Here is a 56,822-nt window from a genome sequence, read left to right on the forward strand (position 1 = left end):
AAGTCTTTCGACGTCGGCAACACGACGTTTCAATTTGGTGATCGTCGTTTCGATCTCTGCGACCGTTCTAAACTGCCGAATCTCCGGTGGCTGCGGCGGTTGTGCCGAGCGGCGTGGCGCCATTAGACTGCTCCCATACAATGAGTGCTCGGTTTCTTCAACAGTACATCAGACCCGGGGGCGCTTGTCGGGATGCAGTGTGACTCGCAAGTACGCGGGACGTCAGCACGAAGAACCCAGTCGAACTCAATGAGAACACATCCGGAAGATGAATTTATCGCGTGGGCCGAGCGTTCTGGGTTCCAGATCGACGCTCGTTATCCGCGGTCGGCCGTGCTGACGTTTCGTCCTGACTCCGAGCACGATCGGTTTTGGGAAGTGCCGATCCGCCCTGAACGGCGGCCGTACTTCATCGCCTCGTTGCTTGAATGCATGGGCGACTGGCAGGCTTGCTACGCGTGGAGACACCTCGGAAGCTGGCCGCAGTCTGCCGTCCCCGAACGAATCAACGACGTCGTCGAACTTCGAATCCTACATGGACTCGGATTGCCGCTAGGCACAAATGCGGTTGTTGAGTATCCGCGAGACGAATACAACAGCCTCCTGACGTTGCTGTTTAGCACGACGATCTTCGGTTGGTCTGTCGGCGAAGACCTGTACGTTGTGCCGGATCACGGCAAACATCTACTGCAGATGGATCACCACGGCGTAATTCACGTCAGCTTCAGAACCGAGGACAGCCTCAACGTCTGCGTCGAGGAGATGGAGCGACGAGGGTTCCCGCTCCCTGATGAAGTCCCGGACGCGACGTTCAAGCAACCAGAGTGGATGAAGAGGGGCGGCGAGTAGCGTTACGAAGAGGCTCGGCGCTACGAGGCTGCCCGAAGGCCCGCGATCAGCCGCAACCAGCCGACGAGCTGGTTCCAACTGGCACCCGTTTGGTCCACCAATCTTTTTTCAGCATCCGAAATCGGATTCAAGTAGTTCAAGATCGGCAGGGTTGTGCCGGTTCCACGGAGCGTTGTTCCGTCGAAGCGAATCCCGTCCGGAAAGAACGGCTGTTGCAACCGCTGCTTTTGATCCCCAATGTTGGAACGAAGCGAACAAAACGCATGGAGTGCGAGTCTAGGCACTCTTTAGCGGTCGTCGACCCCGTCGCCGGCGATCATTTGCCGAGAATATTTGATCATGGTCAACCGGACAAGATGACAGGCAGCCACCGCGACCCTCCTGGCTTGCCCGAAGCCGATTGCCATTTGTCGCGATCCGTCACGCAGTTCGCATCGTCGCGGACCGTACGGAGCGGGACCCGGGCGCATCGATTGAAGGCCTCGACGTTTCTTGGCAGCGCTCAGCCGATGGGTGGCAGGAGATAGCGGAGAGGCTAGACGTTCTCGCAAGGCGACAGCCGGACATCAATACCTAGACGCGGCCGACGACGAGGTGACTGTAGAGGCATCCCTCGGCGAGTACGGCGACGCCTGGTAGGCAGAGAACGGGTCATCAGCGCAACGCGCAAGGTCAAGGATTGTGAACAGGCCGGGCGCTACCGCACCGGTGAACCAAACCCGCGCGAGCGCGTAGAGATCCAGCTAAGGGAAACCGATGTTCGATCTGATGCGCGATCTGCGCTACGCTGCCCGCCGCCTGACCCGCACCCCGGTCTTCACACTGGTCACCCTGCTCATGCTGGCACTGGGGATCGGGGCCAACACCGCCATCTTCAGCGTCGTCAACACCGTTCTCCTCGAGCCGCTGCCCTACCCCGAGCCCGACCGCCTGGTCGGCCTCTGGCAGACCGCACCCGGGGTCAATATCGACAGCCTGAACGCGTCGATCGCCGACTACCTCACCTACCGGGAAGAATCAAAGACGCTGGCCGACGTCGCCATCTGGAACCGCAACGCCTACACGGTGACCGGCGTCGCCGAACCGGAGCGGGTGGACGCGATCATGGCCACCCATCAGCTCCTCCCCATGCTGGGGGTCCAACCGATCCTCGGCCGCGCGTTCACCGAGCGCGACGACCAGGAGGGCAGTCCCCCGGTGGTCATGCTCGGCTACGGCTACTGGCAGCGGCGGTTCGGCGGCGATCCGGGCGCCGTCGGGCGTCGGCTCACGCTCGATGGCACGCCGCTCGAGATCATCGGCGTCCTGCCGCAGCACTTCTGGCTCATGGATGCGCGCCACGATCTCGTGGTGCCGGTGCGCATCGACCGCGCCAAGGTCCACCTCGCGGGCTACAACTTCCAGGGCATCGGCCGGCTGCGTCCCGGCGTCACCCTTGACGCCTTGAACGCCGACATCGCCAGGATGATCCGCGTCGCGTTCGCCAAGTTCCCGCCGCCGCCGGGCATGAGTCTGAAGATGCTGGAAGACGCGCGGCTCGGCCCTAACGCCCGCCCGCTGATCGACGATCTGGTCGGCGACCTCGGGAAGACCCTCTGGGTGCTCATGGCGACGATCGGGATCGTCCTGCTGATCGCCTGCGCCAACGTCGCCAATCTGATGCTCGTCCGGACGGAGGGGCGGGCTCAGGAGCTTGCCGTCCGCGCCGCCATCGGCGCCGGGCGCGGCCGCCTGGCCCGGGAAATGCTGGTCGAGAGCCTGCTCCTCGCCGTCCTCGGCGGCGCCGCCGGCCTGGCATTGGCCGCCGGCGCGATCAAGCTGGTGCTGAGCCTCTCGCCGGCCCGGATGCCGCGCTTCGATCTGATCGCGATCGGTGGCACCTCGGTGCTCTTCACGGTGGTCCTCTCCGTCATCGCCGGCCTCGCCTTCGGAGCGATTCCAGTGCTCAAGCGCGGTCGCATCGGTCTGGCCGAAGCGCTGCGCTCGGGCGGCCGCAACGCGAGCGCAGGCCGCGACCGCAACATCACCCGCAACACCCTCACCATCATCCAGGTGGCCCTGGCTCTCGTGCTCCTCATTGGCTCGGGCCTGATGATCCGCACCTTCCAGTCGATGCGCCGAGTTCAGCCGGGGTTCAGCAATTTCGGCACGCTGCAGACGCTGCGTATCACCATTCCCGACGCCGCCGCTCCGGGCGACGCCAAGCTGCTGATCCTGCAGCAGACCCTGATCGATCGTCTGGCCGCCCTCCCGGGCACATCCGGGGTGGGCATGATCAACGGGCTGCCGATGACCGGTTTCATGTCGCAGGACCCGATCTTCGCCAGCGACCACGCCTACACCGCCAGCGCCATCCCGCCGCTGCGCCGCTTCATCCGGACGGCCCCTGGCACGTTCCAAGTGATGGGCACACCGCTCGCCGCCGGGCGCGAATTCGACTGGACCGACCTTCACCAGGGCCGCCACGTGGTTTTGATCAGCGAGAACTTCGCGCGTGAGTACTGGGGGTCGGCGGCGGCGGCGATCGGCAAGCGCATCCGCGAGAACCCGGACCACGACTGGAGCGAGGTGATCGGCGTGGTCACGGATATTCGCCACGACGGCGCGGAGCGGCCGGCTCCCTCGACGGTCTACTGGCCGCAGCGGGGCAACCGATCGATGACCTTCATGCTCCGCGGGCCCCGCGCCGGCACCGACAGCTACGCGACGGAGATCCGCCGCGCCGTGGCCGCGGTGAGCGGCAGCCTGCCGGTCACCGGCACGCAGACCATGCAGGAGGTCTACGACAAGTCGATGGCGCGGACCGCTTTCACGTTGACGCTGCTCGCGCTGAGCGGCGGCATGGCGTTGCTGCTCGCCGCCGTTGGCATCTACGCGGTGATCGCCTACACCGTGTCGCAGCGAATGCGCGAGATCGGCATTCGTCTGGCGCTCGGCGCCCGGGAAGTGAGCCTCAAGCTGATGTTCGTCCGCAGCGGGCTGCTGTGGGGAGGCATCGGCGCCGCGGCCGGGCTGGCCGCCGCCGCTCCGCTGTCACAACTGATGTCGGCGCTGCTCTTCGAGGTCAAGCCGATCGATCCGCTGACCTATGCGGTCGTGGCGGCCGGCCTGCTTGCCGCCACCACGTTGGCCAGCTACCTCCCGGCCAGGCGGATTACGCGTATTCACCCGACCGAGGCGCTCCGTTCCGAGTAGACCCTCTATCATCAAGCGTGTTGATTCCACACGACTGGAATCGCCAACCAACGGAAGGCGTCTCGCGCCGTCGCGCTCCGCTAGGCGATCACGCCGACTTGGCGACGAGACGGATCTGACCCGTGTGGAACTGCACGTGCGCGCTGCGTGACAGCAGCACGGCGAGGCGATTGCGCAGCGGATCCTTGTCAAAGTCCTCGGGCGATACAGCGTCGTGTCTCTCGAGCCACCCTGCGCCAGGCAGCGCCTCCATCGCAGTGGTGAGTGCGGTGTTCACCTCGGTCCACGCGGCGCGCAACGACGCCGGTGTCACGGGGTCGGACACTGCCCGGTCCGCCTTGATCAAGAACGGCTCGTCGAGTTCGGGATGCAGGCGCGCGCCCAGCCGGAGCAGCGGCAGCATGCGGTCGTGCACGGCGACCAGATGTCCCAGCAGATAGAACAGGCGGTTCTTCCCTGGCGCCACTTCCTTCTGCAGCTCGTCGTCGCTCGCGGCCGCAAAGAGTCCGTCGAGGCGTTCGAGATTCTGTTTCCACGAGGCGACGGCGGTTCCCGCGAAGAGATCAGCGTTGCGAGTGTCTGGCTCGGTCATCTGCTGAGCCTACGCGGTTTTGCGCCGCGCTGCCAGCGGCTGACATCGCCGTTCGCGCGAGGTCGGCGGCCGCCGCGCTGGTTCCATCTGACGCCCGTCTGATCCGTCAACCTTCCGCAGTGGGCGTTCCTGTCGAGGCGCGAGACGCGTTCCGGATCACGAATCTACCGTGCCTGCGCTTCCGATCATCTCCACTGCGCCTCGTCGAAGACGTAGCGCGCATAGCGATAGTCTCGAATGAACTGAATCCGTTCGCCGCGGAAGCGGAGGAACAGACAATAGACGGGGCGCGCGTCTGGTTGTTCGCGCGCGAGGAGCGCCGGGCGACCGTCCACCACACCGGTGGCCAGCCGCATGCCGGCGGCCCGCTCGTAATTCGTGAAGTAGCCGCCGACGTCGGCGGCGCCGCTCTTCTCCGTCATCCCGACGAGCTCGAGACGGACGTCCTCTGCGAGCATCGCGCGCAGGGCGTCGAAGTCGCGTGCGTTGAAGAACGCGACGTAGCGCTCGAGAAGAGCGGCCTGCTCCTGCGGCAACGCCGGCGCTGGTGGCGAGTCCGCCGACGCCTGGCGGCGCAGGCTCGCACGGCCTCGATGCAGCGCGCCCTTGATCGAAGGGACGCTGGCATCGAGGATCTCCGAAATCTCCTCGAGGCGGTACGACAGCACGTCTTTCAGAATCACGCAGCTGCGCTGCAGCGCGGTCAGCCGAACGAAGTGAGACAGCCCCCACTCCGCCATCTCGGCGGCGGCGAGGGGCGAATCTTCCACCTGCGCCGGCAGTTCACCGTCCAGCGCTTCGGAGAAGCGGACGTCGTAGCGCCGCAAGTAATCGAGCGCCTTGTTGTGCGCCACCCGGAACAGCCAGGCGCGCAGGTTTTCCACGTGCCCGAGCTGCGGCAGACGGAAATAGACCTTGGCCAGCGCTTCCTGGACGATGTCCTCGCCGTCCACGGCCGACCCAGTCATGCGTGCGCAGTACCGCAGGAGCTGCGGCCGCACGTCAGCAACCAGTGCGTCGAATTCAGCTCGCGCCTTGGCCAGCGCTTCGAAATCCATGTCAGCTCCAGAGACGATTCACCGGCACGAAAGGATCCGGCGTGCCAGCCGCATCGTTTCGCCGCCGCCGATCGTCGTGCTGGTGACGCTCACCTATGGAGGAGTTCATGGAGCCACTCGCTCGCCCAATCATCTCTCTTTACGGACTCTCGAACGGCATCCTGGCGACCGGCATCGGCGATTTGTCGAACGAGGACGCCAGGCGCCGGTCGCGCGGCGGCGCCGGGCCATCGATTGCCTGGACCATCGGGCACCTGTGCCACTACAAGATCAAGGTGCTGCAGCTACTGGGCCAGTCGCGGGACAATGCCTTTGCCTCGACCTTCGAGCATGCCGCGGCAACCGACGGCGCGGGCTATCCGCCGCTGGCCGACCTGGCCGGGACGTTCGCGACGCTGAACGGCGAACTCTGCACCGCGCTCGCCTCGTCTGATCGTCTCGAGGCGCCGATGCCGGGAGCCGGATTGCACGATGAAAAACGGATCGTGGATACGGTCCTGTTTCTCGCCTGGCACGAGGCGTATCACATCGGCGGGATCGGCGCGATTCGGCGCGAGCAGGGTCGCAAGGCCATCGCCGAGCTGGTGCGGGGAGAGAAGTGATGGCCAAGGGCACGGGCTCTGTGACGGATCCATGGGTCCTGAAGACGCCGCCACTGACGTCCGAGTTCACCATGCATCGCGACACCATTGGCGGCTTCGACATGCTGGTCTGTACCGTGGGCAAGACGGTCCTGCACTACGAATACCGCTGCCTGAAGGACCTCCAGGCGATGCTCACGGCACACGGCGACTGGATGGAGCTTGGCTCCGCCGACGAACAGAAACCCGCCAAGCCCGGCAGCGTCGAGGCGTGGGGACGTTCACCGAAGAACCCGGTGCGCGGCTGGTACGGCAGGAAGAAGGGACTGCGCGGGCGTTTCGGTATGTATGTGCCGCCGCTGATGGAAGCGCTCGGCATGGCCGACGTCGAGCACAACCCGCGCAACAATCGCATGCGCGCGATCTAGCGGTTCGAGCTTCGACAGCAGCGCGCACGAGCGCTGTGTGTACCTCCCATGGGACGACCGCGGACTCAGCGCCCGGTCACGATGAACGTAAAGTCGGCGTCGGCGGCGGCAAACGTTCCGCTATTGATGAAGACGTTGAACGTGGTGTTGGACAAGAGCTGATTCGTCGAGGCGAAGCGCATCGTCGCAGCCGTCGTGGGCTGCCCGCCGACATACGAAACGGAGACCACGGGAACCAGCGCCGTACCGCTGAACGACGTGTTCATGACGATGGTGTAGTTGCCGGCGCTGTTGCGCGTGAACGACGCGATATTGAAGGCGTCGGTCAGCGAGTTGCTCGACACGCGACCCCACGCGACGACGGTGTTGTCTTTGTAGATCGTGCCGACCGGCACCGACACCGCATTGGTGGCATTGACGCTCAGGGTCACGCCGGTGCTGGCGTTCAGCGCCACATTGCTGGCGGTGTTCACGACGACGCCGCCGTTTGCACGAATCGTCATCTGGTCGTTGGCGGTCGAGCTGACGTCGGCGTTGGTGGAATCGCCCCAGACGAACGAACCGTTGTTCAGGGCTTTGGCGCGGTTGCCCGCGGCGAAGGAGGTCGAGCCCGCCGCCGTATTCGTGTTTCCACCCGGGACAGTCGCAAAGATTCCTGAAGCCGTGTTCCCAATCCCGCCGCCGACCGTGGCATTGCTGCTGCTTGCGGTGTTCGATTGTCCGCCGCCGATCGTGACACTGGAAGCACTCGCCATATTGGCGACGCCGCCGCCAATCGTTGATTGCGAACCGTTGACGGTGACCGTATTGCTGTAACCGCCGAGAATGGACGAATACGAGGCGTTGATCGTTTGGGGGAACCCGTTGGTCGCGCCGCCGCCGGCGATGACGATGCCCGTGATGCCTGCCGCAATGGCATTGGCCGTGGAGCCACCGATCACGTTCGCGCTGAGGAACGAAGGACCGTTCTGGGAGGCTTGCGTGCGCAGGCCCGTGAACGTCACGCTACCGTTGTTGGCCACCTGCAACTTCGAGCTGCTGCCGATCATGAAGTTGATCGTGCCGCCGGAGGCGATGTTGTTGATGCGATATTCATGCGTCGCATTGTTGAAGCCCTGGAACTGGCCCAGCGCGCCGTTCTGGTCGTAAAACAGCATGCCGGCATAGGCGTTCGCTCCGGCGTTGGTGTTTTGCACCGCGTAGCCCGTGATTCCCCCCGACCCGTCGTTGAACGCCACGTGCAGCACGTCCTGGGGCGCCAGCGTCCCCAAGCCGATCGAGCTGCCGCTCTGGAACAACGCGGAGTTGTTCAGCTCCGTGGTATCGGCGAACTTGCCGATCCAGCCGGCCGTGCCGCTGTTGAATGCCGTCACGCCGCTGAACGCGGTCGTCGCTTGAGAACCCTTGCCGGCGGCCGCCGACGCTGAGGAGGCGACGTCCGCGAGCAGGTACGCAGACGCCGGTTTGCCGCCCAGGGTGTCGGCATCTGCCGCTTTGAGCGCATACGGGACGCTCGCCAGGGCGATCCTCGGCAACTCGCTTTCTCCAGCGCGCGTGAATCGAACGCCGAGCCACCGCGGTTCCCCAGCCGTGAACAGACTCGGCGGCAAGCCGTCCGCCGAGGCCGAGCCCATGAGGACGCTGTAGTGTCCCTCGGCATCCACGCTGACGGTGTGGATCTCCTGCCACAGCGGGTCTCCGTTCTGTTCCTCGCGATAGACGGCCAGGGTCACCGTTTCGACCGATGCCGCGGGCAGCCCATCGGCGGGGTGGAAGGCGCCGCTGAACCACATGACTCGAGGCACCGGAGTCGCGACGCCTCCCGAGCTCTGTTGAGCCTGCAGTGTCGGGAAGCACGTGAGGCACAAGAGAACGACCCAAGAGATGCGTCGCCTACCGCTCGACTCTACGTGCATCGTTCCCTCCGGAAAGACAGATCGGTTTGGCGAAGTGCGGACCTGACGGCCACTCAGGCGCATGCGGTTCAGTTCGCAAGCGAGCTGGAGCATATAGCCAAACGACTCGGACGTTCAGAAACAAGGCGCCGACGCTCGCCACTCGACCTGCGGGCGCGACAGTCGAGGAAAATCAGCCGCTTCGCCGCCGGTTCGAGGACCAGTCCGGCCTCGGGCGGCGCATGCCGGGACCGCGCGGCGCCGGTTCTGGTCCAGTAGTATGCTCGGGTCTCACCGGTCAGCGATGGAGGGCGAATGGCTGCGCAAGGACTCGTCGACGCGTCTGGAACGGCGATTGAGGCCAAACGGCTGGAGCCGTTTCTCGCGGCGTTCCGCGGCACGGTGATCCGTCCAGGCGACAGCGACTACGACGCCGCGCGGCGCATCTGGAACGCCAGGATCGACAAGTACCCGGGCTTGATCGCGCGCTGCTCCGGGCTGGCGGACGTCATCGAGGCCGTTCGCTTGGCCCGTGAGCACGGTCTGCTGGTGGCGATCCGAGGCGGCGGCCACAATGTGGGGGGACGCGCACTCTGCGACGGCGGTCTCGTCATCGATCTGTCGCGCATGAAGGGCATCCACGTCGATCCGAAGGCACGACGGGCCCGAGTGCAGCCCGGGGTGCTGCTCGGCGAGCTCGATCGCGAGACGCACGTCTTCGGCCTGACGGTGCCGATGGGCGTCGTCTCGAAGACCGGCGTGGCGGGCCTGACGCTGGGCGGCGGCGTCGGGTGGCTCGCCAGAAAATACGGGCTCGCCTGCGACCAGGTGATCTCGTTCGAAATGGTCACCGCCGATGGCGAGGTGCTGCAGGTCAGCGCCGACGAGCATCCGGATCTCTTCTGGGCGCTGCGCGGCGGCGGCGGCAACTTCGGCGTCGTGACCTCGTTCGAGTACCGTCTCCATCCCGTCAAGATGATCCTGGGCGGAATCGTCGTCCATTCGCGGGACAGCGCCAGGGATCTGTTGCGCTTCTATCGAACGTTCACGCAATCGGCGCCCGACGAACTGGCCGCCTACGCGGCGCTGCTGCACACGCCGGACGGCATGCCGGTGGCCGCGATCGCGGCCTGTTACTGCGGCGACCTGGCTGAAGGCGAGCGCCTGATAGCGCCGCTGCGATCGTTCGGCACGCCGATGGTGGACGCGATTCAGCCGATGCCGTTTCCAGCGATGCAGACGGTGTTCGACGCGGCGGTCCCCGACGGCCATCAGAACTACTGGAAGTCGGCGTTTCTCCGCGAGCTGAGCGACGAGGCGATCGACGTGGTCGTCCGCCACGCCAACGAGGCCTCGTCGCCGCTGACGGGAATCCTGATCGAGCAGTACGGCGGAGCGGCCAGTCGCGTCGGCATGCACGAAACCGCGTTCGCGCAGCGGCAGGCACAGTACGATCTGGGCATCCTCACCCAGTGGACCGATGTCGCCGACTCGGAGCGCCACGTGAAGTGGACCCGCGATTTCTGGGACGCGATGAGCGTGTACGGCAGCGGCAGGTATCTGCTCAATTTCCTCGGCGAGGAAAGCGACGCGACGATCAGGGCCGCGTTCGGTGACAACTACGACCGCCTGGTCGAGGTGAAGACCAGGTACGATCCGGCCAACTTCTTCCGGGTCAATCAGAACGTGCAGCCCGGACCGGTGGCGACGGCCTGATCGGAGCATCCCGCCGTCCGATTTGAAAAAAGGAGCGACCGGATGGGCTATCTCGACACGCAGGGCGCATTCGATGCCAGCATCAATCGTGGCGTCCTGAGACACCGCTCGGCGCGACTCGACGCCCTCGTCGCCGCCATTGCGGCTTACATCAAAGCGCCGTCCCCGCGAGGGCTCGCCGACGTCGACTCGAAACTCAACGACTGGAAGCGCCAGGACCCGAAGGAATTCGCCGATCGCGGCGTGACGGTCGAATCGCAGCTGCGCTACGAGATCGGCGTGAAGGGCGTCGCTTTCTGGGGTACCGGCGTCCCCCGACTCGTCGATCCCACCTCGAATCCGAGTTACGAGCCGCAGCGTTGGAACGACAACTCGGTCGTGCAGTTTTCCACCAACTGCTACGCCTATGCGTGCAACGATCCGATGAACCACCCGGCGTTCGGGAAGCCGCAGCCCGGCCAGCTCGCCAACGCGCAGGCCACGCAGATGGAAGACTGGGCGGTTCGCTACGCGGTCATGCAGGACGACCGGACGCGCAACGCGCAGCAGCTGCAGCGGCTGGTCCCGCTGGTCCGGCTGGTGGGGGAGGCCGTCCCGGACGCGGCGAACCTGCCCGGCTACTATCTCATCGCGCTGGTGACGGCGCCCAACACCGACTATCACTGGCTTCGCCAGGACCGCACGGGCATGTGGAGCCACAAACCGGGCTGGAGTCTGGCGACCGATCGCGACAGCGTCGGCAAGCTGATCTTCGACCCGCGAGAGGCAATCTTGCGCATCGACACCGGCGTGGCGGTCGTGCCGTACCACTTCACGACGTTCTATTTCGCGCCGAAGGGGGGCGTCCGCACCGGCGCTCTCGGCACGCTGCGGGCCCGGCGCGCCACCCTCTGACCGGGGCCTGAAACAGGCTCGACGAATCGTGTAGGCTGTCGCCGAGGAGATACCCATGTCCGTCAGACCGCGCGCCATCGTGCCAGGGACCGTGATACTGGCCGTGCTCGCCATCGGCGCCGCCCCGTCGTCGTCCATCGTGATGCTGACCAGCCAGCAGGACCACGACCGCCAGATGCGCGAGCTGAGGATCTCTGGATTCCCGGCAGGCCCCGACGCCTACCAGGCCGCGACCTACGACGAAGCGACGGCCAATCCGTATCCAACCCTGCCGGATCCGCTGGTGATGAACGACGGCGCCAAGGTCACCACGGCCGCGCAGTGGACGAAACGGCGCGCAGAGATCAAGGAGCTCTTCGATCGAGAGCTGTACGGCCGCGTGCCGAAGAACATGCCGGCGGTGAAGTGGGAAGTTGTCAGCAGCGAGAAAGGCGTGCCGATGACCGCCGGTTTCGTTGGCGTCGCGCCGCAGCCGGTGAGCGAGATCCCGGTGGTCACCAAGCTGCTCGTCGGCCATGTCGACAACGCGTCGTATCCGTCGATCGCCGTCAACATCGGGATGACACTGGTGACGCCGGCGAATGCAACGGGGCCGGTGCCGATCGTCATGCAGTTCGGCGGCGGCGGTCCGAACCCGATGCCGCCCAACGACACGCCGAACCCGTGCGCACCGCCGCCCGGAACACCGGCGCGCGGTGCGGGCGCCGGGCGCGCGGGAGCGCCGCCCGCCGGCGCGCGCGGACCGGCCGGGCCGAACTGGCAGGCGCAGCTGCTGCAGAAGGGCTGGGGGTACGCGATGCTCAACACCGCGAGCATTCAAGCCGACGCCGGCTGCGGGTTGACCGTCGGCATCATCGGCTTGATGAACAAGGGACAGCCGCGCAAGATGGACGACTGGGGCTCGCTGCGCGCGCTGGCCTGGGGCGCCGATCGAGCGATGGACTATTTCGAAACCGACAAGGCCGTCGATGCCGGGCACGTCGGCGTCGAAGGGCATTCGCGCTGGGGCAAGGCCACGCTCGTCACGATGGCGTACGACAGCCGCTTCGCGATCGGCTATGTCAGCTCGTCGGGAGAAGGCGGAGCCAAGCTGCACCGCCGCAAGTACGGCGAGGTGATCGAGAATCTCAACGCCACCAACGAGTACCACTGGATGGCCGGCAACTTCATGAACTACGGCGGCCGCTGGGATCAGCTGCCCGTCGATGCGCACGAGCTCATCGCGATGGTGGCGCCGCGTCCGCTGTTCCTGAGCGCCGGCAGCGGTCCGCTCACCGGCCCCGACGGCAGCTATCAGCTGATGGCCGCCGATGATTCGCACTGTCAGCCGAATCGCGGCCCCTGCGCGACCCAGCCGGTCAACATTATGGACGCGTGGGTCGACGCGAGGGGCACGTTCCTGGCCGGCGTCGGCGCGGACCCTGTCTACCGGCTGCTCGGCAGGAAGGGGCTCGGCACGACGGAGTTTCCGAAGATGGAGACCGGGCTGATGGACGGCGACTTGTCGTTCCGCCAGCACGCCGGTCCGCACACCGACGCACCGAACTGGCCGGTGTTCCTCGAGTTCGCCGAGCGCGAGTTCAAGACGAAGTAAGGCCGCGCTACGGCGCCCAGTAGACGATGCCGGCCCGCACGTGCTGGACGTGCAGTTCGGGGACGATCGGCCGCAGCCAGTCGGCCATTTCCTGCATCCCCGATTCCTCGGACATGTTGTGGCCGAGGACGATCCAGCCCTTCGGCACTCCGAGCGCCGCCGCGTCCATCACATACTCGGGACTGTCGAACGTCCCTTCGATTTCGCGCTGCTCGCCGCCGATCACGACGTCGACGTCGAACGTGTTCACGGCCGGCGTCGCCATGCCGGCGCCCACCGCAATCCGGCTCACCTTGGCGTTGGGATCGCCGACAACCCTGATCGCCGCGTCGCCGCGGATCTTCTTCACGCGCGCCGCCAGCTCGCCAAGCGTCGTCTCGGCAATCACGAAGCGGTGCGAGTTCGGCGCGGTTTCGGTCGCCGGGTCGAGACCGACCTCGCGCGCGGTGCCCGAAAAGGTGAAGTCGGGCCGCTGCCTGTGCATGTGGTCGTGGATCCGGAAGATCACGATCTCGTGCTGCGTCATGAACTCGATCTTCCGCCTGTAGACGAGCGGATCGGCTTCGGCGACCAGCGTGTTGTCGGGATCGTTCCAGTATGTGTCCTCGTGCGTGACGATCATGTTGAGACCGCGCTCGCTGGCCCTGGTGATCGCCTCGAACGTGCCCATGAACGTGGTGGCGACACCGGTGACCACGGTGTCAGGGCCGCCAAACTTGAAGCGGTCGCGCGTCGAGGCGTCGCTCCAGGCGACCCCTTCCACCGCCATCACCGCCTTGATCCGGTTGACGATCTCGCCGGCGGTCAGCACTACAGCGGCCTCCAGTAGGGATCCCCCGCCGGGATGCACCGAATCGGTACCTCGGCGACGATGGTCTTCAGCCAGTCGGCGCAGACCTGCATCCCCGGCGCTTCGTTGACGACGCGGCCGATCGAGACGAAGCCCTTCTTCAGGCCGGCGAATGCAACGTCCTGCACGTAGGTGGCCGACTCCCACTCCTGGACCTCGCCAGTGATGATGACGTCGGCTGCCGGCAGCATCGCGATCGCATCCTTGATGAGCGTGAATCCTGGCAGCAGCCCGACTCTCCGCACCGTCAGCGTCCGATCTCCGACCGCGCGGATGCCGCCGCGGGCGCCGAGTGCTTTCTTCAGCTGGCCGGCGAGCGTGTCGAATGCGATCGCAGGGATCTCGTAGCTGCGCGCGTCTTCGCCGGCTTTGTACTTCGTCCAGCCCATCGCCGCCGCCAGGCCCAGCGCGCGCGGGTCCGGGTTGCGCCGGTTCCAATGCTCGGTCAGACGGTAGATCACCAGCTTGTGCTGATCGATGAAAGTGTTCTTCCCGCTGTAGACCGGATCGGCGGGAGGGCTCGCCGCGCCGGCGGCGAACGCGCCGCGCTGCGACGGCGGCACCACCGCTTCGGGCAGTGGCGGCGCCGGCGGCATCGGCGCCGAGGCGCCGGTACCAGGGCCGCTGATGGCGGCAGGCGAGGCTGGCGGCGTCGTGCCGGCACCGCCGCCGCGCGGCGCGCCGCGGGCGCCACCGGCGCCAGGGCCGCCGCCGCGTGCCGGCAGTTCCCGCAGGTCGGCTCGCGAGTAGAAGGTCGGCGCCGCAGTGATGACCAGATTCGCGCCGGCCTGGACCGCCTTCCGCAGCACCTCCAGCGTTGCCATCGACGTGGTGACGACGCCGGTCACCACGGTCGACGGATCGCCGGCCTTGAACGTGTCGACGCCATCGTCGCTCCAGTCGACGCCGACGTTCTTCCTGATGCGTTCGACGACCTCTTGTGCAGTCAGGCCGTTCGAGGCCGGCGCGAATCCACCCACCAGGAATGGCGCGCCGGCCGCGCCGGCGGCGGTCAGTGCCACGAATTCGCGTCTCGATAGGGGCGACATCAGGCTCTCCGGGCGCATCCTAACATCCTGGGGCGGACCGCCCAGGGCTCCGGAAACGCGCCGTTCCTCCGGCCCGCCGGAGCCGCGGCGGCGCGGGCGGCGGCGATGCGGCCGCGAAGTCCTCTGCCTCCAGCAGTTTCGAGCACCCGCCGGCGCGACTGTGCCGCGGCCCGCCTCCTGCTTGGCGTATGCCTTCCGCGCGCAAACGCGGTGCCGATATCCTCCGCGACAAGACACTCAATCGCTCCATCACGTTCACCCGCAAGGAGCGCGAGCGGCTCGGGCTCACCGGGCTGCTGCCGTACTGTGTCTCGACCGAACGCGGGATGGTCGATCGCGTCATGGAAAACCTGGATCGGCTGCCGCGCGACATTGACCGTTACATGCTGCTGTCGTCGCTGCAGGAGCGCAATGAACGCCTCTTCTATCAGACGGTAATCGCGCACGTCGATCGGATCCTGCCGATCATCTACACACCGACGGTCGGCGACGCGTGCCGCGAGTTCTCGCACATCGCGCGCGAGCCGAAGGGCTTCTTCATCACGCCGGCCGAACGCGGATCGATCCGCCGCATCCTCGGCAACTGGCCGCAGCGCGACATCCGCGTCATCGTCGTCACCGACGGACACCGGATCCTCGGCCTCGGCGATCTCGGGGCCAACGGCATGGGGATTCCGATCGGCAAGCTCGCCCTCTACAGCGCCTGCGCCGGCATCGATCCCCGCTTGTGTCTGCCGGTCACGATCGACGCCGGCACCGACAACGCGGCGCTGCGGGACGACGCCCTCTATCTCGGGTATCCGCGGCCGCGCCTGCGGGGGAAGGCGTACTTCGATTTGATCGACGAGTTCGTGCAGGCCGTCCAGGCGCGCTACCCGCGGGCGCTGATCCAGTTCGAGGACTTCCTCACGCCCAACGCCTACGCCCTCCTGCACCGTTATCGCGATCAGGTCCTCTGCTTCAACGACGACATCCAGGGCACGGCGGCGGTGGCGCTTGCCGGCGTGTATGCCTCGACCCGCCTGACCGGCCGCAGGTTCAGGGACCTGCGGATCATGTTCCTGGGCGCGGGATCGGCCGCGACCGGGATCGCCGACCTCGTCGCCGCGGCGCTCGTCGAGGAGGGGCTCGGCCGCGACGAGGCGCGGCAGCGGCTGGCGTTCGTCGACGTCAACGGGCTGGTCGTGAAGCGCCGCCGCGATCTCCTCGAGCACAACCTGCCGTATGCGCTCGACCGGGAGCCACTCGCCTTCCTCGACGCGATCGAGGCGATCCGGCCCGACATCCTGATTGGCGCGACCGGCGCGCCGGGGACATTCACGCGGGCGGTGATCAAGCGGATGAGCGCAATCAGCGAGCGCCCGGTGATCTTCGCGCTGTCGAACCCGACGTCGAAGGCCGAGTGCACGGCCGAGCAAGCCTATGCCTGGAGCGGCGGCCGCGCCATCTTCGCGAGCGGCAGTCCCTTTGCGCCCGTCACTCTCGCCGGGCGCACCTGGCGGCCGGCGCAGGGCAACAACGCTTACGTGTTCCCGGGCATTGGTCTGGGCGCCGTCGCCTGCGACGCGCGCCGGCTGCCTGACGACATCTTCCTGACGGCCGCGCGGACGCTGGCCGGCCTGGTGCGGCAGCGGGATCTCGACCAGGGCGCGTTGTATCCGCCGCTTGCCGAGATCCGTCAGATCTCGCTGGCGATTGCCGAGGCGGTCGCCACCAAGGTGTACGCGATGAAACTGGCACGCCGGCCGCTCCCGAAGAGCGTGCGCCGCTCGATCCAGGCGCTCGTCTACGAGCCGTCGCGGTGATCGGACGTCTCCTGGCCGGCTTCGGCCTGATGGCGCTCTGCGTGACGATTCACGCGGTCGGCGTCAGCGCCGCGCTCAACCGGGTGCAGCGCGTCGCGCCGCAGGCGAAGACGTTGTGGCGCGAGACACTGCTGCTCGTGTTCGTCGCGGTGTCGGTGGTCCTGCTGCACCTCGCCGAGATCGGCGCCTGGGCCGCACTCTACGTCTGGAGCGGCGCGCTCGCCGATCTGTCGTCGGCACTCTACTTCAGCGCGGTCACCTACACGACGACCGGCTACGGCGACATCGTGCTGCCGCCGCTCTGGCACTTCGACGTCGGCATCGAGGCGCTGACGGGAATCCTGATGTGCGGGTGGTCGACGGGCTTTTTCTTCGCCGTGGTCGTCCAGCTCCGCGATGCCAATGCGAGGCGCTGACCGTCTACCAGACGAACTTGAAGATCGGCGACACCTGCCGCGGATCCGGCTGTGTCGGGTCCCATTTCTTGTAGCTGTCCGGCACCGCCGACCAGCTGTCGTAGACTTTGCCGCCGACGAAGACGCTTTCCTTCGTGCCGTCCAGCGTCGTGCCGGCCGGCAGCGAGAAGAGGGAGTACGAATGCGTCGGCGCCGCCGGTCCCGGGTGATCGCTGGCCGGTATCAGCTCCGGCACGCCGTCGCCGTTGATGTCGGCGCTGATCCAGGCGACGTGCAGCAGCTTGTGGTAGGTCCGATCCTTGATCATGTTGCGGATCTGGGTGTTGAAGCCGTTGACGATCGACTCGGCGTCATGGCGCGTGCGCGAGACCGCGAAGTACAGCTCGCGGGTCAGCACTGGCGCGGCGCCGATCTGCAGGCGCGCCGCCGCTTCCTGCGGATGGTTGGCGATCAGATAGGTCACGACGAGCTCGTCGATGAGCGCGTAGTCGACGTGGCCCTGGAGCAGCTCCGACAGGCTGTCTTCCTCGTGGCTGGTCCGGACCCACACCGGACCACTGCCTTCGATCACCGCGCCGTACGAGTAGCCCTCGACGATTCCGATCCGACGCCCCTTGAGCGCCGAGAGCGTGGTGGCGGACACGTCGGCGCCGTGCCGGCCGACCAGCACCAGCCGGTTCTCGAGATACGGCCGCGAGAAGAGCAGCACGTGCTCGCGGATCGGATCGCGCCACGCCGCGGCGCTGCCGTCGAAGTCGCCCGACAGGAGCTTCGCCTCGTAGTCCGACGGGCTGACGATCGTGGTCATCGACGAGAGGTGCAGGCGGCCGAGCGCGTTCTCGACCAGGTCGAGCGCAAACCGCGGCTGCCCCTCGCCGTTGGTGAACGGCGGCCATGCGGTCGAGACCAGTTTCAGCATGCGCGGCTGCGCCGACAGCACGATCGGCACGGTCGCCAGGGCCAACACCTGCGCGGCGGCAAGCCATCTACGCATCGTTCATCCTTTCAGCGCACAATATGAGCACCACCATGTCCGTCCACCCGCGCGCCTGCGTCGCCGGCGCGGTCATCGCGGCGGCCGTCGCCGTCTCCGTCGCGCTGGGCGCGCAGACCGTCATCAAGCTGCCCAAGAACAAGTTCACTCCGCAACAGGACGTCGAGCTTGGCCGCCAGGCGGCGGCCGAGGTCCGCAAGCAGTATCCCATCATCCGCGACGAGAACATCGATTCGTATTTGACGCGGCTTGGCAACCGGCTGGTCGAATCGGCGCCGTCGGAATTCAAGCAACCGGTCTACGAGTATTCCTTCACCCCGGTGAACCTGAAGGAAATCAACGCCTTCGCGCTCCCCGGTGGCCCGATGTTCGTGCATCGCGGAATGTTCGACGCCGCCGCGTCGGAGGGGGAAGTCGCCGGCGTCATGGCGCACGAGCTGTCGCACGTCCTGCTGCGCCACGGCACCGCCAATATGACGAAGGCGCAGAATCCGTGGCTGCAGCTCGGCCAGATTGCCGGGGCCGTCGGCGGCGCCGTGGTCGGCGGCGCGGCGGGGTCCGCGATCACGCAGGGCAGCCAGTTCGGCCTGGGCACGGTCGTGATGCGCTACAGCCGCGACTTCGAGAAGCAGGCCGACATCCTCGGCGTCCAGATCATGGCCCGCGCCGGCTACGATCCCCGCGCCCTCGCGCACATGTTCGAGACGATCGAGTCGCAGGCCAAGTCGAGCGGCGGCAACGGCCCACAGTGGCTGAGTGACCATCCGAATCCCGGCAACCGATCCCAGTACATCGACGAAGAGGCCTCGCACCTCAGCCTCGGCGCGCCACCCGATTCGACGCAGTTTCCGACGATCAAGACGGCGTTCGCGGGACTGCCGAAGGCCATGACGACGGCGGAACTGGCGCGCGCCAAGAACACCGGCGGCGGCGAAACCGGCGAGATGGCCCGCTCGGTCGGCCGACCCGGCGATCCGGTGCCGCGTCCGACGTCGCAGTTCCACGACATCAGCGGCGGCAAGGTGTTCCAGGCGTCCGTTCCGTCCGACTGGACGAGCCTGGCCTCGCGCACGTCGATGAAGGTCGTGCCGCCGAACGGCTATGGGGATCTCAAGGGCCAGACGGTATTCACCTACGGCGTCGAGTTCGGCGTCGCCCAGTCGAACTCGCGCGATCTGCACGCCGCCACCGACACGTTTCTGGACGCCATCGCGCGCGGCAATCCCGGCCTGCAGACGGGCGGTGATCGGCAGGCGCTCCGCATCTCGCAGCGCAGCGCTCTTCTCACGCCGCTCGTCAACCCGTCGGCGCTCGGCGGGCGCGAGCGCGTCGACATCTACACGACGTTCCTGTCGGACGGCAGCCTGTTCTACTACCTGACCGTCGTGCCGGAGGCGGACGCGCCGGCGTTCGCGGACGTCTTCCGGCGCATCGCTGAGTCGATTCGGTTGACGGACGCGCGGTAACGGCCGCCTCGAGTTTACGGCGCGGCCGCCACCGCCGCCGCTATAATCCGCCCGATGCTTCGCCGGGTCGTAACGTTTCTCGCGCTGGTCCTGTCGATGTCGACGGCGGCCACCGCCCAATCCGTCTTCACCTCGCGGCTCGACGATCCCGCCGCCGTCTATCTCACGCCGCAGGATTCCTCCGTGAAAGGGGACGGCGTCGCAGACGACAGCGGCCCGCTCCAGGCCGCCATCGACAAGGCGGCCGCGACTCCCAACGGCGGTGTTCTGTTCATCCCCGCCGGGCGCTATCGCATCACCCGCACTCTCTATCTCTGGCGTGCCGTCCGGGTGATCGGCTACGGCGCGACCCGGCCTGTTCTCGTGCTCGGAGCGAATACGCCGGGCTACCAGAAGGGGATCGGCCTGATGGTGATGTTCAGCAATGCCGGGGGGCCTGGGGGCGGCGTGCCGGGAGGGCGGGCCGGCGGGGCGGGCCGCGGCGCTCCGCCGCCGCGCGTGGCCTTTTCGCCACCCGGCCAGGTCCCGCCGCGAGACGATGTGCCCGATGCCAGCCCGGTGACGTTCTATTCGGCGATCAGCAACGTCGACGTCGAAATCGGCGACGGCAACCCCGCGGCCACCGCGATCCGGTTTCACGTCGCGCAGCATGGCTATCTCAGTCACATGAATCTGCGGCTCGGCTCAGGGCTCGCCGGGCTGATGCAGGTCGGCAACGAGGTCGAAGACCTGCACATCACCGGCGGCCGCTACGGCATCATCACCGAGAACACGTCGCCGTTCTGGCAGTTCACCGCGATCGACACGACGTTCGACGGGCAGCGCGACGCCGCGATCCGCGAGCACATGGTCCAGCTCACGCTGGTGCGCAACACCATCCGCAACGTTCCGGTCGCGGTCGATATCGATCCGGGCTACTCGGACCAGGTGTGGGTCAAGGACAGCCGCTTCGAGAACGTCTCGACGGCCGTCGTCCTCATCAGCAACGAGAGGAATCCGTCGACTCAGGTCGGGTTCGAGAATACGGTGTGCGCGAACGTGCCAGTCCTGGCGCGATTCCGCGAGAGCGGCCGCACGCGGGCGGCGCCGTCGCCGATTTACCGTGTCGCGCACTACAACTACGGCGTCGTCGTCACCAACGACAGCATCGGCCGCTTCGATACGCGGGTCAGCCTCGAGCCGCTCGCCACGCTGCCGGCGGCGTTGCCCGCGGCGCTGCCGTCGCTGCCCCCGACGTCGGAGTGGGTGAACGTGCACACGCTCGGCGTGAAGGGGGACGGCAGGACCGACGACACCGACGCGATCCAGAAAGCGATTGCCGAGCACCCCGTTCTCTACTTTCCACTCGGCTATTACATCGTCAAGAAGACGATCGTGATGAAGCCCGACACCGTGCTGATCGCACTGCACTCGCAGAGCACGCAGTTCGATCTGCCCGATTCGACGCCGGGGTTCCAGGGCGTCGGAGCGCCGCAGGCGATCCTCGAGGCGCCGCAGGGAGGCGCCAACATCGTCAGCGGCCTTGGCTTCTATTCGGGCGGCGTCAACCCGCGCGCGACGGCGATCAAGTGGATGTCGGCCGAGCGATCGCTGATGTCCGACGTCCAGATCAACAATGGCGGATTCCTGCCGCAAGAGACGCGGACGATGTACTACAACACCGCAGACGGCGGCCGCGGCGGCAACCCGTTCTCTGCGGGCCGCTGGGGCGCGCAGCAGCCGAGCATCTGGGTCACCCACGGCGGCGGCGGCTCGTTCGCCAACATCTGGTCGGCGAACACGCTGGCGCAGGGCGGCTTCTACGTGTCCGACACGACGACGCCCGGCCACACCTACGAGATCTCGGTCGAGCACCACATGCACAACGAGTTCAAGTTCGATCGCGTCGAGAACTGGGACGTCAACGCGCCGCAGACCGAAGAGGAAGCGCCGAGCAGCCCCGATTCGGTCTCGTTCGAGATCAACGACTCGAAGAACATCGCGATCAACAACTACCACGCCTACCGGGTGACACGGAGTCACGCGCCGTTTTCCTCAGCGGCGCGGATCAGCAATTCGACCGGCATCCGGTTCCGCAACGTGCGGGTCAACGCCGAGAGCGGCTACGGGACCTGCGACGAGAGCGGCTGCGGGACGTTTCTCCGCGTCAGCAGGTTTCCCTACGACAACGCGATCCAGGACATGAAGACCGGCCGCGAGGTGCGCGAACACGAGTTCGCCGTGTTCGACTTTCCGCCGGCCGCCGCGGCGCCGACCGCGACGGCGCCGGCGGTGCAGGACGGTGCGGTCCACAAAATCGTCGGCGGCTTCGACGCGATCGCCGGCGCGGCCGCCGGACCCGATGGCACGATCTACTTCGTCGACCACCGCCAGCAGCGCATCTTCGCGTGGTCGGCGGCGCGCGGGTTGGTCGTCGTACGGCACGACACGGCCGACGCCGTGAATCTGGCGATCGACACCTCCGGCAGTCTGCTCGTGCAGTCCTCCGCGGGACCGCAGGGCACGGTCTATTCGTTCCGCCCGGGCTCGCCGCTCGACCAGGTAGCCGTGCTCGACGCGAAGGCGGGGCCGGCTCCGGCGGGCGCGCGGTTCGTCCTGCCTGGCAACGTGTGGGACAACGGCGAGTTCAAGGATCAGCTCAATCCCGACACGCTCGAATTCCGGACGAACGCGCAGATGTTCGCCGAAGACATGACCACGCCGCGGGAGCGGGCCTACGTCTCGCCCGACGGCAGTCTGGTGCTCCCGCACGGGCGGGTGTTCCGGCAGGGCCCCGACGACAACGTCGCCGGCATGGATCCGACGGGCTGGCGCTGGTCGAACAACCTCGATGCGACCGGATTCATCACGGCGGCGCCAGGCGAGCAGGTCTACGTGGCGAGCGGGGCCGAGAACCGCACCTATCGAGCGACGGTGAGGCCCGACGGATCGCTCGGCGGCCTGGAGGTGTTCGCTGAGCGCGGTGGCGAGAGCGTCGTCGCCGACCGCGCCGGCCACGTGTTCGTCGCCAACGGTCAGATCTTCGTCTTCGACCGCGCCGGCACGTCGATCGGCCGTATCGACGTGCCCGAGCGGCCGATCCAGCTGCTGTTCGGCGGCCCCGATCGACGCACCCTCTTCATCCTTACGCACCACACGCTGTACGCCGTGACGACGAAGTCGTCGGGCATCTGAGAGGATTCACCGAATGTGGAAAGAGTTCCGAATCTTCATCGCGCGCGGCAACGTCGTCGACCTCGCGGTCGGCGTGATCATCGGCGCCGCCTTCGGCAAGATTGTCACGACGCTGGTGGAAGGCATCATCATGCCGCCGCTCGGGCTGGTGCTGAACCACGTCGACTTCGGCAGCCTGTTCGTGACGCTCGACCACTCGAAGGGACTGCCGCAGTCGCTCGCCGACGCCAAGGCGAAGGGCATCCCGGTCATCGCCTACGGGCAGCTGATCAACGACCTGATCGGGTTCCTGATCGTCGCCTTCGTGGTGTTCCTGCTGGTGAAGCAGGTGAACCGGATCAAGGCTTCAGTCGAAGGTCCGGCGGCACCGACGACCAAGCCTTGTCCCTATTGCCAGTCGGCGATCAACCTCAAGGCGACGCGCTGCCCGCAGTGCACCTCGCAGATCGCCTGACGGGGGCCGCCTACCGATCCGGCTTCTTCGCCGAATCGTTGTAGGGATCGAGATTCCAGTCGAGGAAGGCCCAGACGCGGTTCCAGGAATCGCGCTGCTCGCGGAAGTTGCGCGGCTCCCACGTCTTCGGGTCGACCTGCCGATCGAAAGTGTGCCCGAACGGAGGGTTGTCGTAGATGGTCGTCGTCGCGAGCGCCGGCTTGCGGGCGCGCAGCGCATCGACGAGCTGCTGGTCCTCCTCGAAGTTGACGTCCTGATCGTTGCGCGTGACGCCGACGTAGAGCGGAATCTGCAGCTTGTCGATCTGGTAGAGGGGCGAGCGATCCTTGTAGATCGCGTTGGTCTCGCTGCTGCCCGGCACGCCGCCGTAGCGGTTGGCGGGATCGATCAGCTCGTGCTGGCGATCGGTGCCTTTCCAGGCGAGCCGCTGGAACAGGTTGGTGACCGGCACCATCGCCACCGCGGCCTTGAACCTGGCCGGATTGCGCGTGATCGCGAGTAACGTGATCATGCCGCCGTGGCTCCAGCCGATGATGCCGATCCGTTCGGGGTCGACGGCGGGGTAGCGGCTGACCAGCACGTCGGCGGCGGTCACGACATCGTCAACCTCCTTGCCGCCGTAGTCGATCGCGTCATAGAAAGGCTGGCCGTAGCCGACGCTGCCGCGGTATTCCGGCGCGATGACCACGTAGCCTCTGGCGGTGGCGTCGCGGACGTAGGGGATGTAGTGCTCGTAGAGATGGCCGCGGATGTTCTCGTGCGTCCAGACGAGGGCCGGGTGCTGCTTCGGCCCGCGGATCGTGAGAGGCTGGAACACCCATGCCGGGATATCGAGATCGCCGGCGCTGCTGCGATAGGTGATCTTCTCGGCCTGGAAGTGGCCGTCGGCGGCCGATCGCCACGCCTGATCGGTGTCGGCCTGCTGCTGCAGCATGCGATCGAAATCGGGCTGCCGGTCCTGCGCCGCGGCGGACCACGCGAGCGCCGCGCACGTCAAAAGAAGAGCGGCGACGCGGAGCGGGCGCACGAGCGCCACTATACCTGAGAAGGAGGACGCGCGTGATTCAGGCTCAGCCAGCGGCTGAGGTGTTCGACGGCTTCAGTGGGCGTCCGTCCGTAGAAGGGCATCATCGCGCGCGATCCGCCCGGCGCCCGGGCGATCTGGGCGCGGAAGTTATCGGTGCCGATCGCGGATACCTCGATGCGGTATGCACGACCGTTGATAGTTTCGTCGAAGCGCTGAACGGTCACGGCGGAAGGAGCATTCTGCGCGCCCGCCCCGCTGCCCGCAAGCGAAAGAAAGCGCGAAGGCGCATCCACATGCAGCACGCGGCGGGAATCTGGACTGACCGCCCACAAAATACTGGCGGCATGTCAGAATGTCCACAGGCTTTCCACCGTCCGTCCACATGTTTTCCACAGGCTGGCTTCGTTCAGCTCTCTGCGTAGCGCTGATGGCATCGGGCGCCGTCGCGGCGCGCGCGCAGGCGCCCGCGGACGTGGCGCTCTATCGCTTGTTCCTCCGCGATGGATCGACCATCGTCAGCTACGGCGAATACGCCCGGGCCGGCGATCGGGTCATCGTGTCGCTGCCGCTCGGCGGCGGCGCTGCGGCGTCTGACGTGCAGCTGCTCAGCCTGCCGGCCTCGGCGATCGACTGGGACAAGACCGATGCCTATGCCGAGAGCGTCCGCGCGAAGCGCTACGCCGAGACGCAAGGTGCCAACGACTATGCGCTGTTGACCGACGCGGTGACGCGCGCGCTCAACGACATCGCGCTCGCGCCCGATCCGCAGAGCAAGATCACGATGGCGATCGAGGCGCGGCAGAACGTGACGAAGTGGGCGGCGGAGCACTATGGCTACCGCGCCGCGGACGTCGGCCGGCTGGCGGTGCTCTTCGACGGGGCGATCGCCGACGCCCGCGGCGTGCCCAACTACGATCTGACGCTGGTGGCGGGTGTCGCTGAACCGCCGTCGGCCCCCCTCCTGCCGGCGCCCACCCAGGAGGAGACGCTGCAGCAGGCGATTCGCGCCGCGTCGCTGGCGCCGGACGCCGCCGACCGCACCTCGCTGCTCGCATCGATCCAGCAGGCGCTTGGCGGGATCGAAGGACACCCGAACTGGACGGCGCCGCTCGTGGCGCGCGTCGATCGGGCGCTCGCGGTCGAGCGCCAGGCCGATCACGCCTACTCGACGCTCATCCACGGCACGCTGGCCCAGGCGGGACGCTATGCCCGGACGGCCAACGTGCGAGGCGTCGAAGACCTGATGCAGCGGATACTGCGCGAGGACGACCGTCTCGGACAGCGGCGACCGAACGAGATGGCGTCCGCGCTTGCGGCGCTCGACGCCCAGCTGGACTCGGCGCGCCGTCTGCGGCTGGCGCAGGACAGCTTCGCGGCGCGCGTGGCCGTCATCCAGGCCTACCAGCGCGGCATCGCCGGGGCGCTCGCGGTGATGCGCACGTCTCGGTCGGCGCTCGACGACATCCGCCTGCTCGCTGGCCCCGCGCGCATCCATCTCGTGAGCCTGTCGGCGCGGACCAGTACGGCGCTGCGGCAGCTCGCCGCGACGCCGGTGCCGCCGGAAGCCGCCGCCGCCCACGAGATGCTGCGCAACGCGGTGACGCTGGCGCTGGAGGCGGCGGACCGGCGCCTGAAGGCGATCGCGTCGGGCAACATGCAACAGGCGTGGCAGGCCTCGTCGGCGGCGGCCGGCGCGATGCTGCTGTTCGATCGCGCGGCCGACCAGTTGGCGCGGCTGGCGTCGACGCGTGCGCCCGCGGCGTCGTGATCACGCCGCGGACGACCCGTCTCCTCCGCGCCGCCGACCTGCGCGCGTTTCAGCGGGCGATCTTCGAGAGCCTGCCGCGCCCGCTCGTGCCCAGCGAATGCGCCGTCATCGTGCCGACTCGCAGCGCGGCCGAGGAGCTGCTTCGGCAGGACCGCGGGCTCGCCCCCGGCCAGCTGATGACCCGGGACGAGTTCTACGAGGCGATCCATGCCCGCCTGCCCGGCGCGCCGCCGGCGCTGTCGCCGTTCGAGCGGGAAGTGCTCCTGCGCAAGGCGGCGCGCGCGGCTCATGAGTCGGGCGCCGAACCGCCTTTCAATCTGCGGCCCGGTCTGGTCCGCGAGATCCTCGCGCTCTATGACGCGCTGCGCCGGCATCATCGCAGCGTCGCCGACTTCGATCGCCTCGTGCGCGGCTCGCTGCAGCCGGCGGTCGAGATCGATCGCGGCGCCGCGCGTCTACTGGCCCAGACGGTTTTCCTCACGGCCACATTCGAGGAGTTCGAGCGTCAGACCGCGGGAGCGGTCGACGAGCACGGCATCCGCGCGCTGGCGCTCGCTGCGACGGTGCCGCTCTTCCGCAAGGTGGTCGTCACCGTGGCGGATCAGGCCGCCGATCCCAAGGGGCTCTGGACGGCGGACTTCGATCTGCTGGCGCGGATGCCAGGCCTCGAGGCGATCGACGTCATCGCGACCGAGGCGCTGCTCGAGTCCGGCTCCTACCTGCGTTTCCACGAGAGCCTGCTGCCAGGAATCGTCGATCTCACCTGCGAGTCGGGTACCGAACCGCCGCCGATGTTGATGGTTCCCGACGGCGTGCCGGAGGACCCGTCGTATGGGACCGCCCGGCCCTTCGTCTGCCGCGATCGCGAGGAAGAGCTCGCCGCCGTCGCCCGGATCGCCGCGCGCATCGAGGCCGCAGGCGGTGACACCAGCCGTCTTGGCGTCGTCTATCAGCGGCCGCTGCCCTACATCTATCTCGCACGTCAGGTGTTCGCCGACGCGCGGCTCTCCTGCCAGGCGCTCGATTCGCTGCCGCTCGCCGGCGAGCCGTTCGCCGCGGCGGTCGATCTCGTCTTTGCCGCGATGGCCGCCGACTTCACCCGCGCCGCGCTGATCGAACTGCTGCGCAGCCCGCACTTTGCGTTCCCGGGACCGGACGGGACGCTCGGGCTCGCCGACGTGCACGGGCTCGATCGCCGCCTGGCGGCTGGGAAGTATCTCGGCGATCTCGAAGGGCTGCGCACCGTGGCGCCTCCCGGCGTCGTCGCCGCCGTCGAAGTCCTGCAAACGGCGGCCGACGCGCCGACCGCGCCGCAACAGATCGACGGGATCCTGGGTTTCATCGCCTCCCACGAGTGCCTGCCGCAGCCGTCCGATTCCTGGTACGAGCGCCACATGCGCGCGCGCGGCGCCGTGCTCGCGGCGCTCGCGACGCTGCGCCAGGCGCATGCGTCGCGCGATCCACAGCCGCTGACCGTCGGCGAACTCTCCGGCGCGGTGCGACGCTGGATCGAGGCGCAGACGTTTTCGCCGCGCATGGGAGACGCCGGCCTTCGGCTGCTGGACGCCGAGGCCGCCCGCTACGCCGATCTCGACGAACTGCGGCTCGTCGGCCTGGTCGAGAGCGACTGGCCCGAGCGCGGCACCCGCAACGTCTTCTATCCCGCGTCGCTGCTGTCGCCGCTCGGCTGGCCGTCGGATCACGATCGGCTCGCCGCCTCGCGGACGCGATTTCAGGATCTGCTGCGCCTGCCGAAGCGGCGCGTCTCGCTCTCGACGTTCACGCTCGAAGACGACGCGATCGTCTCGCCGTCACCGCTGCTCGACGACGTGGATGCGACGGGCCTGCCGATCGAGCGTCTGGTGGCGCCGCCGGCCCTGGCGGGCGCCGCTGCGCCGGAACCGCTCTTCGTCCACGAGGCGCTCGTCGGCGGCGCCGATCGGCTGCCGGCCCTCGACAGCAGGCCGTCGGCATGGCTCGAGCTGCGCCGGGCGCGCGCGTTTGCCGCGCCGCGTTTCCGCGGCGGCATCGGTCCGCGCGCGCCGGGCGTCTATGCTGTCTCGAAGCTCGAACGCTATCTCGAGTGCCCGTTCAAATACTTCGCCGCGCACGTGCTGCGGCTGCCTGAGGAGCGCGATCGCGAGGCCTGGATGACCGCGCAGGAACGCGGCCGTTTCGTGCACGAGGTGTTCGAGGCGTTCTTCCGCGAGTGGCAGGCGGCCGGCCATGGCGCGATCACGGTATCGAACGTCGCCGACGCGCTGGTGCTCTTCGACGCGGTCGCCGAACGCCGTCTGGCGCGTCTGCCCGAAAGCGACCGCGCGCTCGAGCGCACGCTGCTGCTGGGCTCGGCGGCCGCGGCCGGTTTCGGCGAGCGTGCCTTCGCGTTCGAGCTCGACGACGAGGTCGAGGTGGTGGAGCGGCTGCTCGAATACGAGCTCGAGGGGCGGTTCACGTTTCACGATGCGGAGGCCAGCCGCGAGCTGGCGCTCCGATCGAAGGCCGACCGGATCGACCTGCTGGCCGACGGCACGCTCCGTCTCGTCGACTACAAACTCGGCCGGGCGCCGGAACGGAAGCGGTCGCTGCAGCTGCCGGTGTACGGCGCGTGCGCCACCCAGGCGCTCCGCGGCCGGCATGGACGGACCTGGACGGTCGGCCGTGCAGGGTATGTCGCGTTCAAGGAAAAGACGCCGTTCGTCGAGGTGCAGAACGCGGCAAAGGCGATGGCCGACGGGGAGGCGCGTCTGCTCGCCACCGTCGACGCGATCGAGCGCGGCGAGTTCCCGGTGCAGCCCGACGAGCCGTTTCTCTGCAACTGGTGCCAGTACGCGGGCGTCTGTCGCAAGGACTACGTCGGCGACGAGTTCGAGAAATGAGCGATCAGCCGTCGCTGTTTGGAGACGACCGCACACCGACGCCGGAGGTCAGGGATCCGGACGTCGAAGCGCGCGCCTTCGCCACCGATCCGGCGCAGAACGTCGTGCTCGAGGCCTCGGCAGGCACCGGCAAGACGAGTGTGCTCGTGGCGCGCTACGTCAACCTGCTGGCCAGGGGCATTGATCCCGCCAACATCCTGGCGATCACGTTCACGCGCAAGGCTGCCGCGGAGATGCGCGAGCGCATCATCCGCGAGCTGCGCACGGCGGCGGCGCGCTCGGCCATCGATCGCACGCGCTGGACGGCGCTGCGCGACCGGCTCGCCGACATCCAGATCAGCACCATCGACGCGTTCTGCCTGTCGCTCCTGCGCGAATTCCCGCTGGAAGCGGACCTGGACCCCGGCTTCGGCATGGCCGACGAGACCGAGGTGCCGAGGCTCGTCGAGCGATCGCTCGACAAGTCGCTGGCGATCTTCATCGGCCTCGCCAGGCGCGAGCCTGAGGTTGCGCTGGTGCTGGCGCAGCTCGGCCTGAATCGGACACGCGAGGGGCTGGCGCACCTGCTGCAGCGGCGACTGGTGGCGTCGGACGTGCTCGATCGTTTTCTGGTCCGCGGTCCATCGGGGCTGACGGCTGACACCGTCTGCCGTCTCGCGATCGAGGCGCTGCAGGACGTGTTGGCCACCGCGGGCGGGCCGGGCGGCCTCGAAACGTTTCTCGACGCCGGGCCGCTGTCGCAGCCTCGGTATCGGCTGCTCGCGCAGGATCTGCGGCGGCTGGATCAATTCCGCGCGGCGCCCAATGCCGCCGTCCGCGGCCTGATCACCCGCGCCGCGGCGCATTTTCTCAAGGCAGACGGCAAGCCGCGAACGAGCGATCGCATCTATCCGTACACGGCCGGCGACTACCCCAGTCCCGAAGCCGGGCGGCGCCACCGCCAGGAAGCGCTGCGCCTCGGTCCGGCCGTCGCCGACGTCGTGCGTGCCATGGCGCGCGATCTGAACGTCGTGCTCGCCCGCGGCGTCCGCCGCATGTTCGCGATCGCGCTGGCGCAATACCAGACGGCGCTCAACGAGCGCTCGCTCCTCGATTTCTCCGACGTCCTGCAGAGGGCGGTGCAGCTGCTCACCCGGATGGACGAGTTCTCGCAGAGCCGCTACCGGCTGGAAGGGCGCTACCACCACGTGCTCGTGGACGAGTTCCAGGACACGAGCCGCAAGCAGTGGGAGCTCATCTCGCTGCTCGTGAAATCGTGGGGCGAAGGGCTCGGCCTCGCCGCCAACCCTTCCATCTTCATCGTCGGCGACCGCAAGCAGTCGATCTACCGCTTCCGCGACGCCGAAAGCGCCATGCTGCACGAGGCGGGCGGTTTCATCGACTCGCTGCGTCCGGGCTCGTCGGCTCGGCGCTCCATCTCGCGCAGCTTCCGTGCCGTGCCGGAGCTGCTGGCCTTCGTCAACGACGTCTGCGGCGAACTCGCGCAGCATGCCCGGCGTGTGGACGAGTTCACCTACGACCGCGGCGACATGTTCCCGGTTGACGCCGTCGAGCATGGCGGAGCGCTTGGCATCGTCGCGGCCGCTGACGCGGAGGACTGCGCCGCCGCGGTGGCGGACGAGATTGCGCGGCTGCTGCGCGGCGAAACCGTGCGCGACCGGGACACGGGCGTTCGCCGCTCGGCCCGTCCGGGCGACGTCGGCATCCTCTTCCGCTCGCGCGCGAGCCATCGCGAGTTCGAAGCGGCGCTCGAGGCGCGCGGCATCCCGGCCTACGTCTACAAAGGGCTCGGCTTCTTCGATGCCGACGAGATCAAAGATCTCTCGGCCCTCATCCGCTACCTCGCCAATCCTTCCTCGGATCTCCGTGCGGCGGCGTTCCTGCGATCGCGCTTCGTCCGGTTGTCGGATGTGGCGCTGGCGCGACTGGCGCCCCATCTGGCGGCATCGATCACCGGCGCGGACGTTCCGCTCGAAGCGCTCGACGAGGACGACCGCGCGGCGCTGGCGCTGGCCCGGCGCTCCGTGCCCGGATGGCTGAGACGGGTGGACCGGATTCCGCCGGCGGATCTGATCGAAGAGCTGATTCCGGAAACCGCGTATGCCTACGAGTTGCGAGGTGCCCGCGCCTCGCAGGCCTGGGAGAACGTGAAGAAACTCCGCGGCGTGATCCGCCGCATCCAGAACGGCGGGTATGCCACCCTGCCGCGCATCGCCGACCACCTCGACTCGCTGACCGCCGGCGACGAGTCCAATGCCGTGCTGGAGGCGGTCGATGCGGTGAACCTGATGACGGTTCACGCGTCGAAGGGGCTCGAGTTCCCGATCGTGTTCGTGGTCAACCTGGCCAAGGGCGCGAGCGGGTTCCCCCGTCCCGTACGCGTGTCGGCGGACGAGGTGACGGTCGGCCCGTTCGTGTCCGAGAGCGACGAGGACGAGCGCCGGCGCGAGCGCGAAGAGACGAAACGGCTGCTCTATGTGGCACTGACTCGCGCGCGCGACCGCCTGTATCTGTCGAGCGGGCTGAAGGACGGCGCGTTTTCAGCGGGACGCGGCAGCCTCGGAGACGTGCTCCCGGACTCATTCAAGGCGCTGTTCGTCCAGGCTGTCAGTCAGCCGGGGGACAAGGGGGATGTCGGGGGCGTCACCTGGGTGTCCGCCTCGGGCCGGTCTCATACTTTCAGGCGGGTCTAGGACGTTACCATTTGTCGAAATGTGGCGGTCGGGCACACAATTTTTGTCACCTCAAGGTAAACCTCAAGCGCTGAGCTATTTCCGGCGACGCCCGTGGGCGCAGACCGCACAGTGCCATGAATTGTCATGCAGCGAGGTCAGTGAGGCTGGCTCGGCCTAAAGAGGAGCGGGCGAGCCAAATCGTTATCTTTCTGTAACTTCGCTGCAGAAGGGAACCGGAGACACCGATACGCTGTCTAAGCCAATAACTGGTCCCGAGATTGCAGAGAGGGCCGCCAGACGTCAGCCGCACCGGGCGGTTTCGACGATCGGAGGTATAGGGTTATGGCACTCACAGCGGCGTCCATGAGCTCCATCAGCTCCGTCAGGCCGACAGGCACGATTTTCGAGCTCGAAGCGCTCGAAGGGCTGCCGTGTGGCTGCGTGGCTGCCGCCTACCGTGCCCGGCCGTGGGACGTTGCCGTCGTGTCGCTCGAGGCCAAGGGGCCGCACTGCATTCTCGCCGGCCACAACTCGGGTCAGATCCTCCGTCTCGGCGACCCGTCCGAGTTCGACGAAGACGACGACGAGGAATAGATTGCGTTCCGCCTGAGCGAGCAAATACAATTTCAAAATGCCGTTGACCTGCCCGAGTTGCGGGAACGCCCGGAACTTTCTGATCAAGACCCTGCAGATGCACGTCGTCCATCTGGACGATTCACGCGTCGAAGTGAACGACGAAGGGCGTCCCGCCGTAATCGAGGTGCTCTGCGACGAGTGCGAAAGTGCGCTCAAGTTCGAGGACTTCGACGATGCGATCCGCAAGGAAATGCTGTTGACCCTCGGCGCCCGCTAGCCTCATTTCCCGCTTTCGGCCTCTTCCCAGTAATCGCACTCGGGACAGACCCACTCGCCAATGGTGCGGGTCGAGACCTGTCCTGTACCGGGGATGGCGTCCGTACGCTCGCTGACCCGGAGGCGCATCGTCTCGCCGCAGAGCGGACATTCCTTGATGTCGGCCATGTCGGAGCATGGTAACGTCCTTTTGAGCGCGTATGCGCGACTACTACGACGTCCTCGGCGTCTCGCCCGACGCCGGGGCCGATGAGATCAAGCGGGCGCACCGGCAGCTGACTCGCCGATATCATCCCGACATCTCGGGCGACGACACCTGCGTACAGCTGACGGGGATGCTGGCCGACGAAGTCCATCTCGACTTCCCCTCGGTGCTGTCGGTCCTCGACCGGATGCAGCGTGACTTCTTCGGCGCGCCGGGGCGTGCCGCCCGCCCGCCCGACATCGTCGTCACCCCGCGCGAGGCGTTCTGGGGCGCGATGGTGGCGTTGTCGATGGCGGTGACGCGCACCTGCGAGAGCTGCGGCGGGCGCGGGGAAGTGTGGGACGCGTGGTGCGTCGACTGCGGCGGCCGCGGCGATCTGCCGGGTCGTCAGTCCGTCCGCGTCCGCATTCCCGCCGGCGTGCGCGACGGCGCGCAGATTCGCTTCCGGCTGAGCGCCGCCGGGATCCGCGACACCATCGTCGACGCAAGCATCCGCATTCGATAGCCGGGTATGAAGCCGCACGTCAACCTGCTCGGCCTGCTCCAACTCGCGTGGGGCGGCATGGGGTTGCTGCTGGCGCTCTCGCTGCTGCTGCTGGCGGTCGGCGCGGCCGCGATCGCGCACGGCGCGCGCACCGACGTCTTCACCGCCACCTTCACCGCGCTGCTGTTCGTGCTGTTCGCCGCGGCCCTGGCGCTCGGCGGCTGGGCCAACACCTGGGTCGGCAGCGGCTTGCGCCGCTACCGCCCGGCGGCGCGCACCGGCGCCCTGGCGATCTCCGTCGTCAACCTGTTCGTCCTGCCGTTCGGCACCGCCCTGGCGATCTACACTTACTGGGTGCTGCTCCACAACGATGTACGGGCGCTCTTCGCCGGCAGCGACGCGGAGGGCACGGGGCGCCGCGCCGGCTGATGTCGCCGCAGCACACCGAGAAGACGTCGACCGGTCTCGAAGCGAATCTGGCGGCGGCGCTGACCTACCTGGTGGGGTTTGTCACCGGCATCATCTTCCTGGTGGTCGAGAAGGAAAACCGCTTCGTGCGCTTTCACGCCCTGCAGTCGATCCTCGTCTTCGCGGCGCTGGTCGCCATCGACATCCTCGTGCAGATCGTGCCGATTCTGGGAGCGCTCGTGTTCGTCGTGGTCATCCTGCCCGCGTCGGCGATTCTCTGGCTGCTGCTGATGTTCAAGGCGTACCAGGGCGAGGAGTTCAGGCTGCCGGTGGTGGGAAAGATCGCCGCCGAGCGAATCTAGCGCGTTTTGGAAATCAGGGAATGTGGACATGTGGAAATCTGCGTCGCAGGTGACTGAGGCGGCGGTGCTCGAGGCGCTGCGCGGCGTGCGCGATCCGCTCGTCGAGCGCGACATCGTCGCCGCGAAATACGTCAAAGAGGTGCAGATCGACGGCGGCCGCGTGTCGCTGGCGATCGAGCAGGCGGTGTTCGGCGCGTCGACGCGCACGCAGGTCGGCCAGGACGCCGGCGCCGTGGTGGCGAAGCTGCCCGGTGTCGCGAAGGTCGACGTCACCATGACGGCGCGGGTGCGGCCCGCGGTGGTCGGCGATCTGTCGAAGCAGCCGGTCGCCGGCGTCAAGAACGTGGTGGCCGTGGGCGCCGGCAAGGGCGGCGTGGGGAAGACGACCGTCTCGGTGAACCTCGCGATCGCGCTCAGTCAGGCGGGGGCGCGCGTCGCGATGATCGACGGCGACATCTACGGTCCCAACGTGCCGATCATGCTCGGCATCCAGACCGAGCTCGGCACGGACGGACGCCGCATCGTGCCCGCGACGCAGTACGGCATCCAGCTCGTGTCGATGGCTTTCCTGACCAAGGACGACACGCCGGTGATCTGGCGCGGTCCGATGCTGCACGGGGTCGTGCAGCAGTTCTTCCGCGAAGTGGCCTGGGACGAGGTGGATTACCTCATCGTCGACCTGCCTCCCGGGACCGGCGACGTGGCGCTCAGCCTCAGCCAGTCGATCCCGGTCGCCGGCGCGGTGCTGGTGACCACGCCGCAGACGGTCTCGGTCGCCGATACGCGCCGCGCCGTGAAGATGTACGAAAAGCTGAACGTGCCGCCGATGGGGCTCATCGAGAACATGAGCCATTTCGTGTGCCCGACCTGTCATACCGAGAGCGACATCTTCGGCAAGGGGGGCGGCGAGGCGCTGGCGGCCGAGACGCGCGTGCCGTTTCTGGGCCGGATCCCGATCTACGAGCCGATCCGCGTCGGCGGCGATACCGGCGTGCCGATCGTGATCGGAGAGCCGGACTCGGGCGCGGCTCAGTCCTTCCGGCAGGTGGCGGAGAGGCTCGCGTCGCAGCTGGCCATCCTCGCCCTCAAACCGCAATCGAAAGCGATTCCGCTGACGCAGGTGCGGTAGACCCGCATCCGCGTCGTCGATTCACTCGAGCGTCGACCCGGGTCAAAGGTACGGGCCCGCCGCGATCCGTAATAGGATGCGCAGTGAATGGCTCCCCGCCACCGCTCGCGCATTGTCGCGGCCATCGTGCTCGCGGGCGCGACGCTGTCGGCGCAGGGTGCAGGGTCGATTCGCGGCGAGGTCCACGCGCGGCATGGCATCGTGGCGGCCGGCCGCAGCTTCACCGCCGACGCGGGCGCGCGGGTGATGACGGCGGGCGGCAACGCGGTCGACGCCGGCGTGGCCTCGATCTTCGCCGCGGCCGTCACCGAGATCTCGCATTTCGGCCTGGGCGGCGAGGCCCCGATCATCATCTATTCGGCGCGTGACCAGCGCGTCGTCGTCATCAACGGTCAGGGACCCGCGCCGCGCGCCGCCGATCCGCGGCTGTTCGCCGGCAAGAATGCCATCCCGGGCAACGGACCACTCGGCGCGACGCTGCCGGCCGCCGTCGACTCGGCGTCGATCGCGCTGGCCCGTTATGGAACGAGATCGCTCTCCGAGGTCCTGCAGCCGGCGATCGCGCTTGCCGACGGCTTCCCGATGTACGAGTTCCTGCATCACTACTTCGAGACGGAGCGCCGCAATTGCGAGCCGTACGCCTGGACGATGGAGACCTACTATCCGGGCGGGAGGCTCACAGCGGTCGGCGAGGTGTTCCGTCAGCCGAACCTGGCGGCGACGCTGCGGTTGCTGGCGGCTGCCGAGCAGGCGGCGCTTGCGCGCGGTGCGACGCGCGAGCAGGCCATCCAGGCCGGACGCGACGCTTTCTACAAGGGACCGATCGCGCACGAGATGGTGGCGGCGGTTCGCGAGGCCGGCGGCGTGATGACCGAAGACGACCTGGGGTCGTACGCGGGCAGAGTCGAGGAGCCCGCATCGGCCCCCTACCGCGGCTACACGGTCTACAAGGCCGGTTTCTGGAACCAGGGACCGTCGCTGCTGGAAGCGCTCCGCATTCTCGAGGGCTTCGACCTGCACGCGATGGGGGCGGGATCGGCCGACGCGCTGCACACGACCGTCGAGGCGATCAAGCTCGCCTACGCGGATCGGGATCGCTACTACGGCGATCCCGACTTCGTGAGGGTGCCCGGCGACGTCTTGCTGTCGGCGCCGTATGCCGTGGCGCGGCGCGCGCTCATCGATCCGAAGCGCGCCAGCCTCGAACAGCGACCCGGCGATCCGTTCCACGCGAGCGCGTCGATGCCAGGCGATCGGCATCTGCCGGCCGCCGATTCGCGCGCTGCCGGCGGCGTCGCGGTTCCGGCAGGGGATCCACCCGAACATGGCGACACGACGTCGCTGCAGGTCGTCGACGCCGCCGGCAACCTGTTCTCCGCGACTCCAAGTTCCGGCTGGATTCTCGGCGGCGCCTTCATCGCTGGCCGGACCGGCGTGCCGATGAGCAACCGGATGCAGGCGTTCCATCTCGACCCGTCGAGCCCGAACGTACTCGCCGGGGGCAAACGGCCGCGCACGACGCTGACACCGACCGTGGTCCTCAAGGACGGCAAGCCGTTTCTCGCCATCGGCACGCCGGGCGGCGACAGTCAGGATCAACAGATTCTGCTCGTGCTGCTGAACATCATCGACTTCGGCATGGACGTGCAGGCGGCCATCGAGGCGCCGCGCGTCAACTCGCTCCACCCGGTCAGCTCGTTCGACGATCACCGGACGCAGCCAGGGGTGCTCGAGGTGGAGACGAGCCTGCCGCGCGCCGTCCTCGACGAGCTGAGGGCGCGCGGGCACGTGCTGCTGGCCCGTCCGCCGAATGGGATCTCGACCGGTGTCGTCGCCGCCGGCATCGACCCGGCGAGCGGGCAGCTCCGGGGCGGTGCTGACCTTCGCCGCGAGCGCGCCATCGTCGCCTGGTAGCGATGGACATCTCTTTCAGCAAGCACACGCTCGCCAACGGACTCGACGTGCTCGTCCACGAGGACCATGCCGTTCCGATCGTGGCGGTCAATCTCTGGTATCACGTCGGCTCGAAGAACGAGACGCCCGGACGGACCGGATTCGCGCACCTGTTCGAGCACCTGATGTTCGAGGGCTCGCAGCACTACGATCGCGGCTACTTTCATCCGCTGCAGGAGGCGGGGGCGGCGCTGAACGGATCGACAAACGCCGATCGGACCAACTACTGGGAAGTGGTGCCGACCAACGCGCTCGATCTGGCGTTGTGGATGGAGTCGGACCGGATGGGCTATCTACTGCCGGCGCTCACCGACGCCAAGTTCGAGAACCAGCGTGAGGTCGTCCTCAACGAGCGGCGGCAGAACTACGAGAACCGCCCCTACGGCCTGGCCGGCATGGCGATCGTGGCGGCGCTCTATCCGCCGGACCATCCGTATCACTGGTTGACCATTGGCGCGGCCGACGACATCCGCGCCGCCCACATCGACGACGTGCGGGCCTTCTTCGAGCGTTACTACCACCCGCGCAACGCCTCGCTGGCGCTGGCCGGCGACATCGATCCCGAGCACGGCCTCGCGCTGGCCGCGCAGTACTTCGACGAGATCGCGGGCGGCATCAGGCCCGAGCGCGTGCAGCTGGCCGAGCCTGCGCCGCGCGCCGACGACCTGCGGCTGGTGCTCGAGGATCGCGTCGAGCTGCCGCGGCTCTACATGGCGTGGCACTCGCAGGCGCTGTTCGCCGCGGGCGACGCCGAGCTCGATCTGCTCGCGGAGGTCCTGGCGAGCGGCAAGACGTCGCGCCTGTATCGGGCGCTCGTCTACGACCAGCGGATCGCCACGGAGGTGGCGGCTTCGCAGAACTCGCGCGAGGGCGGCAGCTTCTTCCAGATCGTCGCGACCGCGGCGCCAGGGCGAACGCTGGCGGAAGTCGAGCGCGCGATCGCCAGGGAGATCGCCGACGTCAGCGACCGCGGGCCGACCGAACAGGAGGTCGATCGGTGCCTCGCGCAGGCGGAGGCGCATTTTCTCTTCCGCCTGCAGACGGTCGGCGGGTTCGGCGGCAAATCGGATCAGCTGAACGCCTACAACACGTTCCTTGGTGACCCGGGGTACTTCGCCAAGGATCTCGATCGATACCGCTCAGCGACGCCGCAGGCGCTGCAGCGGGCGGCCGCTGCCGTGCTGCGGCCGGCCGGGCGCGTCATCCTCAGCCTGGTGCCGCGCGGCCGTGTCGCGCTGGCGCTTCCCGAGTCCGAGCCGGTGGCGGTCTCGTAATGTCCGTCGATCGCAGCCGCCTGCCGGCGCTCGGCGCGGACCCACGATTCCGCTTTCCTGAGATCCAGCGCACCGTTCTGGACAACGGTCTGCGAGTCTGGACCGTCTCGCACAACCAGGTGCCGCTCGTGGCGCTCCTGGTGCTCGTGCCGGTCGGCGCCTCGTCGGATCCGCCGGATCGCCCGGGGCTGGCGGCGATCACCGGCGACATGCTCGACGAGGGCGCGGGCGACCGTTCCGCGCTCGACGTGCACGAGGCGCTCGGACGCATCGGCGCTCAGCTGGATCTCGAGGTCGGTCATGACGCCACCGTGATGTCGTTGACGACGCTCGAACGGCATCTCGGCCAAGGACTGGAGCTGCTGCGCGACATGCTGGCGGCGCCACGCTTCGAGCAGCGTGAATTCGATCGCGTCCGCGATCTGCGGCTCAACCGGCTGTTGCAGCTCAAGGACATGCCGCCGGCGCTGGCCGACCGCGCGTTCATGCAGCTGATCTACCGCAACCATCCGTACGGCCATCTGCCGATCGGGTCCGAAGGCGCGCTCCGCTCCCTGATGATCCGCGACATCGTCGCGTTCCACCGCCGTGCGTTCGTGCCGTCGCGGACGACGGTGATCGCGGTGGGGGATGCGACGCACGCGGCGATGATCGACGCGGTGCGCCGCGCATTCGACGGCTGGCAGGCGCAGCCGGACGGGCCGGTGGCCGATCCCGACGCGTTTGCCAACCCGCCGGTGCCCGCCGCGAAGCTGGCGCTGGTGCACCGCGCCGGCGCGGCGCAGTCGGAGCTGCGCATCGGGCACGTCGCCCTGCCGCGCAAGACGCCCGACTATCACGCCGCGCTCGTCGCCAACATGATCCTCGGCGGCCAGTTCGTCAGCCGGATCAACATGAACCTGCGGGAGGAGAAGGGCTATACCTACGGGGCGCGAACGGCGTTCGAGTTCCGTCGCGCGCCCGGGCCGTTCGTACTGCACGCCAGCGTCCAGTCAGAGGCCACCGCCGACGCGCTGCGCGAGGCGCTCGGCGAGATCCGCGCCATCCGCGGCGATCGACCGATCACCCGTGAAGAGCTCCACCTCGGCCGCGCATCGCTGACGCGGGGATATCCGCGGAGCTTCGAAACCGCCGATCAGATCGCCCGCGGTGCCGCGCAGCTCACGCTCTACGGCCTGCCCGACGACTACTTCAGCACGTTCATTCCAAAGGTGATGGCGCTCGACGAAGATGACGCCACCGCCGCGGCGTTCAAGCACATCGATCCCGCACGCCTGCTCGCGGTCGTCGTCGGAGACCGAGAGAAGCTGCTGCCGTCGCTCAAGGCGCTCGAGCTCGGCGAGGTGGTCGAAATCGCAGTGTAGCGGGCGGCGGCAGAAAAAGGTGCCAAAGGTGCCAAAGGGGCCAAAGGGGCCAAGGGTGCTAAGGGTGCTGGTGCTAGGGTGCTAAGGGTGAGGGTATTCAGCCCTCAGCCGCGCATCAGATATCCTGAGCTTGGCGCTGGCAGCTGCTCCTCTCGGCACGCTTGCCACTCTTCCACACCTTGGTACCCCTTCGCACCTCGCACCCTTCGCACGCTTGGCACCTTTCGCACGCTTCGGCACCTTTCGCACCCTGCACCCTTCGCACCCTGCACCCTTCGCACCCTTGGCACCCTTCGCACCAGCACCCTTAGCACCTTGCAGCCTTCGCGCCCTTGGCACCATTCGCACCAGCACCCTTAGCACCTTTGGCCCCTTTAGCACCCTTGGCACCCTTGCGAGGAACCGTTCAGCGAGCGTGACCGTCCAACTAGCGAACGGCCGGAGCGGGTTGTACACTGGGCCGTTCGCCTATGCCCTCCCGGTTCAGCCTCAGCCTCGTGGGTGTGGTCGGCGTGCTCGTTGCCGTCATCGCCACGGCTGCACTGTGGCTCGCCGTTTCCGATCCCGTCACCACCGCGACCGCCGTCGATGCTGCCGCGCAGGGCGACGTGTCGCCGATCATGAAAGCACTGGCGGGCGCGCTCTTCGACGCACTGCAAGGCATCATCAAGTACCTCTGACCCCGGACACGAAGCTGGCCAACGACGTCGCGCGCACGCCAGAACGCCGCTTCAATGTCGAACCGGCGCGTCAATGACCGAGATTCCGCCGGCGCGACGCATCCTGGGCAGTCTGCCGCGCGACTTCAGGGGCGTCTTGACGATCTGGCTGATCGGCGCCTGGACGCTGCTCATGTCGCGCGCGCCGGCGGATCCGGATCTCTGGGGGCACCTTCGGTTCGGCCGCGACCTGCTGGCAGCCGGACGCCTGACCACCGTCGATCCGTATTCGTTCACCAGCGACCGTCCGTGGATCAACCACGAGTGGTTGTCGGAAGCGTTGATGGCGGCGGCGTTCAACGGCGCCGGCGCGGCGGGGCTCAACCTGCTGCGCTTCGCCGTAATCGGCCTGGTGCTCCTGCTCGTGTGGCGCACATCGCGCAGCGTCGCGCCTCGCTATCGATCCATCCTGGTGGCGCTCGCCGCGGTCGGGATTACGCTTCGTGCGCTGCCGGTCCGCCCCCAGCTGTTCTCGCTCCTCTGCTTCGCCCTGATGCTCGCGGTGCTCGTGCGGACCGAATCCGAAGGCCACCGCCGTTCGCTCCTCTGGCTGCCGCCGATCTTTGCCTTCTGGGTGAACGTGCACGGCGGATGGATCGTCGGTCTGGGCACGCTGGCCCTCTGGACCGTCTTCTCCCTCGGTCGCCGGGCGCGCGCACCCTGGGCTCTCCCGGCGGCCGCGACAGCGTCCGCACTGGCGACGCTGATCAATCCGTACGGCGTGCACATGTGGACCTTCATCTATTCAACGGTCGGCTTTGACCGGCCGATGATCGGCGACTGGATGCCGATCTACGCGCTGCCGCCGGGCTTCTGGCTCGGATGGCTGGTCGGCGCCGGACTCTGTGTTGCGGGGTGGCGTTGTCGCGCGCGCATCCCGAGCCGCCATCTCGCCATCGCCGCCATTCTGGGCCTGGCGGCGATCCGGGTGAGCCGCATCGACGCGTTCTTCTGCCTCGCGGCGGTGTTCCTGCTGGCGCCCGTGTTCCCGACGCGCGGCACTACAGTTGCGCCGGCCGCGAGCGCGCCGCGCGCCATGGCGGTTGTCGGTGCGCTGTCGGCTGTCGCGGTCGCGATCGCGACCGTGATGCGGCTGCCGCACATCGAGATTCGGCCACAGCTGATGCCCGAAGCCGCCGCGGTTGACTACGTTGTGCAGCAGCGCCTCGTCGGACGCTTCCTGACGTGGTTCGACTGGGGAGAATTCGCGATCTGGCATCTTGCCGATCAGCACGTGCGCGTGTCGATGGACGGACGGCGCGAAACCGTCTACTCCGATCGCGTCGTCAGCGACCATCTGCGCTTTTATGCCGCGACCATCGATCCGGGCGCCTACGCGCGCGGGATCGCCGCCGACTACGCGTGGCTGCCGCGCGACGTGCCGGCAGTGCGGCACCTCATCGACAGCGGCTGGACGCCGGCCTTCAGCGGACCGATCTCGGTGATCTTGCGCGCGCCCGGGCGTGCGCCGACGCCGCCGATGGTGGTCTCGAGGAGCGGGCCGCGCGACTTTCCGGGCCCGTGATCGATCCGGTGCCAACGAAGCTGTCGATCCGTGGCAGGGACCGCCGTCTACGCGAGCGCGCGGTCGAGGAAACGGCACAGCGCAAAGCCGTCCAGGTACTTGAACGGGGTGACGCCGGTACTGTAGTGGCCGCACGGCAGTATCTTCAGGTCGTGTGCGATGCCGTGGTTGCGGAACTCGTTCACCAGCATCCGTGAGAGATTGACCGGGAAGGTCAAGTCGTACCGCGCATAGACGAGCAGCAGCCTCCGGCCGCGGACCTGCTCGATGTACGGCAGTGGGCTGATCGGCAGCCACATGCGCCGCAGCTCATCGAGCGTCACGTTCCCCTCGAGCGTCTCGCGCACGTGCCGGGTCGACAATCCCTCCCAGACGACGTCGGCGAAATAGGGAGAGATGTGATTGAGTGCCGCGGCTGTTATGAGCGGCTCGTGCGCGGTGGTGAGCATCGCCAGACACGAGCCGAGGCTGGTGCCCAGGATGCCGACCGCGCCGTGGCCCTGCCGCTCCAGCCAGGCGATCGCCTGGCGCGCGTCTTTCACCGCCTGCCGGCACACCTGCGCGGTGCGACCGATGTTCGAGCTGACGATGTAGTCGGCGCGGGTGAGCTCGGGCGGCATCCGGCGGTCGTGATAGGGGAGGCTCAAGCGCAGCGCGGAGATGCCGAAGCGGTTCAGCAGCCGGCAGAGTCCGACGTGTCCGTTCGCGTCCGAGTTCCACTGCGGCAGCACGAGTACGGCGCGGCGCCGGCCCTTTTCGCCGCCCGCTGGAAAGTAGCGGGCGTGGACTGTGTTGTTTTCCAGATGCGGCGAGCGGACGGCGCTCGTGAAGGTCAGCGTACCGTCGTGAAGCTGGTAGTCGGCCGCCGGCTCGACGTGATAAAACGCCTCGCTGCGCGCCACGGTCGCTTCCCCCCACGCCTGCAGCGCCGCGCGCGGATCGCCGTCCGGGACCGCTTCATCCGCCAGCCAGTCGACGCCCCATTCGAACGGCCGCGCGACGCGATCGGTCGAGACCGCCGCGAGCTTCCGCTCCCAATGGTGGAAGACGCGCGCGATCACGAATCAGCGGTCTCCGGCAGCTTTCTCCCGCAGCGCGCCGTAGGTGCGGGAGGGATCGCTCTCGGTCTCCACGGGCAGCCCCTCCTGCGTCCACCCCGCCTCACCGGTCTGCGGCGACCCGTGGAAGCCGCCGAGGACGTTGGCGAGGTCGCGATAGCCGGCACTCGCCAGCAGTTCGCAGGCGTGCTGGGATCGGACGCCGCTGCGGCAGCCGAGCAGCAGCGGCGCGTCGGGAGAAAAGCTCGCGTGGACGACCGGCAGGAAATCGGGATTGGGCTGCATCAGCCCGGTTGCCGGATCCAGGTGCAGGAGCGGCACGTTGAACGCGCCGGTGGGATGGCCCTGCTCGAATTCCGGAACCGAACGGACGTCGAGATACACGGCGCCGCCGGCCTGCCGTGCGTGCGCCTGGTGAACCGTGACGTGCTTGATCGTCATGTTGTCTCCTGCCCGGCGAGATCGCGCTCCACGGCTGCCGCCACGGCGAGCAGCCGTTCGGTCCCGCCGCGATGGCCGACGAGCTGCAGTCCGCGGGGGAGCCCGTCGGCACCGCGTCCGCACGGCAGGGCGATCGCCGGATGTCCGGTGATGTTGAAGAGCTGTGTCAGTCGCAGCATCATCGCCCGCATCGGTTCTGCGGCGCCGTCGACGTCGACGGTCGTGACTCCGAACGGCGGCGCGGCGATCGGCAGCGAAGGCAGCATCAGCGCGTCGACGCCTTCGAGCGCCCGATCGACCGCGCGACGCAGCACCGTCCTCGCCCGCATGGCGCGGACGTAGTCTTCGGCGGCGATGTAGCGTCCCATCTCGAGCCGCAGCCGCACACCGGGGGAATACTTGTCGGCGTACCGATCGAGCAGCGTCGCGTGATACCACGACGCTTCCGGCAGTACGATATGCAGGTAGACCTCGGCCGTGTGCTCGGCGTGCTGGATGGCGACATCCGAGATCGAGTGGCCGGCGCGCTCGAGCGACGTTCGTGCATCGGCGAACAGCCGCCGCACGTCGGGGTCGAGCTTGTCGAAGAAATACGGGACCGGAACGCCGAGCCACAGCGGCGCGGCGGCGGCCACCGGCACGCGATCGGCGCGCGCGTCGCCGTCGAGCATGGCGAAGTAGGTGAGCGCGGCATCGGCCACGGTCCGCGTCATCGGACCCACGTGATCCAGCGTGGTGCTCAGCGGAACGATGTCTTCGATCGAGAGGTCGGCGACGTCCGGCTTGAGACCGACGATCCCGCAGGCGGCCGACGGGATGCGGATCGACCCACCGGTGTCGGTCCCGACCGCGGCGTAGCACATGCCTTCGACGATGCTGACGGCGGCGCCGCCGCTCGAGCCGCCAGCCGACCGGGCGCGATCGTGCGGATTGCGGACGACGCCGAAGGCGGTTTCGTCGCTGGTCGTGCCGAACGCGAACTCGTGCAGGTTGGTCTTGCCGACGACAATCGCCCCGGCGCGGCGGAGATTGGCGGCGACGGGCGCGTCGTGATCCGGACGCCGCGGCGGCACGGCCGAGCCCGACGTCGTCGGCGTGCCGGCGAGATCGACCAGATCCTTCAGCGAGACGGGGATGCCGTGGAGCGCGCCGCGATAGCGGCCCTTCTGGATCTCCGCTTCGGCCCGCGCGGCGTCGGCGAGTGCCTGATCGCGGGTCACCGTGATGAACGCGTGCAGCTCACCATCGGCGGTCGCGATGCGGTCGAGGCAGGCCTGCGTCAGTGCGACAGGGGAGAGGGTGCCCTGTTCGACGAGCGCCGCGGCGTCGCGCAGGCTACGGGGTGTGATCTCGGTCATCGTCAGGGTCGGCCGCGGCGCCGCTCAAGGTCGGGTCCGCCTCGCGCAGGGCCTCGGTCGAGCGCGCGAGCCCCTCGAGCAGCGGCCTCAGCTCCGCGAGTCCGCGACGCTCGGCGTCGGCGCACGCACTGGCCAGCCAGCGTTCGACGTCGCCGCGCATCAGAACGTCAGCGTGCCGCGCACGCAGACCGGCATCATGTGCACGCTGTGGGCCAGCGGGATGTCGAAGTGGTTGACGACGTACTTGACCGAGACGTCGACGCCGAACGGACCGAACATGATCCCCCCGCCTCCCTCGCCGAAGTAGCGGCTGCCGCTGCGCTGATCGGTTTCGGCGTGGCCGACCCCGCCGATGACGAAGGCGTGCGCGCCGACGCCCCAGCCCGGCGAGCGATCGCTCATCTCGATCCCGGCGCCGATGTCGGTCGCTCGCCCGCCGGTCAGTTCGTAGGTGGGCGCCGGCGCCGGCCCGTCGAAGGCCAGCAGGATGTCGGGGATCGATTCGATGCTGCCGCGGATCGCCAGCGTCGCACCCTCGCTCGAGCCGAAGGGATAGATCGTGGCGCCGATACCGGTCGCGCGCTTGTCGTACTTGAGCACCGACACCGTCGTCTGGCCGTCACGAGTCTGGTACTGATACGGCTGCAGATGCACCTCGGTCACCGGTTTTCCGAGCAGATCCTGCAGGGGGTGGCGATCGAACGAGTACGGCTGCACGAACTGGCGCTCGAGCGTGAGGCTGATGAAGTGTTTGCGCGCCTTCTTTGCCGCGTAGGCTGGCGCCTGCGCCGGCGCGGCGAGTGTTCCGGCGGCCCACAGCGCCGCCAGGGTTTGAATCAGCACTCCATCAAGGATAACGTAAACGGGTGTCGGACATTCTCGCGGCCGTGATGACCGCGCCGCGCGCGCCGATCGAACTGCGCGCGTTCCCTCGGCCCGATCTGCCGCCCGGCGGCGCGCTGCTCAGAACCGAGCGCTCCGAGGTCTGCGGCACCGACGTCCACCTCTGGCACGGACGGCTGTCGGGCGTGCCGTATCCGATTATTCCCGGCCACGTGTCGGCCGGCGTGATCGAAGCCGCACGCGGTCCCCTGACCGGCATCGACGGCGCTTCGATCCGCGAAGGCGATCGCGCGGTGTTCTTCGACGTCCACCGCACCTGCGGCCGCTGCCGCGCCTGCACCGTGCACCGGACGCCGACGCGTTGCAGCGCGCGCCGCGTCTACGGCATCACCGATTCGGCGGACGAGGGGCTCTACGGCGGCTGGGCGCAGGCCGTCTACCTCGAGCCTGGCGTCGCGATCGCGCGGCTGCCGCCGCAGGTCTCCGTCGACGACTACATCGGCGGCGGCTGCGGCCTGTTGACCGCCGTGCACATCGTCGAGCGGGCGGAGATCCGCCTGGGCGACGCGGTCGTCGTCCAGGGCACCGGCGCCGTCGGGTTGTGCGCGATTGCGCTCGCCAGGCTGGCCGGGGCATCCCCGATCATCGCGCTCGGCGCTCCCGACGATCGCCTCGCGCTGGCCCGCCGCATGGGCGCCGCGCTGGCCATCGACATTCGGACGACCGCGCCAGCCGACCGGCTCGAGGCGGTGCTGGCCGCGACTCACGGCGAGGGGGCCGACGTGGCGATCGAGGCGGCCGGCGCGGCGAGCGCGATCGGTGAAGGCCTCGATGTCGTGCGGGTCGGCGGGCGCTACGTCATCGCCGGCCACTACACCGACGTCGGCGACGCCGCCGTCAACGCGCACCGCCAGATCAATCGCAAGCACCTCGAGATCCGCGGCTGCTGGGGCAGCGAGCCCCGGCACTTCCTGCGCGCGCTCTCCGTGCTCGCCGAGCACCCGGAGGTGCCGTTCGGCGCGATCGGCGCGAAAACCTACGGGCTGGGCGCGCTGAACGAGGCACTCTCCGACGCGGAGGCGATGATCATTCCCAAGGCGCTCGTCGATCCGTTCGCATGAGTCGCATGCGCCACACCAAGATCGTTGCCACGATCGGCCCCGCCAGCGCCGCGCCGGCCGTCGTCGAGCGCCTGATCGCCTCGGGAGTCGACGTCTTCCGGTTGAACTTCTCGCACGGCACCCACGAGTCCCACCGGGCCGCGTTCGTCGTCATCCGCGAAGCCGCGCGGCGGGCCGGCCGGCACATCGCCGTGATGCAGGACCTGAGCGGGCCGAAGATCCGCACCACGACGCTGCCGGGCGGCACGCCGCTGACCCTGAAGCCCGGCGACCAGTTGCGACTTGCCGCCGGGGACGGTCCGGGCGCCGCCGGGAGGATCTTCACGCCCTACACCCCGCTCGTCGAGTCGGCGAAGGCGGGCGACCGCCTGCTGCTCGACGATGGCAAGATCGAGCTGCGAGTGACGGCGCGCGAGGCGGGGGAACTGGTGACGGAAGTCGTCAACGGCGGCCTCCTCGGCGAGCACAAGGGAATCAACGCGCCCGGCGTGGCGCTGCCGGTACAGGCGATCACCGCGAAGGACGAGGCCGATCTGCGATTCGGCCTCGAGCTTGGCGTCGATCTCGTCGCCCTCAGCTTCGTGCAGACCGCAGAGGACTGCTTCATGGCGCGGCGCCTCGCGGGCGAGACGCCGCTCGTCGCCAAGATCGAGCGTCCGCAGGCGCTCGATCATCTCGACGGCATCCTCGCCGCCGTCGACGCCGTCATGGTGGCGCGCGGCGACCTCGGGCTCGAGTGTCCGCTCGAGCAGGTGCCGCGCATTCAGAAGACGATCGTCGCTCGGGCCCGGGCGCTCGGCCGACCGGTGATCGTCGCCACGCAGGTGCTCGAGTCGATGCGGACCGAGCCGCGTCCGACGCGCGCCGAGGTCAGCGACGCGGCGACCGCCGTCGACCAGGGCGCCGATGCGATCATGCTCTCGGGTGAGACGGCTTCCGGGCAGTATCCGATCGCGGCCGTCGACGCGCTGCGGTCGATCATCCGCGACGCGGAGACCGTCGCCACCACTCCCGTGGTCTTCAGCGGCGAACCGGACGGGTTCGAAGCGTTGCGGACCGTACACGGCCGCGCCATGTGCGAAGCGGCGGTCACTCTGGCGACCTCGGGTCAGGCGGAAGCGATTGTCGCGGTCACGCGGTACGGCAAGACCGCGCAGCTGCTGTCGTCGCTGCGGCCGCGCGCCGGCATTCTCGCGGTGACGCCGTCTGAGAGCGTGGCGCGGCGCCTGAAGCTCTGTTGGGGTGTCCGTCCGGTGGTGTCGGAGCTCGTGGACCTGCGCGCGCTCGAAGAGCCGATCCGCGCCGCGATGGATCTCTCGCCGCGCGCCGTGGTCGTGTTCATCAACATCAGCCCCGATCTGAGTCGAGCCGACGCCAACTTCGTCAACGTGCAGGAGCTGGCCGGCTAGCGTCTGGCCCGGCGGCGGCTCCACGCGTAGAAACCGGCGCCGACTCCCAGCACCACGATCGCCTGGCCGACGAGATTCACCTCGAACGCGATTTTGTTCGCGCCCGGCGGCGGCACGAACGTGAGCGCCAGCGAGATGGCCGTCGCGGCGAATCCCATCCACGGCACGGCCGTGGGCGTGTCGGGCAGCAGGCGTGTCTGCGCGGCGAAGAGATACAGGTACGGCACGAAGTAGATCAGGATGGTCAGGTTCACCAGGATGTCGTAGGCGTCCTGGATCGACGTGGAACGTCCGGCGACGGTGACGAAGACGCTCGCCAGGAAGATGACCGAGGAGGCCGCGGCCTGCACGACCAGCGCGACGTGCGGCGTGCGATAGCGCGGGTGCAGCCTGGCGAACGCGGCGGGCATGGCCGCATCCACGCCGGCGGCAAACGGCACCCGCGCCGCGCCCGCCGTCCACGAAGCGGTTCCGGCGAGCGCATTCAGGACGAGCAGCGCGCCGGTCAGCGCGCCGAGTCCGCCGAGGCCGACGCGGCCCGTCACCAGCTGCACCGCATCGGTGATGCCGCTCAGCTCTTTCAGCGAACCGACCGGAATCGCGAACAGCACCGAGACGGAGCCGGCGATGTAGACGATCGTGACGATGATCCCGGAGATGAAGACGCCGCGAGGGATGATGGTCTCGGGGTTCTCGATCTCCTGGCCGATCAGCGACGAAATCTCGAAACCCGAAAAGGCGAAGCACATCGCCGACCAGAGGCCGATCGTGTCGAGCAGGGCGCCGCGCGGCACCAGATTCGCCGGCGTGAACGCGGTCGCCGGTCCGAAGCGCGCCAGCGCCAGGCCGCCGCATCCGAGCAGCAGGCCGACCGGGATCCAGACGCCGAGGCTGCCGGCGTTCTGCAGCCACTTGCTCTCGCGCAGGCCCAGCACGTTGAGCCCGGCGGCGAGCCAGATGCCGCCGAGCACGAAGAGCACCGAGAACCATCGTGAGGTGCCGACCGCCTGCCAGCCTGGTCCGCCGATCGCCGCCAGGTTCGCGGCGCCGAACAGCAGCAGCGACGGAAAGTAGAACAGGTTGTTGACCCACAGGCACCAGCCGCAGATGAACCCGTGCGAGGGTCCGAAGGCGCGGCGCACCCAGACATAGACCCCTCCCTGCTCGGGATAGCGCGCCGACAGGCGCGACACGGCGAGGGCGAGCGGCACGAAGAACGCCACCCACGCGAGCACCCAGAGCGTGACCGACGGCGCTCCAGTGCGCGCGCCGCGCGCGATCCAGCGCAGCCCCACGACCGCGACGACGTTCATCAGAACGACGTCGCGGAGGCGCATCGCCTTGATGAAGGTCGTCACTGGCGCTGCTCCACGTAGTCTTTCAGCGCCGACAGCGACGACTTCCAGCCGCCCGCAATCACCGTGTAGTAACGGCGCCAGCGGGGCGTGTCCTCGAAGCCGGTCTGCTTGACCTGCAGCCGGCAGACCGGTCCCGACATGCGGCAGGTCACCTCGAGCGCCATCGGGCCGATCGGATCCCCGTCGGGCGGCAGCCACCACGCGTCGGCGATGAAGAGTTCCTGGCCGGACCGGTACTCCATCACCTTGCCGCAGAACACCCCGCCGAGGCGGCCGAGCAGATCGTCGGCGTCGGCGGTCGGCGGCCACTCGACCGCATAGACGCCCATGGTTCGCGGCGTCGTGACCGACCGCGCGGCCTGCCACCACGTCTCGAGCGCGTGCGGATCGAAGAACGCCGCCAGGACGCGCGTCGGAGCGGCGTTGATCAGGAGCGCGTGCTCGAACTCGGGTGGATGCGGATCGCCGGCGCTCGACATGCCCGCCTGATGCTATCGCATACACTGAGGGCGGGACGGCTGAGCGCATGGAAGACGGCAAGGTGAGCGCCGACGAATCGTGGGACGAGCATTACGCCGACGAGCGGGACGCGGCGTGGCTGTACCGCGAGCTGGCGGGTCTCGATCGCGACGCGCATCGGGCGGACCTGTTCGAACGGCTGGCGGTCGTCGAGGACCGGCACACCGCGAAGTGGGAAGAGCTTTTTCGCGACGCCGGCCGGCCGTTGCCCTCCTACGCCGTGTCGAGAAGGACGCGCGCCCTGGCGGGCGTTGCCAGGCTGTTCGGCCCCTCGACTGTGCTGCCGCTGATCCTGGCGGAGGAAGGGCGCGAGGTGCAGGCGTACCTGGGGCTCGCCCGTCAGGCGTCGCACACGACCATGCACAAAGCCGCCGTCGACATCGCCGCCGAGTCGGCGGTGCACGCGCGCGAACTGTCGGAGGTGATGGGGCGCGAAGGGGAGCCGTGGCACGTCGGCGGCGCCGGCGGCCTTCTCCGCAGCCTCGTTTACGGGTTCAACGACGGGCTGACGGCGAACTTCGGGCTGGTCGCTGGAGTCATCGGCGCCAGCCTGCAGCCGCACGCCGTCGTCGTTACCGGTGTGGCGGGCGCGATCGCCGACGCGTTGTCGATGGGTTCGAGCGGGTATCTCGCGGCGAAGAGCGAAGCGGAAGTGCAGGCGCACCAGATCGAGATGGAGCGGCAGGAGCTGCGCCTGATGCCGGAGCTCGAGGAAGAAGAGCTCGCGCTCATCTACGAAGCCAAGGGACTGCCGCGCGATCGAGCTCGGGAGACCGCGCACGCGATGATGCAGGACCCGGCCCGCGCGCTCGAAGCCCAGGTGCGCGAGGAACTGAACATCCACCCGGCCGAGCTCGCGCCGCTCAAGGATGGCCTGGTGACCGGTCTGGCGACGGTGGTCGGCGCGTTCATCCCGATCTTTCCGTTTCTCGTGATGACAACTCGGCCGGCCGTCGTGACTTCGCTCGCGATCAGCATGACCGCCCATTTCGGCATCGGCGCCGCGCGCAGCCTGTTCACCGGCCGCGGGATCTGGGTGAGCGGCCGGGACATGTTCCTGGTGGGATTCGGCGTCGCGGCCGTGGGCTATCTAATCGGGGACTGGCTGCCGAGGATCCTCGGATAGGGCCGTCTCAGCCATCGCCCCAGGCAGACGCGACTAGCTTTTCTGCCGGAGCGTCTGGACGTAGCTGACGATCTGCCAGAGCTGCTCTTTCGTCAGGTCGTCCTTGACAGCCGGCATCTTCGGCTTCGTGCGGCCGTTCCACGCTTTGTAGAACACGACCCCATCGGGGTTGCGCGCCGCACGGCGCGCCACGGTCAGATCCATGTCCTGCTCGTTGTCCGGATCGCCGTCGGGGCCGTCCCCCTTGCCCCCGGGGCCGTGGCAACGTTCGCAATGCTTCTTGAATAGCGCCTTGCCGGTTTCGGCGGCCTTGGGATCGTTTGCGAACGGGTTCTTTTCGTCGGCGGCAGTGTCGGGGAGTGTCCACCCGCCGCTGCGCTGTCCCTGGGCTTGCGCCTGCGGCCGCGCGGTATGGGCGCTCGCCGCAATGGTCGCGGCGCACCAGATGCCCGCGGCGGCGAAAAGGGCCCGGCGAATATACATATCTCTAAATGATACAGTTTTTCGCGTGACCCACGAACAGGCGCTCGCCTACATGGACCCGGCGTTTCTCGACAGCGACGAAGCGCGGCCGATCCGCATTCTGGCGGAATACCTCGAGCCGCTCCGCCGTCTCAAGGAGCAGAACATTCAGGACACCGTGGTGTTCTTCGGCTCGGCGCGCGTCCATAGCCGCCAGCAGGCGCAGAGCGCGCTCGACCGGTTGCGGCGACGCCGCCTCAAGCGCACTCGCGACTATGCGACGGAGCTGAAGCGGAGCCGCAAGGCGGTCGAATGGTCGCGATTCTACGAGGACGCGCGCGCAGTGGCCCATCAGTTGTCGAAGTGGAGCCTGACCCTCGAGTCGCCGCGCCACCGGTTCGTCGTCTGCTCCGGAGGAGGTCCTGGCATCATGGAGGCGGCCAACCGCGGCGCCTACGAGGCCGGTGGCAAGAGCGTCGGGTTCAACATCCGTCTGCCGTTCGAGCAGGGCGCCAACCGCTACATCACGGAGGGCCTGCACTTCGAGTTCCATTACTTCTTCATGCGCAAGTTCTGGTTCGCCTACCTGGCGAAGGCGCTCGTCATCTTTCCGGGCGGCTTTGGCACGCTCGATGAAATGTTCGAAATCCTGACGCTGGCGCAGACGAAGAAGCTGTCGAAGCAGCTTGGCGTGTTCATGTATGGCCGCGAGTACTGGGAAGAGGTGCTGAGCCTTGCGCCGCTCGCCGAATGGGGGGCGATCAATCCGGCCGACCTCAATCTGCTGAAGTGGGTGAACTCGCCGGACGAGGCGTTCGAGCAGCTCCGCGCGCACCTGGTGTCGCATCACCTGGTTCCCGAAACCGCGCAGGAGAACCGCGCGCCCGGTATCGCGAAAACACGGGGGTGACGCCATCGACCCGCGAGGGTCGCATGGCGCGCGAGGGTGACATGGAGAAGGACGAACGGGACCTGCTGATCGCGCAGTACCAGGACGGCTACCGGGTCGTCTCGGAGGCGCTGCTGAAGATCGTCCCGGAGGAGCTCGACCGATCGCCGGGTCCGGGCAAATGGACGACCCGCCAGATCGTGCACCATCTGGCCGACAGCGAGATGACTGCGGCGGTGCGCTTCCGTCTGCTGGTGGCTGAGGATCGGCCGGCGATCAAGGGATACGACCAGGACGTGTTCGCGAACCGCCTCCACTACGAGCGGCCGCACGAGGCGTCACTGGAGTTGTTTCGCGCCGCGCGCGCGTCGACGGTGGAGCTGATGGGCTGCCTCGACGAGCGCGACTGGTTGCGTGAGGGCACGCACTCGGAGACGGGACGGTTCGGCCTCGACACGTGGCTGCGCATCTATGCGCGGCACGCGCACACGCACGCGGACCAGATTCGACAGGCGCGGGGGAAGAGCTAGTACAGCAGCCAGCGCGACCGCAGCTCGCGGAACGCATCTTCCTCGCGTGGCCAGTCGCGCATGATTGCCGCGGGCGTGTCCCCGGCCTCGACGCCATGGCGCAGCCGGTCCGACCCGTAGAGGATGTCGATCGGGGGGCGGGTCGCCTCGTATTCGTAGGGCGGGTCGCGCCAGATCGGCGTCGAGGCGGCTTCGATCCGGAATTCCGAGATCATTTCCACGCCGGTCCGGTAGGGACGAAACGTCCGGCGATCCGTGACATGCACCTGCGCGCCGCCGCACGACGTCTGCGCGTGCTTGTGAAACGTCGGCTCGAACGAGATCGGGCGGAAATGGACGCCGGGTAGATCCCGGGCGTTCATCGCCTCGGCGAAGCGCTCGCCGTCGATCCATGGCGCGCCGATCAGTTCGAATGGCCTCGTCGTGCCGCGCCCTTCGGAGACGAGCGTGCCCTCGAACAGGACCGCGCCCGGATACACGATCGCGGTGTCGAGCGTCGGGATGTTCGGAGAGGGCAGCACCCACGGCAACCCGGTCTCGTCGAAATACATGCTGCGGCGCCAGCCCTCCATGGGGACGACGTCGAGCCGGGCGTTCAACCCGAAGTGCTCGTTGAAGAAACGCGCCGCTTCCCCGATGGTGAGGCCGTGGCGCATCGGCAGCGGGAACTGGCCGACGAAGGAGGCGAAGGCCGGGTCGAGTCGCGCTCCTTCGACGGTTTCGCCGTCGATCGGGTTGGGACGGTCACAGACCACGACGTGGAGGCCGTGGGCGCGCGCCGCACGCAGGCAGTTGGCGAGCGTGTAGATATACGTGTAGATTCGCGTGCCGACGTCCTGCAGATCGACGACCAGCACGTCGACATCGGCGAGCATCGCCTTCGTCGGCTCGCGCGTCTCGCTGTACAGCGAGTACACCGGCAGGCGACGCCGCGCGTGGCGCGCGTGCGGCGTCTCGATCATGTTCTCCTGCAGATCGGAGTGAAACCCGTGCTGCGGTCCGAAGAGGGTGGTCAGCGTCCAGTCGCCGGCGTCGAACAGCCGCGCGGCGGCGTGGACCAGCCGGCTGTCGATCGAGGCGGGGTTGCTCACCAGGCCGAGGCGCTTGCCCTCGATCAGGCGGCGATCGGGACCGGCGAGGAGCCGCTCGAGGCCGGTTCGGACAGGCATCCTCGAATTATAGGCGGACGCGCGCGGCGCGCATCAGGTGGCGCGCGATGGCGGCGCCGCACAGCGCGTCCGGGAACGAGTTGCACCGAAAGCGGAACCCGTCATCGGCGCCGGCGCCGACGAAGATCAGATCCCGCCCCGCCCGGATCACCTGGCGCGTCGCGTGCCACGGCAGCGCCGGCGGCCGGCCGGCGCCAGCGAACGCGGCCCGTCCCGCCGTCAAGATCAACCGTCCCGTCGGCTGCGCCGGATCGTCCGGCATGGCGACCGGCGCGCTGAAATGACAGCGCTCGCCGGCGGCGACGCGGTGGGCCGTTTCGATGTGCGGCAGGACGTCGCGCGCCAGCTCCCGCTCGAGCGCAAGCACCTGGTGAAGCGCCTGGAGCATCTCGTCTTCCATCTCGAGGTCGTCGCCGGCTGCGCGGCGGGCGGTCAGCGCCGCGTCAAGACGTGAAGACGCACTCTCGTCGAGTCCGTCGACGGCGTGTTCCCATGCCCGCTGCCATTCATCGTGACCGTTGCCGCGCCGCCGGCGCAGAAAACCGAACCATCTCATGACCGTCGTGTCGTCTCTCCAGACTCAGCGGTGTCAGCCGAGTCCATTATCTGGTCGCCACCAACAGCGCGCGCCGGACGCGGACGATGGCGCCACCGTTGCATGCCGCCACCGATTCGGCTCCGATTCTGGAACCACTGAACCTTATCTTGGTAATCGCAGTTCTCAACAGCAAGGGCGGGGTTGGCAAGACGACGACCGCCGTCTGTCTCGCGGCGGCGCTGGCGGCTCCGCGGCGCCGCATCCTCCTCGTCGATCTTGACAGTCAGGCCGGCGTGTCGCGCTGGTGTGGCGTCACGCCCGACCACCTGCGGCCGTCGGCCGCCTCCGTGCTGCTCGAAAAATATCCCATTCTGAAGGCGGTCCGCCGTACGTCGGTCCCGCAGCTCGATCTGTTGACTGGCTCGCTCGAGCTGGCCAACATCGACGTGACGTTCGCCGACCAGCGGGGGCGTGAACGGATGCTGGCGCGGGCGCTCGACCGGCTCCGCACTCACTACGAGCTCATCGTCCTCGACGGCGCGCCGGGACTGTCGCTGCTCGCGGTCAACGCCGTGGTTGCGGCGGATGCGCTCATCGTGCCGGTGATGCCGGAGCCCGCCGTGGTCGAGTGCCTCGAGGGATTCTTCGCATCGATCGATCGCGTCCGGACACGCATGCAGACCCGCAGTGTTCTGCTCGGCATCCTGCTGAGCGGCGTCGATCCGCGCAGGCCGCTCCACCGCGAAACCGCGGACGTGGTACGGTCGGCCCACCGCGACACCGTCTTTCACACCGAGATCCGCTGGACGGCCGCACTCGCGCAGGCGCCCGACGCGCACCGTCCACCGTCGCCTTCCGACGTCTTCCGGCGTCTCGGTGGCGAAGTGCTGCATCGCCTCGCTACCGCGCGCCACGACCGGAGCTAGCGACCTTTTTCGCGACGGAGAAATGCTCGAACTTTCGCCCAATAACTGTCGAGCTTGAAGCTGTGCCGCTCTTCGTGTTGAATACCGGCCGACTCAGCCGGCGGTGGCTGAAAGGGATCGAAGGACGTCTTCAATTGGCGGGCGGACGGAGTGACCCAATGGCGCGAAGCCGAAAAGGCAAGGCAGGCAAGAGCAGGCAGGACATCTTCTCGCCCACGCGTCCGGGCGAGAAGACGCAAGAGGGGAGGCGCCCGGGACGGCCGCCGGTGCACGACGAAGCCTGGACGAAGGTCACCGTCGTCCTCTTCAACCGCCAGATCGTCTTCCTTGACCGGCTCGCCGCGAACATCCGCGCTCAGAGCGGCGCCGCGATCAGCCGTGCCCAGCTGATTCGCGCGCTGCTCGACGCTACCACCGACGCCGACGTCGATCTCACCGCGGCGACCTCCGAGTCTGATCTGAAGGCCACGCTGCTTGCCCGGCTGGGCCGGTACCGGATGGTGTCCAACGACGGGTAGGCCGTGGGCGCGGTCGGCTGAGCGGATCGCGAGTCAGCGACGCGAACGAGCCACGCGATCGCGCGAGCGGCGGGCGAGAGCACGTGTCGGGAATTCGAGAGGCCCGACGCGCGGATGAGACTAGGACCCCCCGGCGCGCCGCTTGGCGCGCAGAGTCAGCGAAGGGAATTGCACGATCTTCGCCTGCCGCTTCGGGCGGGCGACCAGCCAGGTGCGCGAGCACGCGTCGCACCCGTACTCATGGAGCTCGTTGACCGGCAGTCGGGCGCGGATGCGCGGCGACCGGCAGAACGGACAGAGCGTCGGCCCGGGCATACGACAGTCTTGGCGAGAGGAGGCCCGTAACGCAAGCAGAACGTCGCGGGCCTCAGCTTTCCGGGCCAGGTCGCGGCCGGCCGCCCGCGTTGGCACCTCAGCAATAACGACAGGCAGATTCTGCCGGCCGTCTCATCGGACGATCCGCAAGTTGTTTGGCGGCATCAGCCCGGCCGCACCCTGCGTCAGCGTGATCGAGACGCCGGCGATGACAATCGTGGCCGAGCGAGGGCTTGTCAGGGTGTTGGCCGACAACGAGTAATTCGCCGTTCCCGAGCCGGTGGAGGCGCCGTTGACAGTCAACCACAACGTCGAGCCGCCCGAACTCCAGCTGCAACCCGCCGTCGTCGTCACTGAGATCGTTCCGCTCGCGGCCGTTGACGGGGCCGTGACCGAGCCTGGCGACACCGTGAAGGTGCAGGCGGCGGCTTCGGTCACGGTGAAGGTGGCGCCGCCGGCGGTGATCGTCCCGGTCCGCGCCGAAGAGTTGGGGTTCGCGGCCGCGCTGAATACGACCGTCCCGTTGCCGGTGCCGCTCCCGGCGGCCGTGATCGTCAACCAGCTGGCGTTGCTGGTCGCCGTCCACGCGCAACCGGCGCCGGCCACCA

At 68.1% G+C, this 56,822-nt stretch carries 54 protein-coding genes; 34 read left to right on the forward strand and 20 right to left on the reverse strand.

The features are described from left to right. Positions 1-249 precede the first annotated feature (249 nt). Positions 250-849, forward strand: a complete 600-nt coding sequence (locus VGI12_13030; GenBank protein ID HEY2433592.1) for a hypothetical protein — start codon at positions 250-252, stop codon at positions 847-849. 756 nt (positions 850-1,605) lie between these two features. Beyond that, on the forward strand, positions 1,606-4,044 hold the full coding sequence (locus VGI12_13035; GenBank protein HEY2433593.1) for an ABC transporter permease: 2,439 nt from the start codon (positions 1,606-1,608) through the stop codon (positions 4,042-4,044). Between the two features lie 88 nt (positions 4,045-4,132). Here the strand turns inward: VGI12_13035 and VGI12_13040 are convergent, their stop codons facing one another. Both VGI12_13040 and VGI12_13045 read right to left on the reverse strand, forming a co-directional pair. Continuing rightward, a complete protein-coding gene (locus VGI12_13040; protein ID HEY2433594.1) occupies positions 4,133-4,636 on the reverse strand; it encodes a DinB family protein in 504 nt (167 codons plus the stop codon). A gap of 185 nt (positions 4,637-4,821) precedes the next feature. After that, the gene (locus VGI12_13045; GenBank protein HEY2433595.1) at positions 4,822-5,694 is read right to left on the reverse strand and encodes a sigma-70 family RNA polymerase sigma factor; all 873 of its coding nucleotides are present in this window, start codon (positions 5,692-5,694) and stop codon (positions 4,822-4,824) included. A 107-nt stretch (positions 5,695-5,801) separates the two neighbouring features. Here VGI12_13045 and VGI12_13050 point away from each other — a divergent pair, with 107 nt between their 5' ends. Next, positions 5,802-6,296 carry a DinB family protein gene (locus VGI12_13050; protein ID HEY2433596.1) on the forward strand — a complete coding sequence of 165 codons (495 nt, stop codon included), beginning with the start codon at positions 5,802-5,804 and terminating at the stop codon, positions 6,294-6,296. Beyond that, positions 6,296-6,703, forward strand: a complete 408-nt coding sequence (locus VGI12_13055; protein HEY2433597.1) for a hypothetical protein — start codon at positions 6,296-6,298, stop codon at positions 6,701-6,703. Before VGI12_13050 ends, VGI12_13055 begins: the two co-directional genes overlap by 1 nt. Positions 6,704-6,768: 65 nt before the next feature. Here the strand turns inward: VGI12_13055 and VGI12_13060 are convergent, their stop codons facing one another. Beyond that, positions 6,769-8,508 (reverse strand): hypothetical protein, encoded by a 1,740-nt coding sequence (locus tag VGI12_13060; protein ID HEY2433598.1) that lies wholly within the window; start codon positions 8,506-8,508, stop codon positions 6,769-6,771. A 405-nt stretch (positions 8,509-8,913) separates the two neighbouring features. On the opposite strand from VGI12_13060, the gene VGI12_13065 reads away from it, so the two are divergent. From VGI12_13065 to VGI12_13075, 3 genes are read left to right on the forward strand one after another with little or no spacing between them, the layout of a single operon-like run. Beyond that, positions 8,914-10,314, forward strand: a complete 1,401-nt coding sequence (locus VGI12_13065) for an FAD-binding oxidoreductase (GenBank protein ID HEY2433599.1) — start codon at positions 8,914-8,916, stop codon at positions 10,312-10,314. 42 nt (positions 10,315-10,356) lie between these two features. Continuing rightward, the gene (locus tag VGI12_13070) at positions 10,357-11,208 is read left to right on the forward strand and encodes a hypothetical protein (GenBank protein ID HEY2433600.1); all 852 of its coding nucleotides are present in this window, start codon (positions 10,357-10,359) and stop codon (positions 11,206-11,208) included. A 55-nt stretch (positions 11,209-11,263) separates the two neighbouring features. Further along, positions 11,264-12,802 carry a hypothetical protein gene (locus VGI12_13075; protein HEY2433601.1) on the forward strand — a complete coding sequence of 513 codons (1,539 nt, stop codon included), beginning with the start codon at positions 11,264-11,266 and terminating at the stop codon, positions 12,800-12,802. Positions 12,803-12,809: 7 nt separating this feature from the next. On the opposite strand, the gene VGI12_13080 is transcribed toward VGI12_13075, so the two are convergent. Then, positions 12,810-13,613: a Nif3-like dinuclear metal center hexameric protein gene (locus tag VGI12_13080; GenBank protein ID HEY2433602.1), complete on the reverse strand. Its 804-nt coding sequence runs from the start codon at positions 13,611-13,613 to the stop codon at positions 12,810-12,812. Beyond that, the gene (locus VGI12_13085; GenBank protein HEY2433603.1) at positions 13,613-14,674 is read right to left on the reverse strand and encodes a hypothetical protein; all 1,062 of its coding nucleotides are present in this window, start codon (positions 14,672-14,674) and stop codon (positions 13,613-13,615) included. The genes VGI12_13080 and VGI12_13085 overlap by 1 nt, the downstream gene beginning before the upstream one ends. A gap of 215 nt (positions 14,675-14,889) precedes the next feature. On the opposite strand from VGI12_13085, the gene VGI12_13090 reads away from it, so the two are divergent. Together VGI12_13090 and VGI12_13095 are read left to right on the forward strand one after the other, a co-directional pair. Then, on the forward strand, positions 14,890-16,506 hold the full coding sequence (locus VGI12_13090; protein ID HEY2433604.1) for an NAD-dependent malic enzyme: 1,617 nt from the start codon (positions 14,890-14,892) through the stop codon (positions 16,504-16,506). After that, the gene (locus tag VGI12_13095) at positions 16,503-16,922 is read left to right on the forward strand and encodes a potassium channel family protein (GenBank protein ID HEY2433605.1); all 420 of its coding nucleotides are present in this window, start codon (positions 16,503-16,505) and stop codon (positions 16,920-16,922) included. The genes VGI12_13090 and VGI12_13095 overlap by 4 nt, the downstream gene beginning before the upstream one ends. A 4-nt stretch (positions 16,923-16,926) precedes the next feature. Here VGI12_13095 and VGI12_13100 read toward each other — a convergent pair whose 3' ends face one another. Then, the gene (locus VGI12_13100; GenBank protein HEY2433606.1) at positions 16,927-17,916 is read right to left on the reverse strand and encodes a transporter substrate-binding domain-containing protein; all 990 of its coding nucleotides are present in this window, start codon (positions 17,914-17,916) and stop codon (positions 16,927-16,929) included. A gap of 35 nt (positions 17,917-17,951) precedes the next feature. On the opposite strand from VGI12_13100, the gene VGI12_13105 reads away from it, so the two are divergent. The 3 genes from VGI12_13105 to mscL are packed head-to-tail and all read left to right on the forward strand — an operon-like array spanning position 17,952 to position 23,010. Next, on the forward strand, positions 17,952-19,382 hold the full coding sequence (locus tag VGI12_13105; protein HEY2433607.1) for a M48 family metallopeptidase: 1,431 nt from the start codon (positions 17,952-17,954) through the stop codon (positions 19,380-19,382). Between the two features lie 54 nt (positions 19,383-19,436). Continuing rightward, positions 19,437-22,556 carry a glycosyl hydrolase family 28-related protein gene (locus VGI12_13110; protein ID HEY2433608.1) on the forward strand — a complete coding sequence of 1,040 codons (3,120 nt, stop codon included), beginning with the start codon at positions 19,437-19,439 and terminating at the stop codon, positions 22,554-22,556. A gap of 13 nt (positions 22,557-22,569) precedes the next feature. Then, on the forward strand, positions 22,570-23,010 hold the full coding sequence (gene mscL / locus VGI12_13115; protein HEY2433609.1) for a large conductance mechanosensitive channel protein MscL: 441 nt from the start codon (positions 22,570-22,572) through the stop codon (positions 23,008-23,010). 10 nt (positions 23,011-23,020) lie between these two features. Here mscL and VGI12_13120 read toward each other — a convergent pair whose 3' ends face one another. Together VGI12_13120 and VGI12_13125 are read right to left on the reverse strand one after the other, a co-directional pair. Beyond that, positions 23,021-24,037 carry an alpha/beta fold hydrolase gene (locus tag VGI12_13120; GenBank protein HEY2433610.1) on the reverse strand — a complete coding sequence of 339 codons (1,017 nt, stop codon included), beginning with the start codon at positions 24,035-24,037 and terminating at the stop codon, positions 23,021-23,023. A gap of 8 nt (positions 24,038-24,045) precedes the next feature. Further along, a complete protein-coding gene (locus VGI12_13125; protein HEY2433611.1) occupies positions 24,046-24,339 on the reverse strand; it encodes a hypothetical protein in 294 nt (97 codons plus the stop codon). Between the two features lie 125 nt (positions 24,340-24,464). Between VGI12_13125 and VGI12_13130 the strand changes: the two genes are divergently transcribed. The 5 genes from VGI12_13130 to VGI12_13150 all read left to right on the forward strand — a co-directional run bounded on the left by VGI12_13130 (position 24,465) and on the right by VGI12_13150 (position 32,212). Further along, positions 24,465-25,805 (forward strand): hypothetical protein, encoded by a 1,341-nt coding sequence (locus VGI12_13130; GenBank protein ID HEY2433612.1) that lies wholly within the window; start codon positions 24,465-24,467, stop codon positions 25,803-25,805. Continuing rightward, positions 25,802-28,684, forward strand: coding sequence for a PD-(D/E)XK nuclease family protein (locus tag VGI12_13135; protein ID HEY2433613.1), 2,883 nt, complete (start codon positions 25,802-25,804; stop codon positions 28,682-28,684). Before VGI12_13130 ends, VGI12_13135 begins: the two co-directional genes overlap by 4 nt. Then, positions 28,681-31,377, forward strand: coding sequence for a UvrD-helicase domain-containing protein (locus VGI12_13140; GenBank protein HEY2433614.1), 2,697 nt, complete (start codon positions 28,681-28,683; stop codon positions 31,375-31,377). Before VGI12_13135 ends, VGI12_13140 begins: the two co-directional genes overlap by 4 nt. Before the next feature lie 324 nt (positions 31,378-31,701). Beyond that, positions 31,702-31,953, forward strand: a complete 252-nt coding sequence (locus tag VGI12_13145; GenBank protein HEY2433615.1) for a hypothetical protein — start codon at positions 31,702-31,704, stop codon at positions 31,951-31,953. Positions 31,954-31,990: 37 nt separating this feature from the next. Then, a complete protein-coding gene (locus tag VGI12_13150; protein HEY2433616.1) occupies positions 31,991-32,212 on the forward strand; it encodes a hypothetical protein in 222 nt (73 codons plus the stop codon). Positions 32,213-32,214: 2 nt separating this feature from the next. On the opposite strand, the gene VGI12_13155 is transcribed toward VGI12_13150, so the two are convergent. Continuing rightward, positions 32,215-32,379, reverse strand: a complete 165-nt coding sequence (locus tag VGI12_13155) for a hypothetical protein (protein ID HEY2433617.1) — start codon at positions 32,377-32,379, stop codon at positions 32,215-32,217. Between the two features lie 32 nt (positions 32,380-32,411). Between VGI12_13155 and VGI12_13160 the strand changes: the two genes are divergently transcribed. The 9 genes from VGI12_13160 (at position 32,412) to VGI12_13200 (ending at position 41,634) form a co-directional block, all read left to right on the forward strand. After that, a complete protein-coding gene (locus VGI12_13160; GenBank protein HEY2433618.1) occupies positions 32,412-32,921 on the forward strand; it encodes a DnaJ domain-containing protein in 510 nt (169 codons plus the stop codon). A gap of 6 nt (positions 32,922-32,927) precedes the next feature. After that, positions 32,928-33,329, forward strand: a complete 402-nt coding sequence (locus VGI12_13165; GenBank protein ID HEY2433619.1) for a hypothetical protein — start codon at positions 32,928-32,930, stop codon at positions 33,327-33,329. Next, a complete protein-coding gene (locus VGI12_13170; GenBank protein ID HEY2433620.1) occupies positions 33,329-33,670 on the forward strand; it encodes a hypothetical protein in 342 nt (113 codons plus the stop codon). The genes VGI12_13165 and VGI12_13170 overlap by 1 nt, the downstream gene beginning before the upstream one ends. Before the next feature lie 28 nt (positions 33,671-33,698). Then, entirely contained in the window at positions 33,699-34,799 is a 1,101-nt protein-coding gene (locus VGI12_13175; GenBank protein ID HEY2433621.1) for an Mrp/NBP35 family ATP-binding protein, read from the forward strand. A gap of 87 nt (positions 34,800-34,886) precedes the next feature. After that, positions 34,887-36,713: a gamma-glutamyltransferase family protein gene (locus VGI12_13180; GenBank protein HEY2433622.1), complete on the forward strand. Its 1,827-nt coding sequence runs from the start codon at positions 34,887-34,889 to the stop codon at positions 36,711-36,713. A gap of 2 nt (positions 36,714-36,715) precedes the next feature. Beyond that, positions 36,716-38,026, forward strand: coding sequence for a pitrilysin family protein (locus VGI12_13185; protein HEY2433623.1), 1,311 nt, complete (start codon positions 36,716-36,718; stop codon positions 38,024-38,026). Beyond that, complete coding sequence (locus VGI12_13190; GenBank protein HEY2433624.1) at positions 38,026-39,390, forward strand: pitrilysin family protein; 1,365 nt, start codon at positions 38,026-38,028, stop codon at positions 39,388-39,390. Before VGI12_13185 ends, VGI12_13190 begins: the two co-directional genes overlap by 1 nt. Before the next feature lie 470 nt (positions 39,391-39,860). Next, complete coding sequence (locus VGI12_13195; GenBank protein ID HEY2433625.1) at positions 39,861-40,070, forward strand: hypothetical protein; 210 nt, start codon at positions 39,861-39,863, stop codon at positions 40,068-40,070. A gap of 73 nt (positions 40,071-40,143) precedes the next feature. Then, positions 40,144-41,634, forward strand: coding sequence for a hypothetical protein (locus VGI12_13200; GenBank protein HEY2433626.1), 1,491 nt, complete (start codon positions 40,144-40,146; stop codon positions 41,632-41,634). 47 nt (positions 41,635-41,681) lie between these two features. Here the strand turns inward: VGI12_13200 and VGI12_13205 are convergent, their stop codons facing one another. The 5 genes from VGI12_13205 to VGI12_13225 are packed head-to-tail and all read right to left on the reverse strand — an operon-like array spanning position 41,682 to position 45,334. After that, positions 41,682-42,695, reverse strand: a complete 1,014-nt coding sequence (locus tag VGI12_13205) for an alpha/beta hydrolase family protein (GenBank protein HEY2433627.1) — start codon at positions 42,693-42,695, stop codon at positions 41,682-41,684. A 3-nt stretch (positions 42,696-42,698) separates the two neighbouring features. Continuing rightward, positions 42,699-43,133 carry a rhodanese-like domain-containing protein gene (locus VGI12_13210; protein HEY2433628.1) on the reverse strand — a complete coding sequence of 145 codons (435 nt, stop codon included), beginning with the start codon at positions 43,131-43,133 and terminating at the stop codon, positions 42,699-42,701. After that, entirely contained in the window at positions 43,130-44,491 is a 1,362-nt protein-coding gene (locus VGI12_13215; protein ID HEY2433629.1) for an amidase, read from the reverse strand. Before VGI12_13215 ends, VGI12_13210 begins: the two co-directional genes overlap by 4 nt. Then, a complete protein-coding gene (locus VGI12_13220; GenBank protein ID HEY2433630.1) occupies positions 44,469-44,651 on the reverse strand; it encodes a hypothetical protein in 183 nt (60 codons plus the stop codon). Before VGI12_13220 ends, VGI12_13215 begins: the two co-directional genes overlap by 23 nt. Further along, positions 44,651-45,334, reverse strand: coding sequence for a hypothetical protein (locus tag VGI12_13225; GenBank protein ID HEY2433631.1), 684 nt, complete (start codon positions 45,332-45,334; stop codon positions 44,651-44,653). The genes VGI12_13220 and VGI12_13225 overlap by 1 nt, the downstream gene beginning before the upstream one ends. Positions 45,335-45,357: 23 nt before the next feature. Between VGI12_13225 and VGI12_13230 the strand changes: the two genes are divergently transcribed. Then, positions 45,358-46,455, forward strand: coding sequence for a zinc-binding dehydrogenase (locus tag VGI12_13230; protein HEY2433632.1), 1,098 nt, complete (start codon positions 45,358-45,360; stop codon positions 46,453-46,455). 5 nt (positions 46,456-46,460) lie between these two features. Continuing rightward, on the forward strand, positions 46,461-47,864 hold the full coding sequence (pyk, locus tag VGI12_13235; protein ID HEY2433633.1) for a pyruvate kinase: 1,404 nt from the start codon (positions 46,461-46,463) through the stop codon (positions 47,862-47,864). Here pyk and VGI12_13240 read toward each other — a convergent pair. Both VGI12_13240 and VGI12_13245 read right to left on the reverse strand, forming a co-directional pair. Then, complete coding sequence (locus VGI12_13240) at positions 47,861-49,222, reverse strand: APC family permease (protein ID HEY2433634.1); 1,362 nt, start codon at positions 49,220-49,222, stop codon at positions 47,861-47,863. The genes pyk and VGI12_13240 overlap by 4 nt on opposite strands. Beyond that, positions 49,219-49,701, reverse strand: a complete 483-nt coding sequence (locus tag VGI12_13245; GenBank protein HEY2433635.1) for an SRPBCC domain-containing protein — start codon at positions 49,699-49,701, stop codon at positions 49,219-49,221. The genes VGI12_13240 and VGI12_13245 overlap by 4 nt, the downstream gene beginning before the upstream one ends. Positions 49,702-49,748: 47 nt before the next feature. Between VGI12_13245 and VGI12_13250 the strand changes: the two genes are divergently transcribed. Beyond that, positions 49,749-50,867: a VIT1/CCC1 transporter family protein gene (locus VGI12_13250; protein HEY2433636.1), complete on the forward strand. Its 1,119-nt coding sequence runs from the start codon at positions 49,749-49,751 to the stop codon at positions 50,865-50,867. A gap of 33 nt (positions 50,868-50,900) precedes the next feature. Here VGI12_13250 and VGI12_13255 read toward each other — a convergent pair whose 3' ends face one another. Further along, entirely contained in the window at positions 50,901-51,350 is a 450-nt protein-coding gene (locus VGI12_13255; protein ID HEY2433637.1) for a c-type cytochrome, read from the reverse strand. Positions 51,351-51,375: 25 nt separating this feature from the next. On the opposite strand from VGI12_13255, the gene VGI12_13260 reads away from it, so the two are divergent. After that, the gene (locus VGI12_13260; protein HEY2433638.1) at positions 51,376-52,239 is read left to right on the forward strand and encodes a TIGR00730 family Rossman fold protein; all 864 of its coding nucleotides are present in this window, start codon (positions 51,376-51,378) and stop codon (positions 52,237-52,239) included. Between the two features lie 23 nt (positions 52,240-52,262). Continuing rightward, positions 52,263-52,748, forward strand: a complete 486-nt coding sequence (locus tag VGI12_13265; GenBank protein ID HEY2433639.1) for a DinB family protein — start codon at positions 52,263-52,265, stop codon at positions 52,746-52,748. Here the strand turns inward: VGI12_13265 and VGI12_13270 are convergent. Next, on the reverse strand, positions 52,745-53,917 hold the full coding sequence (locus VGI12_13270; protein ID HEY2433640.1) for a DUF1343 domain-containing protein: 1,173 nt from the start codon (positions 53,915-53,917) through the stop codon (positions 52,745-52,747). The genes VGI12_13265 and VGI12_13270 overlap by 4 nt on opposite strands. A gap of 7 nt (positions 53,918-53,924) precedes the next feature. Next, a complete protein-coding gene (locus tag VGI12_13275; protein ID HEY2433641.1) occupies positions 53,925-54,473 on the reverse strand; it encodes a hypothetical protein in 549 nt (182 codons plus the stop codon). Positions 54,474-54,622: 149 nt separating this feature from the next. Here VGI12_13275 and VGI12_13280 point away from each other — a divergent pair, with 149 nt between their 5' ends. After that, positions 54,623-55,381, forward strand: a complete 759-nt coding sequence (locus tag VGI12_13280) for a ParA family protein (GenBank protein HEY2433642.1) — start codon at positions 54,623-54,625, stop codon at positions 55,379-55,381. 62 nt (positions 55,382-55,443) lie between these two features. Beyond that, positions 55,444-55,899 carry a hypothetical protein gene (locus VGI12_13285; protein HEY2433643.1) on the forward strand — a complete coding sequence of 152 codons (456 nt, stop codon included), beginning with the start codon at positions 55,444-55,446 and terminating at the stop codon, positions 55,897-55,899. Positions 55,900-56,019: 120 nt separating this feature from the next. Here the strand turns inward: VGI12_13285 and VGI12_13290 are convergent, their stop codons facing one another. After that, positions 56,020-56,214: a hypothetical protein gene (locus tag VGI12_13290; GenBank protein ID HEY2433644.1), complete on the reverse strand. Its 195-nt coding sequence runs from the start codon at positions 56,212-56,214 to the stop codon at positions 56,020-56,022. 292 nt (positions 56,215-56,506) lie between these two features. Between VGI12_13290 and VGI12_13295 the strand changes: the two genes are divergently transcribed. Further along, positions 56,507-56,822: hypothetical protein (locus VGI12_13295; GenBank protein HEY2433645.1), on the forward strand; the 316-nt coding region annotated here is incomplete at its 3' end.

The organism is Vicinamibacterales bacterium (assembly GCA_036496585.1).
Classification (GTDB): Bacteria; Acidobacteriota; Vicinamibacteria; order Vicinamibacterales; family 2-12-FULL-66-21; genus JAICSD01.

Bases quoted from the DNA above. Each gene is read 5' to 3' on its own strand.
- VGI12_13200 (HEY2433626.1), top strand. From the start codon at position 40,144: ATGACCGAGATTCCGCCGGCGCGACGCATCCTGGGCAGTCTGCCGCGC.
- VGI12_13175 (HEY2433621.1), top strand. From the start codon at position 33,699: ATGTGGAAATCTGCGTCGCAGGTGACTGAGGCGGCGGTGCTCGAGGCG.
- VGI12_13290 (HEY2433644.1), bottom strand. From the start codon at position 56,214: ATGCCCGGGCCGACGCTCTGTCCGTTCTGCCGGTCGCCGCGCATCCGC.
- VGI12_13150 (HEY2433616.1), top strand. From the start codon at position 31,991: ATGCCGTTGACCTGCCCGAGTTGCGGGAACGCCCGGAACTTTCTGATC.
- VGI12_13145 (HEY2433615.1), top strand. From the start codon at position 31,702: ATGGCACTCACAGCGGCGTCCATGAGCTCCATCAGCTCCGTCAGGCCG.
- VGI12_13030 (HEY2433592.1), top strand. From the start codon at position 250: ATGAGAACACATCCGGAAGATGAATTTATCGCGTGGGCCGAGCGTTCT.
- pyk (HEY2433633.1), top strand. From the start codon at position 46,461: ATGCGCCACACCAAGATCGTTGCCACGATCGGCCCCGCCAGCGCCGCG.
- VGI12_13185 (HEY2433623.1), top strand. From the start codon at position 36,716: ATGGACATCTCTTTCAGCAAGCACACGCTCGCCAACGGACTCGACGTG.
- VGI12_13270 (HEY2433640.1), bottom strand. From the start codon at position 53,917: ATGCCTGTCCGAACCGGCCTCGAGCGGCTCCTCGCCGGTCCCGATCGC.
- VGI12_13070 (HEY2433600.1), top strand. From the start codon at position 10,357: ATGGGCTATCTCGACACGCAGGGCGCATTCGATGCCAGCATCAATCGT.
- VGI12_13160 (HEY2433618.1), top strand. From the start codon at position 32,412: ATGCGCGACTACTACGACGTCCTCGGCGTCTCGCCCGACGCCGGGGCC.
- VGI12_13075 (HEY2433601.1), top strand. From the start codon at position 11,264: ATGTCCGTCAGACCGCGCGCCATCGTGCCAGGGACCGTGATACTGGCC.
- VGI12_13215 (HEY2433629.1), bottom strand. From the start codon at position 44,491: ATGACCGAGATCACACCCCGTAGCCTGCGCGACGCCGCGGCGCTCGTC.
- mscL (HEY2433609.1), top strand. From the start codon at position 22,570: ATGTGGAAAGAGTTCCGAATCTTCATCGCGCGCGGCAACGTCGTCGAC.
- VGI12_13050 (HEY2433596.1), top strand. From the start codon at position 5,802: ATGGAGCCACTCGCTCGCCCAATCATCTCTCTTTACGGACTCTCGAAC.
- VGI12_13180 (HEY2433622.1), top strand. From the start codon at position 34,887: ATGGCTCCCCGCCACCGCTCGCGCATTGTCGCGGCCATCGTGCTCGCG.
- VGI12_13265 (HEY2433639.1), top strand. From the start codon at position 52,263: ATGGCGCGCGAGGGTGACATGGAGAAGGACGAACGGGACCTGCTGATC.
- VGI12_13140 (HEY2433614.1), top strand. From the start codon at position 28,681: ATGAGCGATCAGCCGTCGCTGTTTGGAGACGACCGCACACCGACGCCG.
- VGI12_13170 (HEY2433620.1), top strand. From the start codon at position 33,329: ATGTCGCCGCAGCACACCGAGAAGACGTCGACCGGTCTCGAAGCGAAT.
- VGI12_13045 (HEY2433595.1), bottom strand. From the start codon at position 5,694: ATGGATTTCGAAGCGCTGGCCAAGGCGCGAGCTGAATTCGACGCACTG.
- VGI12_13210 (HEY2433628.1), bottom strand. From the start codon at position 43,133: ATGACGATCAAGCACGTCACGGTTCACCAGGCGCACGCACGGCAGGCC.
- VGI12_13110 (HEY2433608.1), top strand. From the start codon at position 19,437: ATGCTTCGCCGGGTCGTAACGTTTCTCGCGCTGGTCCTGTCGATGTCG.
- VGI12_13130 (HEY2433612.1), top strand. From the start codon at position 24,465: ATGGCATCGGGCGCCGTCGCGGCGCGCGCGCAGGCGCCCGCGGACGTG.
- VGI12_13100 (HEY2433606.1), bottom strand. From the start codon at position 17,916: ATGCGTAGATGGCTTGCCGCCGCGCAGGTGTTGGCCCTGGCGACCGTG.
- VGI12_13250 (HEY2433636.1), top strand. From the start codon at position 49,749: ATGGAAGACGGCAAGGTGAGCGCCGACGAATCGTGGGACGAGCATTAC.
- VGI12_13190 (HEY2433624.1), top strand. From the start codon at position 38,026: ATGTCCGTCGATCGCAGCCGCCTGCCGGCGCTCGGCGCGGACCCACGA.
- VGI12_13055 (HEY2433597.1), top strand. From the start codon at position 6,296: ATGGCCAAGGGCACGGGCTCTGTGACGGATCCATGGGTCCTGAAGACG.
- VGI12_13255 (HEY2433637.1), bottom strand. From the start codon at position 51,350: ATGTATATTCGCCGGGCCCTTTTCGCCGCCGCGGGCATCTGGTGCGCC.
- VGI12_13155 (HEY2433617.1), bottom strand. From the start codon at position 32,379: ATGGCCGACATCAAGGAATGTCCGCTCTGCGGCGAGACGATGCGCCTC.
- VGI12_13105 (HEY2433607.1), top strand. From the start codon at position 17,952: ATGTCCGTCCACCCGCGCGCCTGCGTCGCCGGCGCGGTCATCGCGGCG.
- VGI12_13040 (HEY2433594.1), bottom strand. From the start codon at position 4,636: ATGACCGAGCCAGACACTCGCAACGCTGATCTCTTCGCGGGAACCGCC.
- VGI12_13275 (HEY2433641.1), bottom strand. From the start codon at position 54,473: ATGAGATGGTTCGGTTTTCTGCGCCGGCGGCGCGGCAACGGTCACGAT.
- VGI12_13090 (HEY2433604.1), top strand. From the start codon at position 14,890: ATGCCTTCCGCGCGCAAACGCGGTGCCGATATCCTCCGCGACAAGACA.
- VGI12_13220 (HEY2433630.1), bottom strand. From the start codon at position 44,651: ATGCGCGGCGACGTCGAACGCTGGCTGGCCAGTGCGTGCGCCGACGCC.
- VGI12_13035 (HEY2433593.1), top strand. From the start codon at position 1,606: ATGTTCGATCTGATGCGCGATCTGCGCTACGCTGCCCGCCGCCTGACC.
- VGI12_13165 (HEY2433619.1), top strand. From the start codon at position 32,928: ATGAAGCCGCACGTCAACCTGCTCGGCCTGCTCCAACTCGCGTGGGGC.
- VGI12_13245 (HEY2433635.1), bottom strand. From the start codon at position 49,701: ATGTCGAGCGCCGGCGATCCGCATCCACCCGAGTTCGAGCACGCGCTC.
- VGI12_13065 (HEY2433599.1), top strand. From the start codon at position 8,914: ATGGCTGCGCAAGGACTCGTCGACGCGTCTGGAACGGCGATTGAGGCC.
- VGI12_13195 (HEY2433625.1), top strand. From the start codon at position 39,861: ATGCCCTCCCGGTTCAGCCTCAGCCTCGTGGGTGTGGTCGGCGTGCTC.